This is a genomic window from Amycolatopsis sp. CA-126428 (genome assembly GCF_002904335.1).
Classification (GTDB): Bacteria; Actinomycetota; Actinomycetes; order Mycobacteriales; family Pseudonocardiaceae; genus Amycolatopsis.
The window spans coordinates 1-43681 of the sequence record NZ_PPHF01000050.1; the positions used below are offsets into that span (position 1 = coordinate 1).

At 69.9% G+C, this 43681-nt stretch carries 44 protein-coding genes and 1 tRNA gene; 19 read left to right on the plus strand and 26 right to left on the minus strand.

Annotated features, from left to right (window positions below; translation table 11 throughout):
• On the minus strand, positions 1-182 hold a 182-nt coding region (locus C2L58_RS50400; RefSeq protein WP_233225718.1), incomplete at its 3' end, for a hypothetical protein.
• 248 nt (positions 183-430) lie between these two features.
• Here C2L58_RS50400 and C2L58_RS14470 point away from each other — a divergent pair.
• Together C2L58_RS14470 and C2L58_RS14475 are read left to right on the plus strand one after the other, a co-directional pair.
• Positions 431-685, plus strand: coding sequence for a hypothetical protein (locus C2L58_RS14470; RefSeq protein WP_103338101.1), 255 nt, complete (start codon positions 431-433; stop codon positions 683-685).
• Positions 682-1635 carry an NAD(P)-dependent oxidoreductase gene (locus C2L58_RS14475; protein WP_233225719.1) on the plus strand — a complete coding sequence of 318 codons (954 nt, stop codon included), beginning with the start codon at positions 682-684 and terminating at the stop codon, positions 1633-1635. The genes C2L58_RS14470 and C2L58_RS14475 overlap by 4 nt, the downstream gene beginning before the upstream one ends.
• 53 nt (positions 1636-1688) lie before the next feature.
• Here the strand turns inward: C2L58_RS14475 and C2L58_RS14480 are convergent, their stop codons facing one another.
• Together C2L58_RS14480 and C2L58_RS14485 are read right to left on the minus strand one after the other, a co-directional pair.
• Positions 1689-2252, minus strand: a complete 564-nt coding sequence (locus C2L58_RS14480) for a hypothetical protein (RefSeq protein WP_103338102.1) — start codon at positions 2250-2252, stop codon at positions 1689-1691.
• On the minus strand, positions 2252-3376 hold the full coding sequence (locus C2L58_RS14485) for a helix-turn-helix domain-containing protein (protein ID WP_233225720.1): 1125 nt from the start codon (positions 3374-3376) through the stop codon (positions 2252-2254). The genes C2L58_RS14480 and C2L58_RS14485 overlap by 1 nt, the downstream gene beginning before the upstream one ends.
• A gap of 1050 nt (positions 3377-4426) precedes the next feature.
• Between C2L58_RS14485 and C2L58_RS14490 the strand changes: the two genes are divergently transcribed.
• Genes C2L58_RS14490 through C2L58_RS14505 form a run of 4 tightly spaced genes read left to right on the plus strand, consistent with a single transcriptional unit; the run spans position 4427 to position 8099 of the window.
• The gene (locus C2L58_RS14490; protein WP_103338103.1) at positions 4427-4687 is read left to right on the plus strand and encodes a hypothetical protein; all 261 of its coding nucleotides are present in this window, start codon (positions 4427-4429) and stop codon (positions 4685-4687) included.
• A 4-nt stretch (positions 4688-4691) separates the two neighbouring features.
• Positions 4692-4937 (plus strand): hypothetical protein, encoded by a 246-nt coding sequence (locus C2L58_RS14495; protein ID WP_003056173.1) that lies wholly within the window; start codon positions 4692-4694, stop codon positions 4935-4937.
• Positions 4938-4971: 34 nt separating this feature from the next.
• Positions 4972-7701: an FtsK/SpoIIIE domain-containing protein gene (locus tag C2L58_RS14500; RefSeq protein WP_103338104.1), complete on the plus strand. Its 2730-nt coding sequence runs from the start codon at positions 4972-4974 to the stop codon at positions 7699-7701.
• On the plus strand, positions 7698-8099 hold the full coding sequence (locus tag C2L58_RS14505) for a hypothetical protein (protein WP_103338105.1): 402 nt from the start codon (positions 7698-7700) through the stop codon (positions 8097-8099). Before C2L58_RS14500 ends, C2L58_RS14505 begins: the two co-directional genes overlap by 4 nt.
• Here C2L58_RS14505 and C2L58_RS14510 read toward each other — a convergent pair.
• The 5 genes from C2L58_RS14510 to C2L58_RS14530 all read right to left on the minus strand — a co-directional run bounded on the left by C2L58_RS14510 (position 8096) and on the right by C2L58_RS14530 (position 13378).
• Positions 8096-8458, minus strand: coding sequence for a YbaB/EbfC family nucleoid-associated protein (locus C2L58_RS14510; RefSeq protein ID WP_103338106.1), 363 nt, complete (start codon positions 8456-8458; stop codon positions 8096-8098). The two genes, C2L58_RS14505 and C2L58_RS14510, sit on opposite strands and share 4 nt — an antisense overlap.
• Positions 8455-9042: a hypothetical protein gene (locus C2L58_RS14515; RefSeq protein WP_233225721.1), complete on the minus strand. Its 588-nt coding sequence runs from the start codon at positions 9040-9042 to the stop codon at positions 8455-8457. Before C2L58_RS14515 ends, C2L58_RS14510 begins: the two co-directional genes overlap by 4 nt.
• A complete protein-coding gene (locus C2L58_RS14520; RefSeq protein WP_103338108.1) occupies positions 9042-10223 on the minus strand; it encodes a putative T7SS-secreted protein in 1182 nt (393 codons plus the stop codon). Before C2L58_RS14520 ends, C2L58_RS14515 begins: the two co-directional genes overlap by 1 nt.
• The gene (locus C2L58_RS14525) at positions 10220-10774 is read right to left on the minus strand and encodes a hypothetical protein (protein ID WP_103338109.1); all 555 of its coding nucleotides are present in this window, start codon (positions 10772-10774) and stop codon (positions 10220-10222) included. Before C2L58_RS14525 ends, C2L58_RS14520 begins: the two co-directional genes overlap by 4 nt.
• A 138-nt stretch (positions 10775-10912) precedes the next feature.
• The gene (locus C2L58_RS14530; protein ID WP_103338110.1) at positions 10913-13378 is read right to left on the minus strand and encodes an endonuclease/exonuclease/phosphatase family protein; all 2466 of its coding nucleotides are present in this window, start codon (positions 13376-13378) and stop codon (positions 10913-10915) included.
• Between the two features lie 126 nt (positions 13379-13504).
• On the opposite strand from C2L58_RS14530, the gene C2L58_RS14535 reads away from it, so the two are divergent.
• Positions 13505-14443, plus strand: coding sequence for a CapA family protein (locus C2L58_RS14535; RefSeq protein ID WP_103338111.1), 939 nt, complete (start codon positions 13505-13507; stop codon positions 14441-14443).
• Between the two features lie 291 nt (positions 14444-14734).
• Here the strand turns inward: C2L58_RS14535 and C2L58_RS14540 are convergent, their stop codons facing one another.
• Entirely contained in the window at positions 14735-15181 is a 447-nt protein-coding gene (locus tag C2L58_RS14540) for a limonene-1,2-epoxide hydrolase family protein (protein ID WP_199191271.1), read from the minus strand.
• A gap of 16 nt (positions 15182-15197) precedes the next feature.
• Positions 15198-16118, minus strand: a complete 921-nt coding sequence (locus tag C2L58_RS14545) for a TauD/TfdA dioxygenase family protein (protein WP_103338113.1) — start codon at positions 16116-16118, stop codon at positions 15198-15200.
• Between the two features lie 310 nt (positions 16119-16428).
• On the opposite strand from C2L58_RS14545, the gene C2L58_RS14550 reads away from it, so the two are divergent.
• Together C2L58_RS14550 and C2L58_RS14555 are read left to right on the plus strand one after the other, a co-directional pair.
• On the plus strand, positions 16429-16797 hold the full coding sequence (locus C2L58_RS14550) for a hypothetical protein (protein WP_233225722.1): 369 nt from the start codon (positions 16429-16431) through the stop codon (positions 16795-16797).
• The gene (locus tag C2L58_RS14555) at positions 16794-17366 is read left to right on the plus strand and encodes a hypothetical protein (RefSeq protein WP_103338115.1); all 573 of its coding nucleotides are present in this window, start codon (positions 16794-16796) and stop codon (positions 17364-17366) included. The genes C2L58_RS14550 and C2L58_RS14555 overlap by 4 nt, the downstream gene beginning before the upstream one ends.
• Here the strand turns inward: C2L58_RS14555 and C2L58_RS14560 are convergent.
• From C2L58_RS14560 to C2L58_RS14585, 6 genes are all read right to left on the minus strand, one after another.
• Complete coding sequence (locus C2L58_RS14560; RefSeq protein ID WP_103338116.1) at positions 17359-18141, minus strand: SDR family oxidoreductase; 783 nt, start codon at positions 18139-18141, stop codon at positions 17359-17361. The two genes, C2L58_RS14555 and C2L58_RS14560, sit on opposite strands and share 8 nt — an antisense overlap.
• Positions 18142-18226: 85 nt before the next feature.
• A complete protein-coding gene (locus tag C2L58_RS14565) occupies positions 18227-19600 on the minus strand; it encodes a hypothetical protein (protein ID WP_103338117.1) in 1374 nt (457 codons plus the stop codon).
• A gap of 202 nt (positions 19601-19802) precedes the next feature.
• A tRNA-Ser gene (locus C2L58_RS14570) sits at positions 19803-19890 on the minus strand.
• Between the two features lie 33 nt (positions 19891-19923).
• Complete coding sequence (locus C2L58_RS14575; protein WP_103338118.1) at positions 19924-20139, minus strand: CsbD family protein; 216 nt, start codon at positions 20137-20139, stop codon at positions 19924-19926.
• A gap of 20 nt (positions 20140-20159) precedes the next feature.
• On the minus strand, positions 20160-20588 hold the full coding sequence (locus tag C2L58_RS14580) for a nucleoside deaminase (RefSeq protein ID WP_103338119.1): 429 nt from the start codon (positions 20586-20588) through the stop codon (positions 20160-20162).
• A 23-nt stretch (positions 20589-20611) separates the two neighbouring features.
• Positions 20612-21094, minus strand: coding sequence for a tRNA adenosine deaminase-associated protein (locus C2L58_RS14585; RefSeq protein WP_199191272.1), 483 nt, complete (start codon positions 21092-21094; stop codon positions 20612-20614).
• A gap of 77 nt (positions 21095-21171) precedes the next feature.
• On the opposite strand from C2L58_RS14585, the gene C2L58_RS14590 reads away from it, so the two are divergent.
• Positions 21172-22401 (plus strand): M20 metallopeptidase family protein, encoded by a 1230-nt coding sequence (locus C2L58_RS14590; protein WP_103338121.1) that lies wholly within the window; start codon positions 21172-21174, stop codon positions 22399-22401.
• On the opposite strand, the gene C2L58_RS14595 is transcribed toward C2L58_RS14590, so the two are convergent.
• A complete protein-coding gene (locus tag C2L58_RS14595) occupies positions 22398-24347 on the minus strand; it encodes a phosphocholine-specific phospholipase C (RefSeq protein ID WP_103338122.1) in 1950 nt (649 codons plus the stop codon). The genes C2L58_RS14590 and C2L58_RS14595 overlap by 4 nt on opposite strands.
• Before the next feature lie 86 nt (positions 24348-24433).
• Here C2L58_RS14595 and C2L58_RS14600 point away from each other — a divergent pair, with 86 nt between their 5' ends.
• The 3 genes from C2L58_RS14600 (at position 24434) to thrS (ending at position 26995) form a co-directional block, all read left to right on the plus strand.
• Positions 24434-24793 (plus strand): VOC family protein, encoded by a 360-nt coding sequence (locus C2L58_RS14600; RefSeq protein WP_233225723.1) that lies wholly within the window; start codon positions 24434-24436, stop codon positions 24791-24793.
• A gap of 25 nt (positions 24794-24818) precedes the next feature.
• Complete coding sequence (locus C2L58_RS14605) at positions 24819-25286, plus strand: heme-degrading domain-containing protein (protein WP_103338124.1); 468 nt, start codon at positions 24819-24821, stop codon at positions 25284-25286.
• A gap of 497 nt (positions 25287-25783) precedes the next feature.
• The gene (thrS, locus tag C2L58_RS14615; RefSeq protein ID WP_255410536.1) at positions 25784-26995 is read left to right on the plus strand and encodes a threonine--tRNA ligase; all 1212 of its coding nucleotides are present in this window, start codon (positions 25784-25786) and stop codon (positions 26993-26995) included.
• Here thrS and C2L58_RS14620 read toward each other — a convergent pair.
• From C2L58_RS14620 to C2L58_RS14640, 5 genes are all read right to left on the minus strand, one after another.
• Positions 26982-27824 (minus strand): MerR family transcriptional regulator, encoded by an 843-nt coding sequence (locus tag C2L58_RS14620; RefSeq protein WP_103338126.1) that lies wholly within the window; start codon positions 27822-27824, stop codon positions 26982-26984. The genes thrS and C2L58_RS14620 overlap by 14 nt on opposite strands.
• Positions 27825-27929: 105 nt before the next feature.
• Entirely contained in the window at positions 27930-28757 is an 828-nt protein-coding gene (locus tag C2L58_RS14625; protein ID WP_103338127.1) for an ABC transporter permease, read from the minus strand.
• Entirely contained in the window at positions 28754-29647 is an 894-nt protein-coding gene (locus C2L58_RS14630) for an ABC transporter permease (RefSeq protein WP_103338128.1), read from the minus strand. Before C2L58_RS14630 ends, C2L58_RS14625 begins: the two co-directional genes overlap by 4 nt.
• Complete coding sequence (locus C2L58_RS14635) at positions 29644-30687, minus strand: ABC transporter ATP-binding protein (protein ID WP_103338129.1); 1044 nt, start codon at positions 30685-30687, stop codon at positions 29644-29646. The genes C2L58_RS14630 and C2L58_RS14635 overlap by 4 nt, the downstream gene beginning before the upstream one ends.
• The gene (locus C2L58_RS14640) at positions 30684-31910 is read right to left on the minus strand and encodes an extracellular solute-binding protein (RefSeq protein WP_199191273.1); all 1227 of its coding nucleotides are present in this window, start codon (positions 31908-31910) and stop codon (positions 30684-30686) included. The genes C2L58_RS14635 and C2L58_RS14640 overlap by 4 nt, the downstream gene beginning before the upstream one ends.
• A 62-nt stretch (positions 31911-31972) precedes the next feature.
• On the opposite strand from C2L58_RS14640, the gene C2L58_RS14645 reads away from it, so the two are divergent.
• The 5 genes from C2L58_RS14645 (at position 31973) to lysA (ending at position 37015) form a co-directional block, all read left to right on the plus strand.
• Positions 31973-32677: a GntR family transcriptional regulator gene (locus C2L58_RS14645; protein ID WP_103338131.1), complete on the plus strand. Its 705-nt coding sequence runs from the start codon at positions 31973-31975 to the stop codon at positions 32675-32677.
• Positions 32674-33579 carry a dihydrodipicolinate synthase family protein gene (locus tag C2L58_RS14650; protein ID WP_103338132.1) on the plus strand — a complete coding sequence of 302 codons (906 nt, stop codon included), beginning with the start codon at positions 32674-32676 and terminating at the stop codon, positions 33577-33579. The genes C2L58_RS14645 and C2L58_RS14650 overlap by 4 nt, the downstream gene beginning before the upstream one ends.
• A gap of 474 nt (positions 33580-34053) precedes the next feature.
• Positions 34054-35091 carry a fatty acid desaturase family protein gene (locus tag C2L58_RS14655; RefSeq protein WP_199191274.1) on the plus strand — a complete coding sequence of 346 codons (1038 nt, stop codon included), beginning with the start codon at positions 34054-34056 and terminating at the stop codon, positions 35089-35091.
• On the plus strand, positions 35088-35270 hold the full coding sequence (locus C2L58_RS14660; RefSeq protein ID WP_103338134.1) for an RGCVC family protein: 183 nt from the start codon (positions 35088-35090) through the stop codon (positions 35268-35270). Before C2L58_RS14655 ends, C2L58_RS14660 begins: the two co-directional genes overlap by 4 nt.
• A gap of 401 nt (positions 35271-35671) precedes the next feature.
• Positions 35672-37015 carry a diaminopimelate decarboxylase gene (gene lysA, locus C2L58_RS14665; protein ID WP_103338135.1) on the plus strand — a complete coding sequence of 448 codons (1344 nt, stop codon included), beginning with the start codon at positions 35672-35674 and terminating at the stop codon, positions 37013-37015.
• On the opposite strand, the gene C2L58_RS14670 is transcribed toward lysA, so the two are convergent.
• Both C2L58_RS14670 and C2L58_RS50410 read right to left on the minus strand, forming a co-directional pair.
• Positions 36993-38360 (minus strand): APC family permease, encoded by a 1368-nt coding sequence (locus C2L58_RS14670; protein WP_233225724.1) that lies wholly within the window; start codon positions 38358-38360, stop codon positions 36993-36995. The genes lysA and C2L58_RS14670 overlap by 23 nt on opposite strands.
• 52 nt (positions 38361-38412) lie before the next feature.
• Positions 38413-38601 carry a hypothetical protein gene (locus tag C2L58_RS50410; RefSeq protein ID WP_233225725.1) on the minus strand — a complete coding sequence of 63 codons (189 nt, stop codon included), beginning with the start codon at positions 38599-38601 and terminating at the stop codon, positions 38413-38415.
• Positions 38602-38880: 279 nt separating this feature from the next.
• Here C2L58_RS50410 and C2L58_RS14675 point away from each other — a divergent pair, with 279 nt between their 5' ends.
• On the plus strand, positions 38881-39357 hold the full coding sequence (locus C2L58_RS14675) for an Lrp/AsnC family transcriptional regulator (protein ID WP_103338136.1): 477 nt from the start codon (positions 38881-38883) through the stop codon (positions 39355-39357).
• Positions 39358-39399: 42 nt separating this feature from the next.
• Here the strand turns inward: C2L58_RS14675 and helR are convergent, their stop codons facing one another.
• Together helR and C2L58_RS14685 are read right to left on the minus strand one after the other, a co-directional pair.
• On the minus strand, positions 39400-41604 hold the full coding sequence (gene helR, locus C2L58_RS14680; RefSeq protein WP_103338137.1) for an RNA polymerase recycling motor ATPase HelR: 2205 nt from the start codon (positions 41602-41604) through the stop codon (positions 39400-39402).
• 111 nt (positions 41605-41715) lie between these two features.
• Positions 41716-43533 (minus strand): LamG-like jellyroll fold domain-containing protein, encoded by a 1818-nt coding sequence (locus tag C2L58_RS14685; RefSeq protein WP_103338138.1) that lies wholly within the window; start codon positions 43531-43533, stop codon positions 41716-41718.
• Between the last annotated feature and the right edge of the window lie 148 nt (positions 43534-43681).

A 43681-nucleotide genomic window follows, 5' to 3' on the forward strand; every position in this document is an offset into this window, starting at 1 on the left:
ACTTTTTCGGTGCCGGCATGCTCTGCATCCTCCCTGGGATCAGAGCCTGCACAGAACCCGGGGCGCATCAACTGGGCGCAATGGTCGCTGCTAGGAAAAAAATTGCACACGGCGATGGCGAGCAGGTTACGGAAGGACGCGCGCTTGGCTGGGCAGATGTAGCCCAGACGATTGGGAAACATCTAGAGTCACTTTTTGATCCCACCTAAGTAAGCTGTTACGACTGAAGCCGTTTGGCCAGCAGCTCAACACTCGGGCACGCAAGCGTTACTCTCCGTCGGCGGCGGGATACCTAAAGGCCCACGCAAGTCGAAGCCCTGTCCAACAAATGGGTGGACAGGGCTTCGACTTGCCGGGCGTTAGTAAGTTTCGTCCTCCAGAGATGCCCACAGGAGCGTGGGTCGAACGCATTCAGGCGACGTGCCAGGGGATGGGAGCCAAGCTCTCGTTCGTCTGGGTCTACTGCGACGCGGAGACGATGCACACCTACGTACGCCACCGTGGCGCCGCGCGCGACGCCACGAAACTCGCGAACTGGGAGAGCTACCTCGCCGGGATCGACCTCGAGCTACGACCGCCCGTCCCTCACGTCGTCATCGACAACTCGGCGTCCAGCAAGCCTCTCCAGGACCAGGCGAGGAACCTGGTCAGCACCGTACTGAGTGAGGATTCAGAGCAGCAGTGACCACGACAACGCGCATCCTTGTCAGCTCCGAGACGGACGACCTGGTCGGCCAAGAGCTGTTCAGCCAGCTCGACTCCGTCGAAGTCATCCCGTACGACCCCACGACGACAAACCTGGACGAGCGGCAGCGTCAGGCTGAGATCTTCGTGGCGCCCTACCGGGGCACCAACCGCCCCATGGCATTGATGGCGCAGATGCCCAACCTTCGGATGGTCCAGATCACGGCGGCCGGCACGGACGAGTGGGCGAATGAGGTCCCGGATGGCGTCGTCCTCGCCGGCGCGCGAGGGGCACACGCCGGACCGGTCTCCGAATGGGTGCTGTCTGCCGCACTGACCCAGTACCGCCAATGGCCGGCACTGGTGCGATTCCAGGACGAGCACACGTGGGCGCACCGCAAGTTCGCTGCTGACACTCTTCGTGGTAAGCGGGCTCTTATCGTCGGAGCGGGCAGCATCGGTTCAGCCGTTGCTAGACTGTTCACAGCGTTCGGCACTGAGTCCACACTTGTCGCCAGCACGAGCCGGGAAGGTGTCCACGCAGCATCCGAGATTCCAACCCTCCTTGCAGGGCATCACATCGTCGTAATCACGGCTCCACTCAACGACAAAACTCGAGATCTGGTCGATAAGAATTTCCTGACGACAATGAATGACGGAGCACTGCTAATCAATGCAGGCCGAGGAAAAATTGTCAACACTGACGCACTAAAGGCCGAATTGCAGTCCGGGCGCCTGCGCGCGGCATTAGATGTCACCGAACCGGAACCGCTCCCCAGAGGGCACCCGATCTGGTCCTATCCCAACGTGATAATCAGTCCACACTCAGCGCGGACGGTACCAGGGACCAACGCTCTCTGCTACGGTGTGGCCGTCGAGCAGGTCAAAGCTTTTTTGGAGGGAAGAACTCCAACAAATGCGGCGCGACGTACGAAAACATGCGAAAACTAACACTTCAAGACATTGCTATACGCCAATATTGCAACGCCGGACCACTCCATAAGTCAAACTTGAATAATGTCATTCTCCCTTGCCCAAGCCTCGAATCCACCCGGGGCAAGCGGAAGTCTATACTTACCGAGAAGTAGCTCATCGACCATGGCGGACACAAATCCAATAGTGAGCAACTTCTGATTAATGGCTTCACACAGCAAAGCCAGCGTTGGCTTGAGATTTATGTCATTGTCGTGCGCAGCTCGCCGCCCAGCGCCGTCGTCAATGACCGCCCACGCGTCACCTATGCTCTTCGTAAGAGCAAGAACGGCGGCTTCGCCACGATTCCTAGTGCCGCGCACCAAAAGTGAAGAAAACTCCGCAAAGCTACTGACCTCCTCTACGGTACGGAGTTCACGTTGTTCGATCCAGTCAGCATTAAGAGTCGCTTTTATTCTCTCATCCCTGACCGTCATCTCGCCTAACTCGACTGCCACCATGTCCGGAATAAGAACCCTACGCGTGCCAGCAACAATTTTCAGGACACCCAGAATGTCACGCTGAGCAAAGTGCGCAAGGGGACTCGTGTCGAAAACAAGGTAATCATCTGAGGATTCCGCCTTTTGAGACTTCATCAAATCAGATCCCAGATGGCCCCTTCCGGAACTGTTGGCAATTCAGGCAATTCTTCCTCGGCCCACGCGTCGAACAAGAGGTCCGTAGCCCGCGCGGCAGTGACTATCTCTGACCTGAAGAGGTTAAGAACACCTTCCTCATATAGACGCGGCAGATGAGGGGCGCTAAGTTCGTCTTCCGGGATCAGATTGAAATCAACGATATCAGCCCTGCTTGTCCTGAATTCACGAATTCGTGCTGCCTCTTCATGGCTAACTACTCTCAGGTCTCGAAGCCGCTTGCTCAGCGTGGACATATCAACCCTAAACTTACTGGCTGACTTCACTGCGGCAATTCGGAGAGCATCGTCATCCTCGACAACCGCTTCGATCACAGAGCGCCAATAGTTGACGATTCCCTTCTCGGGGAGCAGCAACGCGCGAGCGAACTCATCTAGCCGTGCTTCAAGCGCACTCTCGTTTCCACTCAGAATACGCCAGTCCACAGAGTACTCGTCGGCAATCATGAAGTGTCCGAGTTCGTGAGCAAGTGCTATACGTCTTCGGCCGACTTGCAGTCGACCATTCACGAGCGCAACCCCACCTTGAGCCAAAAGCAAGGATGCCGCGTCAGCCGCGTCAGAACCAAGATCGAAACAGAAAGCGTAAAGCCCCAGTTCCGCAACCGCCTCGGAGATTCGATAGAAAGGCTCTTCGTCGTCCAGACCCAGCTTCCGTCGAACATCTGCAGCCATCTGATCAGCCGCTTGCCTAGAAGCAGGCCGACGCATGGCCTCTACACGAATCCCAGGTAGATCCTTGCCATGCTTTGCCACGAACTCGACGTTCCACGCTAGCCGCTCGATCAGGCGATCGATAGCCGACGTCGCCTCGGCATGCCCTTGCACGTTGCGATGAGACACAACTGCCGGCGGAGTCTCCATGATGAACCACTCGATACGCTCACCTAGCTCATCAGCGATGCGCGCCAACTCGAGGGCGGAGACACGTCGAACTCCACCCTCGACCTTCGCCAACGCAGACCGGTCTAACGAGACAGCGGAAGCCAGCTCGTCTTGGGTCATGCCAGCGCGCTGCCTGGCTTCGGCAATCTTCTTGCCCATGGTCACCCCGTCGACCGTCACTGTGCGATTTTAGAACAGCCGCCACCAGCGCGGCTAGTCATCTCACTCAGTGACCCCTGTTCAGGTGTATACTTCCCGCCCTTTGCGCCCTTGCACGTAGAGCGTCCGGTCGACTACCCTGCGCCCACAGTGCAGGTGGAAGCCAGATGTCGACACGACTTGTACAGAGAGCGGTCGCTGCGGGGCATCACGCTGTTACGCTGCCAACCGTCTCGATGTGGTGAATACCACTCGAATGGCCCAACTTAAGTCTTGCTCTACGAGGCCGCGACACACTAGGACTTCACAGCCTGCGAGCGGATACGAGCTCCATCTGACGCCACACCTGCCGCTGTTCACCGGTCCGTCTCAGCCAGCGCTAGTCTCAGTTCCAGTCTCATTCAGCCCAATCCACCGGCGTCCACCGAGGGACGCTCAACGCTCTGACCTGCGGCTCACGGCTAGCCGGACCGCCGCGTACGGCCGTGTGCAGACTTGGAAAGCGTGTTGGGTTCACGCCCTCGCAGGTTCGAATCCTGTATCCTCCGCCGCAGTAACCAGGCAGACGCCGGGCAGCTCTCACGGGCGGCCCGGCGTTTGTCGTCTCTGCCCCCTTCCGCCCGGCACGACCGCGCGCGACCCACCGTCGGTATGTCCCGGACACGATTGCCGGGTGCATTTGGCCCAGCCGATCGTGAAATGCCTTCGGTGCTGCGGAATTCTGGGCCTGTACGAGGAGTTACGAACAGGGCTGACCGCAGGTCGTTACTCCGGTCGCGCTAGTCTCACCAGCACCTCGCCCGCCCCTGTCGAGAAAGGCCAGCAGTGGCACGAAAACCGCGCTGACCTGGGGTAGCGCTGGCCAGCGACTTCAGTCGGCGGCACTGGTGGCGGGACGACCCCCGCACAGACCGTGATAGGCCCGGCCCCGGACGTTCCCACGTCCGGGGCCTTGCTGATTGCGGGCCCGCGGTCACTCGGCAAAGTCTGATGATCACGCTGAGTCGCTGGATCTGTTTCAATGGAATCCGTCCCCGTACGACCCACCAGAATTCGAGGAGTAGAGGCCCGATGGCCGGAGTCGAAGAGATCCGCGCTGGCATCGCGCTCGCCAACGAGAAGGCGTCCGCGAGCATCGCCGCCCTGCAGCAGGCAGCGCAGTCTCTCGAAGAAGCCCAGCAGTCGCTCGCACAGGCGACGCAAGGGAGCAGCCAGCCCGAAGTGAGCCAGGCGCACGGACTCCTGGCGGAGGCCCTGCAAAGCATCAACGGCTTGCAGAGCACCGTCCAAGCAAGCATTTCCTCCGCCGACTCCTACTCGGCGCGTCTCTAGCCGGATGACGCTCGCCGAACTCCACCAGCTGCTCACCGCTGCCGTGACCGGGCTCGCCGACGCGCGCGCCCACTCCGAACGGGCCACAAGCCTGCTCGGGGAAGCCCGGCAAGCTCTCGTGGATGCCCAGGCCAAGGCCGATCCCTGGCTTCCTTCGCAGTACGCACAGGCCGGCGAGGGGCTGGACCAGCTCCTCGTCCGCCTGCACGCCGCCGAAGATCTGGTGAGCGGATACCGGTCGCGCCTGTAATCCTTGTAGGGGACACCTTTTCTTGGGGACGCCGATGGCCAAAAAGTCAGCCGAGCAACGCAACCGCGTCGAAACCGCACTCGACCGGGTCCGCCATCAGATCGGACTGGTGCTGGGCGCGGCGGCCGGTGCGCGCCAAGCCGCGGAAGCCGACCTGTCCAAGCTCCGGCTGGAGCAGGACATCGTCAAGGTCGGCATGAACCACGCCAGTGCCGAGCAGCAGAACGAGTGGTCGCGCCACCCCGCCGCGCACGAAGTGTTCGCTGCGCTCGGCAGCGTGCGAAGCGCTTTCTACACCGACTGGAGCCAAGGTCCCGCCACGCTGCGGGAGCTGGTCGCGCAGAACGCACCCGGCCCGGCCGGGCTGCCGGCGGGCGACTGGCTCGGCACGGTCGGGCACAACCCCGGCCTGACCTCGCCCGGGCTGTGGCACGTCGGCACCACCACCGCGGCCGGTGGCGACCCGACCCGCACGTTCGACGTCGCCGTCCCGTTGCTCGACGAGTCGCACGTGGCGATCACGTCGGCTCCGAAGACGCGGTCCGCGATCGACGGCATCGTGCAGAACCTGCTGGTCCGCGTGCTCTCGACGTTCGAGCCCGGCGCGGTGCGCGTGCACCTGTGGGACATCGGGCAGCTGACCGCGATCCTGCCCGACCTTTATCCGCTCAGCCACACGAGCGCGCTCTCGCTGTACGACCCCGGCCGGCTGGAGGACCTCCTCGACGAGCTGGCCGGCCACATCCGGCGCATCCACGCCAGCTGCATGTCCGCCGGGTTCACGTCGCTGCGGGAAACGCGGGCGCACAACGAGCAGCGGGGCGAGCCGTACCGCATCGTCGTGCTCTACGGCAACGGCGAGACCCTCGAACCCGAACGCGCCCGCGACCTCAAGCGCGTCGCGAGCGGGGCGCTGGCCGCCGGGATCTGCCTGATCATGGTGGACGTACCGACCGCGGTGAGCGCGCCGGTCGAGACGCTGAGCCTGCTCGACGACCGGCGCGCGATCAGCAGCATGTCCGGCACCGACCTCGTCGTGGACCTCGATCCCCCGATGCCGTCCGCGCAGGTCATCCGGGCCATCGACACGATTTCCAAGGCGCTGATCGCCAAGCAGGGCGGCCCGCGGTCGTTCGACGACCTCCTGCCGACGGAGCTGGGCCAAGAGAGCTCGGCGCGCGAACTGCGGGCCCCGGTCGGGTTCTTCGAAGGCGAGCCGGTCGAGGTCGTGATCGGCGACCCGAGCCCGCACATCCTGATCGGCGGCCCGTCCGGTTCGGGCAAGACGAACTTCCTGTACGCGCTGCTCGGCAGCCTCTCGGCGCGGTACACGCCGGAAGAGCTGGCGCTGTACCTGCTGGACTTCAAGGAAGGCGTCTCGTTCGCCGGCCTGGCGCCGGGCCGGAAGGACGCGAGCTGGCTGCCGCACGCGCGGCTCGTCGGCGTCAACGTCAACACCGACCGCGAGTTCGGCCTGGCGCTGCTGCGGTTCCTGGCCGACGAGCTGCGCCGCCGGTCCGCGGCCGCGAAGGAACACGAAGTCACGAACCTCGCCGACCTCCGCGAAGCCGATCCGAGCGGGCACTGGCCGCGGATCGTCGCGGTGATCGACGAGTTCCAGTACCTGTTCGCGGGCCGCGACCAGGTGACCGCGACGGCGACGCAGCTGCTGGAGGACATCGCGCGGCGCGGCCGGTCGCAGGGCATCCACCTGGTGCTGGCCAGCCAGGACGTCGCCGGCATCGAAGCGTTCTGGGGCAAGCCGGCGGTGTTCGAGCAGTGCACGCTGCGGATCGCGATGCCGAAGGCGCGGCGCGTGCTGGCCGAGACGAACAACGCGGCCGTGTCGGCGCCGAAGTGGCACGCGGTGATCAACCACGACTCCGGCGTCGCGCACGGCAACCAGCTGGCCCACATCCCGGACGCGAGCAGCAAGAACGTGTTCGTCCGGCTGCAGCACCGGCTGTGGGAGCAGTACGCGGGCCACTTCCCGCGGCCGCGCCTGTTCGACGGCGCGCACCAGCCGGTCCTGGAACGGTTCCCGGCGTACCTGGACCTCAAGCCGAACTCGAAACCGCGGGCCCTGCTCGGCCAGTCGATCGACGTGACCGAGACGGCGTGCGGCGTCGACCTGCCGCGCGCGCCGGGCCGCAACGTCGCGGTGCTCGGCTCGGCGACGGCCGAAGCACTGTCCATCATGGACTCGTCGGCGCGGTCGCTGTCCCGGCAGTACGAACCGGGTGAAGTCGAGTTCCTGCTGAGCTGCCCGATCGAGGCGTGCGCGCCGGCCGCGCTGGAGCTGACCGAGCGGCTGCGCGAGGACGGCCATGCGGCGTCGCTGGTGGACGACCTGACCGGCGTCCTCGAGTCGATGACCGGCTCGATGTCCGGCGGCGCGAAGGTGCTGCTGCTGTACGGCGTCGACGCGGCTTTGCCTTCGCTGGAAGCCAAAGCGGTCGGCCAGCTGAAGAGCGGCCTCGATCACCTGCGGGTGGTGCTCAAGCAGGGGCCGGGCCACGGCATCCACACGATCGGCTGGTGGCGCAGCATCGCCCGGCTCAAGGACACGCTGGGCTTCGGCGGCACCGACGACATCGGCACGTGGGCGGCGCTCGACGTCCAGGGCAACGAGCTGTCGCCGTTCGCGGCGGGCCAGGTCGTGCACTGGTCGCCGCGGCCCGGCCGCGCGTTGTTCTTCGACCGCACCACCCACGGCGCACCCGAAGTGATCATCCCGTTCCAGCGTCCGGAGAACGACCGATGACCGACGACGCCACCGCGGCCATGCGGTACAAGGAAATCATCGCCCTCTCCCGGGGCTCGGCGGAGAACCTGCGCGAGTGGGAACTGGCGCGGGCCAAGGCGCTGGACGCGGAGATCGAGGCCGCCGAGGCGGCGATCGAAGTGGCCGTCGAGCGCGAAACGAGGGCGGCCGAGCGCGCGACGCGCTGGTGGAAGATGGCGCTGCACAACATCCAGGGCCTGCCGTGGCTCGACCCGGGCGACAACCCGCGCCCGGTCCCCACGGCCCGCGCGGCCTACCTGGAGCGGTACCTCGAGGAGGTCAAGCCGAGCTACCAGGAGCTGGTCCAGGCGGTGCTGGCCCTGGGGTGGCGGGCCAAGCGGGCGGCCGCGAAGCGGGAGCAGCCGCCGCCGGCCTAGACGTCGAACACGGTGTCGTAGGGATCGTCGTCGGCCGGAGCCGGCCTGCGCGGGGGCGGGGGCGGCGCTTGGCGCTGCGCCGGTGCCGCTCCTTTACCGGCGGCAACGGCTTCCCGGAGGGCCGCGGTGATGGTCCGGCTGAGCGTGCCCGCGTCGAACCGCATGGCCTCGGGCGCGAGCCGCACCTCGCTGACGACCCCACCGGGCCCGGCGAGCACGGTGACACTCCGATCCGGCGAGACGACGGTCGTGTGGTCGCTGCCGGCGATCCCGGCCAGGAGGCGCTGGTTCTCGGCCTTGCGGTCTTCGATCTGCCTGAGCTGCCAGCGCAGTTCCTCGATCAGCTGCGCGTTGTTCATGGTCTCCCCTGCCAGTCTGCTTCCTTGCCGCTGCGGAGGCTCCAGGCCACCTTCGCCGTCGCTTCGGCGACCGCCGGCCAGGCGTCTTCGGACTCCGCGATGACCGAAAGGATCACCACGGACCGGCCGTCCGGCAGCGGGATCTGGTACTCCGCCTTGATCTGCGTCCGGACGTCCCGTTCGGGCAGGTGGAATTCGCCACCGCTGATGGCGACGACGGCCGGCCCGATCGGCAGCCGCACCGGCTGCACCACCGCACGCTTGTGCCGGCCGCGGTACTCCTCGGCCATCGCGGCGACGAGGGCGTCCCGGCTGCCGGGCGCGGTCTCCGGCCAGCGCGCCACGCCGAGCGTCAGGGTGGCCACGTCACCCTTCCGCGGGCCGACGGCGAACTTGCCGAACACGCGGACGCCGTTGGCCTGCATGGCCGGCACCAGGGCCATCAGGTAGCTGCCGAACTGTTCGACGCTGGTCCCGGACGCGACGTTTTCGGCGACCATCCGGGCGTGCCCGCGGTTGAGCTGGTCGTCGTCGCCCACCGGCAGGCCGGCGAACCCGGGCGGCAGGTCGATTTCGAGAGGCATCAGTTCCACACCTCGTCTTCCGCCCGCTGACGTCGACGCGCCGGCGCGTTGTCGGCCTGTTCTCCGGCATCGGCCGCGTTCCAGAACGCCACCCCGGCCCAGGAAACCCCAGCGGCGGCCATTTGCTCGGGACTCTTCGGTACCCAGTAGTTCTTGAAGTCGTCCAGCGGGCTTTCGAACTTGTCGCCCCCGAGGACTTCACCGATCTCCTGCTCGCGGAGGAGGCCGTAGGTCGTCCCCTTGACCACCCAGTCCGGAACACCCGGGGCGAGGCCGATCAGCGTGGTCGCGACGCCTGCGGCATCGAAGACCAGGGTCTCGGGCGCCACATCGGCCCCCGCCAGTGCGGCCACCCCGTGCCCGGCCAACGCGGCGAGCCCCAGCTCGCCGGCCACCGCGCCGACGACCGTCCCCGCCGGATCCGGCAGGAAGTCACCTACCACGCCCAGGACATTCCCCAGGTCACCGACCACATCGGAGACCTTGGAGACCACCTCGGCGTGGTCCTGGAGGAAGTTCACCGCCTCGTCGACCCCGTCGGCGAGAGTGGCCGACAAGTCGACAAGTGCCCCGCCGACGGCGTCGGCGAGCTTGTCGAGGACGTCCGGCTCGTCCGGGGCCAGCTCCTTGGCCTGCCGCAGCTGCTCGGCAACCCGGGCGGCGGCGTCCGTGTGCTCCTGCTGGAGCTGCTTCGCCGCGTCTTGGACGTTCTGGCAGCCGTCGATGGCCGTCTGGAGCTGGTGGCCCGCGTTGTCCAGCAGCCGCTGGGCGATCTGCAGGGACTGCTGGTCCGGGAACGTCCGGTTGGCCAGCGCGAGGTCCGGGTTCGCCCGCGCCTGCTCGGCCACCCGAGCCGCCGCTTCCGCGCGCGCTTCCAGCTCGGCCGCGCGTTTCTGCAGGTCACCGAGGTTGTGCGCCCAGCCTTCGAGCGCGTCGGCGGCCTGGGTCATCGACTTGGCCGCATCGTCGAGGTAGTCCGGCAGCGGACCGAGGCGGCGGGCGAAGGCTTCGCTCGCCTCGCCCTGCCAGATGCCCTGCTGCCGGACGATCCGGCGGAGCGAAACGTCGGCCTCGGTCAGATCGCCGCCCACGGCGCGGTACTTGCCGGCCAGGTCGGTGATGCCGTCGAGGTCGCCGGGCGCCGGGTCGAAGCCCAGGGCCGGGAAGTCGCGGGCGCTCATCGGTCGAGGCCGTTCAGGAGATCGGTGATGCCGCCGGTCGTCCCGCCGCCGACGGGCCGGTCGTCCTCGGATTCGGTCTCCTCGGCCGGCCGATCGATACCTGGCACCCCGCCGGTGTACCCACCACCCACCGGCCCGTCCCCGCCGCCGCCACCCACCGGCCCTCCGCCCGGCTGCCCGACCACCGGGTAGTGCCCCCGCACACCGCCCGGTTGGCCGCTGTCCGGGAGGTCACCCAGCACCGCCGAGCCGAACTTTCCCAGCTCGCCCCCGAACTGGGCCTCGATCTGCTCGTACTTCTGCTTCGCCGTCTTCAGCCGCTCCGTCACCCCCGAAGCCGCCTCGCCCAGCCGGTCGATGCCGAAGGCCCAGGCCTCCTCGAACTCGACCCCGGCCTGGCCCAGCTCCGCCGTCCCCAGCGAGCCGAATGCCCCACCGCCGCCGAGTTTCTTGTCGGCCTCGGCCATCCGGTCCGCCGCCGTGCCGAGGTCGTCGATGAGCTTGCCCAGCTCGTCGACCTTGACCGCATACCCATGCCCGTGCCCGTCCACGCCACCCTCCCCTTGTGGTCCCAGTCCACGGTAGGACGGCCGTCAACGCTCCGCGGTTTCCTCGTCACCCAAATGTGTCAACCACGAACAAGGCCACCCCCGGGCGATGCGCCCGGGGGTGGCCTTGCCGTACGGGAACTACTTGCCGAAGGCCTGCTCCAGCCAGTCGAGGAAGTCGTAGAGCGCGTCCTCGAGCGGGTTCCCCGCGCCCGGCCGGAACCGGATCACCTGCGGGTCGTGGTCGCTGGCCTGGTCGGCGAACTCCGCGTTGATGTGGACGACGTCGTAGTCCACCCCGCGCGGCGCCTTCGACGCCAGGATGTGGTCCAGCACCTGGGACTGGCCCTCGAACACGTAGCTGTACCGCTCGGCTTCGGGCACCGACGCGATCAGGTCCTTCAGCACGCCACCCGCGGTGAGCGTCTGGACCGCCGGCGAGAACGGGTAGTCGTTCAGGTCACCCGCCACGACGATGTTCGCGCTGCGATCGGCCGCCAGCAACGAATCGACGAACCCGCGCAGCACCGTGGCCTGCTTCGCGCGCTGCACCTCGGAACTGCGCGCCGGCGGCTGGAACCGGCCGTGCGTCGGCTGGTCGCCACCCTTGGAGTTGAAGTGGTTGGCGATGACGAACACCGTGCGGCCCTTGAAGACGAACTCGCCCGCCAGGGGCTTGCGGCTGGTCGTCCACGCCTCGTTCGCGGGGTCGACGCGGCCCGGCGACGCCGTCAGGTGCGCCTTGCCGTGCTCGCGCACCACGCCTACCGCCGTCGTCGACGTCCCACCGGTGCGGTCCACAAAGGATACACGCGCCGGGTTGAACAGGAACGCCACGCGGATGTTGCCGCCCGGCTGGCCACCGTCCTGGTCGTTCACCGGGTCGATCTCGCGCCACTGGTAGCGCGGGCCACCCTTGGCCACGATCGCGTCGGTGAACTTCTGCAGCGTCTGGTCGGCCGCGACGGTGCCGTCGTCGGTCGCCCCCGTGTTGTCCTGGATCTCTTCCAGGTTCACGATGTCGGGCGTCGCGAGGTGGGTCACGATCGCCTCGCCGAGGCGGTCGTACTTCGCCTGCGGGTCGCCCGGCGCCAGGTTCTCGACGTTGTACGTCGCGACGGCGAGCTCGCCGGTCCGCTGCTTGCGCGTGGTCTCGCCCGGCAGCCCATTGTCCTTTTCGGTCCCCAGCACGCTGGCGAACAGCGTGTAGCCACCGAAGTTGCTGTACTCGACCGGCCCGGACGTGGTGCCGGTCAGCACGTCACCGACGTTGAGCTTCGGGAACGGCCGCTCGGCGAACGGGATCAGCGACGAAACCTTCATGACCCCGCTGTTGAGCTGGTCGTACCCCAGGTACACGCTGCCGCCGCGGACCGACTTGTGCTGGTCCGGCTTCGACGTCACGTACAGCTCGTTGAACGAGTTCGACGGGCCGACGACCCGGGCGTCGCTGATCGAAACGATCTCGCTCTCGTGCGCTTCCCAGAAGTCCAGCGCGTACTTCACCGGCTCCAGGGTGAGCGGCTCGATGTTGCCGCCGGGCGCCGGCGCGTAGGTCGCCGGCACGGTGTCCGGGTTCAGCACGGTCGGCGCCGGGAGGGCGTTCCCGTGCGAGTCGACCGTCCACAGAGCACTGCTCAGCTCGGTCAGCGACTGGTAGTTCGACGTCGCGGGCGCGTCCGGGTAGAACTCGCGGACGGTGCCGGTCGCGGTCACCGCGTCGCCGACCGCGACGGCCGGGCTCGTCGAACCGGTGAAGACGAACAGGCCCTCGCTGGTGCGCGGATCGGTGTCGGGCTGGGGGTCGGTGACCCAGAAGCCCCGCGACGAGCCGAACGTCCGGGTCGCGGTGACGACGCCGGTGACGCCGGAGACCTTCTTGTCCTTGAAGGGCGAAATCCGCGTGGTGCCCTGGATGTCGTGGATCTTCGCCGGGGTCGGCGCCGGGCCGGGGTCCCCGCCGGTCGACTCGCCCGCGGTGTTGGTCGGGGTCGGCGCGCCGACGGTGAAGTCGGCGGCGTTGTCGTCGGTGTCGGCGAGCGCCGTGCCGCGCGCGACGGACGTCGTGTTCGACGGCGCCGCGGCCGGGTTGCCCTCGCGCACGGTCGCCGTGCCGAACCCGGCGAGGTCCTTGATGCGCGCGTCGGCGGCGCAGTCGGCCGCGGTCTTGCAGGTCAGCGCCGTGGTGCCGGAGACGAGGGCGATCGTGCCGGCGGTGGCCGACATGGCGATCGCGCCGGTCGCGTCCGGCGTGGGCAGCTCGACGGTGCCGCCGGCGCCCTTGCCCTCGGCCACGAGGTAACGCCCACCCGGTGCGACGCTGCCGGCCAGCGGCGTCACCTGCCAGGTGCTCGACGGGCTCGCCGAACCGGGCAGGTACTGGACGCTGAAGCCGGCCAGGCTCGCGGCGGCCGCGCCTCGGTTGGCGAGCTCGACGAAGTCGCTGGTGAGCGTCGCGCCGGAGTTGCCACCACCGCCGTAGACCTCGGCGATGACCGCGTCGGCGCTCGGTGCGGCGAGCGCGGCCGGCGCGGCCACGCCGCCGAGCACCAGGCCCGACGCGACGGCCACCGTGAAGGCAGCCTTGGATCTGTGGGTCTTGGTCACCCTGAGTCCCCTTTGTGCTTGAACAGTCGTGGCATAGTCCCCCGAACAAGTGAGGAGGAGGAAGACAACGGTGCAACGATTCGTAACAACTACTTTCGTCGTCACTCATTCGGCAGAGCAGGTTTCGTGATCACGCTCGTCCTCGGCGGGGACGTCACCAGCCCCGCCGGCACCACCCCCGCGGCCGCACTCGGCCGGCTGAACCCGCTGCTCGAAGGGGCCGACCTCCGGTTCGTGAACCTCGAAGGACCGGTCGACGCGGCGGCCGCCGAAGCGCTGAAGTCGACCGGCATCGACGTCGTCTCGGTCGCCAACGACGCCCCGCACCCGCCGGCCGCCGCGCTGGCGAGCCTCGGCGTGCTCGACCAGGCCGGAATCGCCCATTGCGGCGCGGGCGCGAACCTCGACAGCGCCCACGCACCCGCGGTGCTCGAACGAGCCGGCGAAAAGGTCGCTTTCCTCGCGTACACCGCACTCCGCGCACCCGGCCAAGCCGCCCAGCCCAGCGCGCCGGGGGTCGCGCAAGCGTTTGCGACCACGGCTTACCAGCCCGATCCCCGCGTGGCGGAGATCCCGGGCCGCCCGCCGGTCGTCCGCACGGCACCGGTCCCCGAACACCTGGAACGGCTCGTCGCCGACGTGCGGAAGGCGAAGGCCGCCCATGACCACGTCGTCGTCTCGATGCATTGGGGCCTCCCGGGCCCCGACCTGGCCGAGTACCAGGTCGCGTACGGGCGCGCGGCGCTCGACGCGGGCGCCGACCTGGTCGCCGGGCACGGGCCGCACACCATCCAGGCGGTCGAGGTGTACCGCCGCCGTCCCATCCTCTACAGCCTCGGGAGCCTCGTCTCCGGCTGGCCGGACGGGCTGCTGGCCGGGTGCATGTTCGGCGACGAGCCGCGGCTCGAGCTCATCCCGGTGCGGCGGAACGCGGACAACGAGTGCGAGCCGCTCGCCGGGGACGAAGCGGACAAGGTGCTGCGGTACGTCGCCGAGGTCTCGGCGCTGCGCTCCACGACGGTGACCGTCCAGAGCGGAATCGCCTCGGTACCTGTTGGTGCGTAACGGATCGCGCGCAGTGTGTGACAACGGGACACGGGCTTGTCACCCATCCGGCGCATCTGCCTTAAATGAAGGTCAAGGGTCGGAACAACCTGAGTTGAGCGGCGGTACGGTCTGCGTGAGCCGCCGGAAAAGTGGCACAGACCACTCCCCGACAGCTCACGATCGGCACGACACGGGGGGAGGGAGAACGATCATGTGGGGGCTGATTGTTCTCAGTTGCGTGTTCGTGCTGGTGCTGGGGATAGCCGCGGTCGTGGACCTTCGGGACCACGACCGCGGCGAACACCGGGTCTAGCGCACCGCCTGCCTTCCCTTGTACCGGTCGAGGAGCGTGCGCGCGCCGGCCAGCGCGACCCGCCCGGCGCCCTTCGCGCTCGCGGCCAGCACCGTCGTCCAGTCGAAGTAGTCGCGCCAGAGCACGATCCGGCCCGCCTCGACCTCGAACGTGCCGCACACCCAGAACTCCGCCTCCCACGCGCCGCGGCGCAGGACGTCCGTGCGTTCGGTGAGCACGACGTTGCCGTCCGCGGCGATGTGGTGCGTGCGCGCCTCGAACCCGGAGCCGAACCGGGCCAGCAGCCTGAGCTGCTTTTCGACCGCCGCGACGCCGCGGGCGGGCGGCAACGGCACGTTCTGGTACACGATGTCGCTCGCCGCGAACGTCAGCGCCCGGTCGACGTCGAGGTCTTCGAGGGCCTTCAGGAAACCGGTCACCACTGCTTGGGGTTCATCGGTCATGCCCCCAGGCTAAGGCTCAGAACGGCCGGTCGCCCGCGATGGCGACGCGCTCCGCGATCCGGACGTGCGGGTGGTAGTCGTTGACCGCGTAGTGCTGGGTCGCGCGGTTGTCCCAGAACGCGACCGAGTTCGGCCGCCAGCTGAACCGGACCTGGAATTCGGGCGTGTGAGCCTGCAGGAACAGGTACCGCAGCAGCCGGTCGCTCTCGGCCCGGTCCAGGCCGGTGATGTGCGTCGTGAACGCCTGGTTGACGAACAGGGTGCGCCGCCCGGTCTCCGGGTGCGTCCGGACCACCGGGTGTTCCACCGGCGGGAAGCGGTCCTGCCACCGCGCCAGCAGCGCGGGATCGGAGAACCGGTCGAAGCCGGGGAGGTAGTCGTGCACCGCGGTGAGCCCGTCGATGCGGGCGCGGACGTCTTCGGGCAGGTTGTCGTAGGCCGCGGCCATGTCGGCCCACATCGTGTCGCCGCCGACCGGCGGCACCTCGATCAGCCGCAGCACCGAGCCGAGCGCCGGGGCCGGCCGCCAGGTGACGTCGGTGTGCCAGATGTTCTCGTACCCGGGCATGGCCGCGGTGCGCTCGAAGCGCGTGACGGCGTCGTCGTCACCCTGCGGGATGAACGGGTTGGTCTCCAGCTCGCCCCAGTTCGCGGCGAACGCGCGCTGCTGCGCCGAAGTGATCCGCTGGTCGCGGAAGAAGAGCACCTTCCACTCGAGCAGGGCGTGGTTGAGCTCTTCGCGCAGGTCAGCGCCCACGGGCGCGCCGAGGTCGACGCCGTCGACCTCGGCACCGAGCACCCGGCCGAGCGGGCGGAGGGTGAACAGCTCGTACGGCCTCCGCTGCGGTTCCCGGAGGATCCGGGGGCCTTCGACGATGCCATCCGCGGGCGCGACGGCCCCGCGCAGCTGAATCCGGGCAGGAAGATCTACGGACATGGTTGTGCTCCAAGGGTTTTCGGGAATTCGGACGCCGGGTTCGCGTCAGGCGGGCGGCGAACCCAGGCGGCCGCGGCGCAGCAGGAGCTCCACGACGCCCTCCCCGATCGACCGCACGCAAGCCCGGATCAGCGTGGTTTCCCAGGTGGCGGACATGCGTTCATGGTCGCTTTCTTCCCGACGTGCGGTCAAGACGTCCACTTGGTGGAACGCTGTACAACGCCGCAGGTCACCGCGATGCAGGCGGCTCGGGAGTCATGAGGCAAGATCTTCCCCGATCGGGTGAGCGCTCTTGATGACGGAGGTCCCCATGCCGGAAGGCAGAGGCTCGCGGATCGGTGACAACCCGGGGCTCCGCCCCGGGGCGAAGGGTTTCTCCCGGAACCCCCCGCAGAAGCCGGACCGGCTGCGTGCCGCCGCCGACCTGCTCGACCAGGCCGCGGCCGCCGACGACAAGGCAGCGGGGAGGTTCGCCGAAGCCCGCGTCGATTCGACGCCGTTCGGCATTTCGCCGCAGGCCCGTGAGCTGGCCGCGCGCTGGGCGACGGCGCTGGCGGCGCGCGAGGCGGACGCGCGCGTCCTCGGCGATGCGACGTCGGACCTGGCGGGCCGGCTGCGCATGGCGGCGGTGAGCACGCGGAGCACCGGGTTCCGGGGGCGGTTAGCGGTGGCACCGTGACCACCGAGGTCTTCGAACACCCGGCACTGGCGTCGGCGGCTTCGCAGCTGTCCGCGTTGCGCGCGGCGGCCGGCCGGCTCGGCGTCGCGGACCCGGTGGCGGCGCTGCGGCACCTCGACTGCGCCCCGGCGTCGATCCGCACGTCCGCCTCGGCGATCGACACCGGCGCGCTCGGGGTGACCTCGGCGCAGGCGGAGTTCCGCGCCGGCGTCGAGCACGCCGAAACCGGCGGCAGCACCGAGACTTTCGGCACGTGGGCGGACACAGTGGACGGTCAGTACGCGGCGGCGGCGCGCGCGGCCGCGTCGACGGCGGCCTTGGGCGTCCGCATCGCCGACCGGCTGGACGAGCTGGCGGTGACCGCGTCCGAAGAGGTGTGCGCGCTCGCTTCCACCGCGGCGGCCTCGGTGTCGGCGGTGCTGGCCGGCGACCGGTCGGCCGAGGTGGTGAGCGAGGTCGGCGCCACGTGCGCGGCGGTGGTCCGGGCCGTGCAGGACAAGATCGCGGCGCTGACCGCGCTGGCGGCCGAACTGGAGCCGTTGACGACCCCGGCCGTCGAACTCAGCTGAAGTGCTCGCGCGCCCACTCCGCGAAGGGCCGCGCGGGATGCCCGGTGACGCGGGCGACGTCCAGCGAGACGGGTTCCGGGTCGTCGACGAGTGACGCCCAGTGGTGCACCGCACTCGCCGCGAATTCCGCACCCAGGTAACCACTCAGCTGCGCTATCGCCTCTTCCGGCGGCTGTTCTTCCCACGTGACAGGCTTTCCGAGCGCCTCGCCGATGAGCCGGACCTGGTCGGCCTGCGCGACGGATTCCGGGCCGGTGACCAGGTAAATCTGCTTCGCGTGATCCTCGGTGAGCGCCTTGACGGCCATGTCGGCGACGTCGCGTTCGTGGACGACCGACCGTTTCGCCTGCCCGTAAGCCGCCCGGACGGCACCGGTTCCGATCTGCTGCGCCCAGGCGAGCGCGTTGGTGGCCAGCCCGGTGACGCGGAGGAAGGTCCAGTCATCGGTGACCTTCTCGACGGCGGCTTCGACGTCGCCCCACACGCCCCCGTCTTCGGCGGACATGGCGGAGAGGTAGACGATTTTCTTTCCCCTGAGGGGTTCCACGGCTTTCTCGATGCCGTCGGCGGAGAAGAAGGGCCAGAGCAGGTAGCCGGCGTCGACCCCGGCGGCGGCTTCGGCGAGATCGGTGATGTCGCCCTGCACGACGTCGACGCCGTCCGGCGCCTTCGCGGGATCCCGGACGAGGACTCGGGTGTCCACGCCCGCGGCCCGCAGTCCGGCGACGACGTGGCGTCCGGTGTGGCCGGTGGCCCCGGTGACGAGAACAGTCATGGTGCGCTCCTGGTGATCAGCTGGTGCCGACCACGGTCACACTTCAAGAGCCCTTCAAGTTAAGCCGGACGCGCCGGGCGTGGGCTCAGTTCCCCCACGGCACGGTGCGCACCCGCATGTGGAGGATCCACTTGCCGTTGCTGTAGAAGAGTTTCCTGGCGTTGTTGGCCTCCACGTCAGTCGGCAGTTCCCACCGGCCGGTGCGGTTGTTCTGCCGCAGCGCCTCGGCCTGCCTCGCCACCTGGTCGCGCGTCTTGGCGCGGCGCGTGACGCTCAGCTTCCGGTCGACCATCACACCCGACTCCTCCTCGGGGCCGTCGAACTTCACGTACGAGACCCGGTCGGAGCCCGGTTTGGTGTACCGCAGCGCGGGCGCCACTCCGTCCCGGCTGCCGGGGGCACCCGAGTCGTACTCACGGGCTTTGGCACTCATGTGGGCGTTCTCCTTCCGCCAGAAGATCTCACCCCGTTCCGGCCGGTCCGGTGCTTTGTCGGAGTGCTTCGCCACCTTCTCGCAGGGGTTGGTCTTCTTCGGGCTCTTGCAGGGATCGCCGGGCTTGGGGCCCTTGTTCTCGTCGGATGAGCCCGAGCCACGGGAGGCCTTGGGCGCCTTCTCCTCGGCCTGCTCCTTGGCCGGGCCTGGTTTCGGCGCGGTTTTCGGCCGGGGTTTCGGGGCAAGCCGGGGCGCGGCCTTCGGCTTCGGCTTCGCCTCCGGCTGGGGCTGCGGGGCCGGTTGCGGCGTGTCGCCGCCGGCCTTGTCCTGCGTGTCGTACCAAGGACGCGGCCATGGCTGCGGGACGTCGCCGGTCGTTCCTCGCTGACCGGGGAAGCCGCCGGGCTTCGGCAGGTCCGGCATCGAGACGGGGACGCACAGAATCCCCATGTTCGCGCAGGAGGTGTTGACCTTCGGTTTCCCGTCCGGGGTGGGAGCGCTGCCCTTGCCCAGTTCGGCGAGCGGGCTTTGGGAGAAGATGCCTCCCGGTTTCGGCGTCGGTTTCTCCTCCTTTCGCCCGCCGTTGTCCTTCTCCGCCCAGAGCGGTGTGCCGGAGAGGGGGCCGAAACCGCCGAGCGGTTTGTTCTTGTCGTTGTCCGGCGCGTCCGGCCGTGGCGCGGGTTTCGGGGCCGGCGTGTTCGAGCCCGGGCGGGTCTTCGCGGCCGGCGCGGGTTGGGGAGTGGCTTGCCTGGGCGGCGCCGGTGCCGGCAGCGGAGCCGCCGCCTTGGTCTTCGCCGGTTGCGAGGGCGTGCGCCCGGCCGGTGCCGGCGTGGCCGGTGTCGGCCGGGGAGCCGTCGCTTTGGGAGCCGCCGGGGACGCCACGCCGCCACCTCCCCCGTCGGCCTGGATCGGGGCCCGCGGCCCGGCCTGCGCCTCGGTCGCGCCCAGGACACCGAACACGGCGCCGGCGAAGCCTCCGGACAGGACGTACAGAAGGGTCCGCGCACCCACCGTCGTGTTCTTCACAAGCCCGCTTCTTCCCGCTCCGGCATCGGCGATGCCTCGTGCGAGGAGCGTGCCCGCGGCCGGTTCATTCCCGGTACACGCCCGGTACACCAGCCCCGAAGTCACCACGGCCCAGAGGGGGCATTTGAGACCGAACCCGAGACGGGACAGCAAAACGCCCGGCAACCCCATGAGGGTCGCCGGGCGTTTTGCCTACCTAGAGCGGTGGCGGTGGGATTTGAACCCACGGACGGGGATTAGCCGTCACACGATTTCGAGTCGTGCTCCTTCGGCCGCTCGGACACGCCACCGCGAAGAACAATACCCGAGGGCGGAGCTGGGGCTCACCTGGGGTCGGCGGGCCGGTTGCCGCGCAACCTGACCTTGGCCTCGCGTGCCACGCGGCGGGCTCGGCGGCCGACGTCCGACGCCGTTGAGCGCAGCTGGGCCGCGCGGCGCTGGGTTCGGCCCGATGCTTCCAGACGGCGGTTGCCGGTGACCTCGCCGGCCTTCTCGCGAGCGCTGCCCACTGCCTGCTGGATCCGGTGCTTCATCGTCATACCGGAGGAGTACCCAATTCTCAGCGACGCATCGCGAAGTACGTCTCCAAGAGCCCGGCGCACTCGTCCACCAGGACGCCTCCGTGCACTTCAGGGCGGTGGTTGAGACGGCGGTCACGCACGACGTCCCACAGCGACCCCACCGCGCCCGTCTTGGGCTCCCACGCCCCGAACACGAGCCGGGCGATGCGGGCCAGCACCAGCGCGCCCGCGCACATCGTGCACGGCTCGAGGGTCACCGCCAGCGTGCAGCCCTCGAGCCGCCAGCCGTCGCCCACCACCTGGGCCGCCGCGCGCAGGGCGAGGATCTCCGCGTGCGCCGTGGGGTCGCCCAGCTCGATGCGCGCGTTGCGGGCTGCGGCCAGCGGGACGCCGTCGGGGCCGAACACGACCGCCCCGATCGGCACGTCCGCGCCGGGGGCCCGCGCCGCTTCCAGCGCGGCCTCCACGGCCTCGGTGTCGGACAGGCGTCTCAGAGCTCGTCCAGGAGCTTGGCGAACTCGCTGCCGAACCCGCAGCGCTGCGCGACCATCTGCAGCTGCTCGTCCGGGTAGAGGTCGACCTCGCCGACGATGACCTCCAGCTCCGGCCCGGGCAGCCCGAGATCGGTCAGGATCTCCAGGTCGCCCTCGGGCCAGACGGAGTCGTCCTCCTCGTCCGGCGGGTCGACGCGCAGGACGTCGAGGACGTCCGCCGCGATGTCGTAGTCCAGCGCCGCCGCCGCGTCCGAGAGCAGCAACGACGGCCCCCGCGGGCTCGGCCGGACGATCACGAAGAACTCGTCGTCGACCGCCAGCAGCCCGAAGCTCGCGCCGGTGGAACGTAGTTTGCCCAGTTCAGTGATCGCCGCGTCCAGCTCGGTCAACGCCCCCGGGTCGAGCGCACTGCACCGCCACCGACCGTCTTCCCGGACCACAGCCACCGCGAAGCCCGTGACCGGCTCTTCCACCGCCATGCGCACACCGTATTCCGCCGGTGGATCTCGCGCACGCACGGTGCGCCCGAAGCGCCGCATGCGGCACTATCGGGACCATGACCGGCCCCACTGACCTGCCCACCTTGCCCGGCACGCCGTTCGCCGGGCTCCTCGACGACGCGCGGGCGCTGCAGGACCGCACGGTCGCCCTCCGCCGGGCCGTGCACCGCCACCCGGAACAGGGCCTCCACCTGCCGCGCACGCAGGCGGCGATCCGGGAGGCCCTCGACGGCCTGCCGCTCGAGATCACCGAAGGCCGGGCCACGACGTCGCTGACGGCCGTCCTGCGCGGCGCGCGGCCCGGTCCGGCGGTGCTGCTGCGCGGCGACATGGACGCCCTGCCGCTGACCGAGGAGACCGGTCTCGACTTCGCGTCGGAGGACCCGGAGTCGATGCACGCGTGCGGGCACGACACGCACGTCGCGATGCTCGCTTCGGCGGCGCGGCTGCTCGCGGAGCGCCGGGACCAGCTGGCGGGGTCGGTCGTGTTCATGTTCCAGCCGGGTGAGGAAGGTCACCACGGCGCCCGGTTCATGATCCACGAGGGGGTGCTCGACGCTGCGGGCACGCGGGTCGAGCGGGCGTTCGGCGTCCACATCCTCGCCAACGCGCCCAGCGGGCTGCTGCAGCTGCGGCCCGGCCCGCTGATGGCGTCGGCGGACTCGTTCCACGTGCGCGTCACCGGCAAGGGCGGCCACGGGTCCGCGCCGCAGTACACGATCGACCCGGTGCCGGCCGCCGCGGCCATGGTCGGGGCGCTGCACACGATGATCACGCGCCGGGTCAGCGTGTTCGACCCGGCGGTGCTCTCGGTGACCCGGATCCAGGCCGGCACGACGTCGAACATCATCCCCGAGACCGCCGAGCTCGAGGGCACGATCCGCACGCTGTCCGAGCAGACGCGCGCGCTGGTCCGCGCCGAGCTGCCGAAGGTGTGCGAGCAGGTCGGCGCGGCCTACGGCTGCCGCGTGGTCGCCGACGTCGAGCCGGGTTACCCGGTGACGGTGAACGACGACCGCATCGCCGCCGAGGTGCTGCGGCTCGGCGCGGCCGTGCTGGGGCCTGACAACGTCGAGCTGCTCGCCGACCCGCTGATGGGCGCCGAGGACTTTTCCTACGTCCTGCAACGCGTCCCCGGCGCGTACGCGTTCCTCGGCGCGTGCCCGCCCGGCGTCGACCCCGCCGAAGCGGCGGCGAACCACTCCAACCGCGTGCTCTTCGACGAGGACGCGATGCCCCACGGCGTCGCGATGCTCGCCGCCTTCGCGCTCGACTCCCTCCGCTAGGGCCCGGTCCGCGACGGGCGGCCGTCTTCCAGGTGACCGGCGAACCGGCGGCGCCACCCGGGCGTCTCGAACGTGACGTCGTACCAGCCGTGGCGCGCCGGCACCGGGAAGTCGTGGGAGCCACCCGGCGGGAGGGTGACGTCGTTCAGCGTGACCGGTGACGGCCCGCTGTTGGTCACCGTGACCCGCAGTGCGGGCGCGGGCGTGAACGCGACCGCCGCATCGAGCCCCAGGCCGCCCGAAGCCTCGACGACGAAGCCGTTCGGGCCGTGGATGGCGACGTCGTACGTCCCGCCGTGCGCGATTTCGCCCGCCATCGAGGCGCCCGGGCCGACGTCGAAGCGCTGCGACGCTCCGCTCGCGTGGTAGGCGTACGCGGCCAGCTGCAGCGCCTGCGTCCCGTGGTTGGCTAAGTGGAGCTTCAGGACGCCCGCCTCGGCCGTGACCCAGGCGACCGGCTGGTAGGGCAGCGGGCGCGCCTTCGCCGTGCCGGGGTCCTGCACCAGCGCGCCCGGCCCCAGCCCGGGCTTCGGCAGCCGGGCCTGCGTCCGGTCGGCTTCGGCGCGCAACGCGTTCGCGTCGGGCAGCAGCGGGATGGTCGTGTCGGGCGCGCGGAAGTCGAAACAGCTGGTCAGGTCGCCGCAGATGGCCCGGCGCCAGGCCGAGATGTTCGGCTCGCGCACCCCGGTCCAGGTCTCCAGGAACCGCAGCACCGACGTGTGGTCGAAGACCTGCGAGTTCACCCAGCCGCCGCGGCTCCACGGCGAAACGACGGTCATCGGCACGCGCGGGCCCAGCCCGATCGGGACCGGCGGCCCGGACGGCTCGCCCTTCTCCGGCCGGTTGCCCGGCAGGTATTCGCCGGGCGTGCCGGGCGGCGGCGTCGGCGGGACGACGTGGTCGAAGAAGCCGTCGTTTTCGTCGTAGTTGATGAAGACGACGGTTGATTCCCACAGCTCCGGGTTGTCCCACAACGCTTTCAGCATGCGCTGGAGGTACGCGGCGCCGTCGACCGGCCGCGCCGCCGGGTGCTCGCAGTAGCCGTACGGGGCCACGACCCACGAGACCGCGGGCAGCGTGCCGGCCGCGCAGTCGGCGATGAACTCGGCCAGCACGTGGTCGAGGTCCTTCCCCTTCCCCGAGTCGGGCTGGAGCCGCTTGCGCAGGTTCCCGCGTTCGGCCAGCCGGCGTTTCGCCGGGTCCATCGAGTACAGCGCGTCGTGGAAGTTCTGGAACAGCCAGAGCGGGTTGTCGCCGTAGTCGCCGACGAAGTGCTCGGGGACGCCGCGCTCCTCGTCGTTCGCGTAGATCCGCCAGGAGACGCCCGCGGCCTCGAGCCGTTCGGGGTAGGTCGTCCAGCGGAAGGACGGCTCGTAGTCCGGCGCGTTGTGCGTCGCGGGGCCGCCGGCGAGGCCGTCCGGGTCGATCGTGCCGGTCCAGTGGTACAGCCGGTTGGGGTGCGTCGGGCCCTGGATCGAGCAGAAGTAGTTGTCGCAGAGGGTGAACGCGCTCGCCAAGGCGTGCTGGAACGGGAGGTCTTCGCGCGTGAAGTACCCCATCGTCATGGGGCTCTTCGCCGCTGTCCAGCGGTCGTAGGCGCCGCCGTTCCACGCGCGGTGCGTGCTGTTCCAGTCGTGCGGCAGCTCGCCGAGGTCCTGGCCGTCCACAACGGACGTGTCGAGGTGGAACGGCAGCACCGGGCCGCCTTTGTCGCCGCGCTGGCGGAAGACGTCGCGCAGGGCCGCGCGATCGCCGAAGCCGCGTACGCCGGCCATGGTGCCGTAGTAGTGGTCGAACGACCGGTTCTCCTGCATCAGCACGACGACGTGGCGGACGTCGTCGATCTTGCCCGTCCGCGGCAGGGGGGCGCACGCCACCGGCAGCGTGCCGGCGACGGTGGCCGCGGCCGCACCGCCCAGCACCGTGCGACGACGGATCCGCCCCATGCCCACCTCCTCGTCCCCCGGCCGCGGCTCGGCCGAAGGGTACGTTCGCCACCGAGAGAGGTGAAGCCATGCTCAACTCAGCGGATTTGGTCGCCTTCGCACCGTCAGCCGACCTCGAGCGCTCGCGCGCCTTCTACACGGATGTCATCGGGCTCGAGTTCATCGAGCAGACCCCCTTCGCGTGTGTGTTCCGCAGCGGCACGACCATGCTGCGCGTCACCGCCGTCGCCGACTTCACGCCGCAGCCCTTCACCGTGCTCGGCTGGGCCGTGGCCGACATCCGGGCGGCGGTGGCCGAGCTGCGTGGGCGTGGCGTGGAGTTCCTCACCTTCGACACGCTGCCACAGGACACCGACAAAATCTGGACCACGCCGGGCGGCCGGATCGCCTGGTTCCGCGACCCGGACGGCAACGTGCTGTCCCTGACCGAGTTCACTGGCAATTAAACAACACTGTTGATTTAATACGTCCATGACCGAAGCCGACCGCCTCGCCCAGCTCGCCGAGCAGGAGGAACGCCTCCAGTTCGCCCGGTTCGACAACGAGACCGCCCTCGCCCTCGGCCAGCAGCTGCTGACGGCCGCCCGCGACCGCGGGCTGCCGGTGACGATCTCGGTCCGGCGCAACGGCCAGCGGCTCTTCCACGCCGCGCTGCCCGGGACGTCGGCCGACAACGACGCCTGGATCGACCGCAAGAGCCGCGTCGTCGACCGCTTCGGGCACAGCTCCTTTTTCGTCGGGACGCAGTTCCGCGCGAAGGGCGGCTCGTTCGAGGAGCAATCCGGCCTCGACCAGGCCCGTTACGCGGCCCACGGCGGGGTCTTCCCGGTGCTGGTGCGCGGGGTCGGGCCGGTCGGCACGGTCGGCGTGTCCGGGCTCCCGCAGGCCGACGACCACGCGTTCGTCGTCGAGCAGCTGGAGCTGTTCCTGGACTCCTGAACTCCTTCCGGCCGGGTTGTCGACGGCGTCTACCAGGCGCCCGGCGGCCAGGACGAGGACACTTCCGGCGGCTTCGACCTCGGCGGCTGGGTGACGCCGTTCTACGAGGAGGGCATGGGCCGGTTCGTCGCCGAGTGGTTCTCCCGCGCGGGCGCGTCCTGCTCGGACGGCGGACGTACGACATCTTCGCCGCGCACTGGCCGAAGGTCACCGACCCCGCCGACCCGGTCGCGTCGCGGCTCAACACGCTGCCGGTTGATCGCGCACGACCTGGTGGACGAGTACCGGCTGTGGCTGTACCCGGTCGTGCTGGGCAAGGGACGCCGGCTTTTCCCGGACGGCGTCGTGCCGAAAGCTTGCTTCCGGAGGGGTAACCGGCTTGACGGTGGTTGCTACCGTCGATCCCATGAAGCGCGCTGCACTGACGACGACGCCGGAGAGTGTCCCGGCGCGCTGAACGATGTTTCCGGCCCGGGGCGGTTGCCCCGGGCTTCGTCCTGTGGTCTTCCGCCTCGCCGTCCACGAGGGAGTCCACGATGCACGACCACCGCAAGCTCGGCCGCGAACTCGGCCTGTTCGGCACCGACCCGCTGATCGGCGCCGGCCTGCCCTACTGGCTGCCCGACGGCGCGATCATCCGCCACAGCCTGGAGGAGTACGTCCGCGCCCTCGAACGGCGCGCGGGCTACCAGCGCGTCCATTCGCCGGTGCTGGGCAAACGCGAGCTGTACGAGATCTCCGGGCACTGGTCGCTCTACCGCGACGAGATGTACCCGCCCATGGACGTCGGCGGCGAACAGCTCGTGCTGCGGCCGAGCCTGTGCCCGCACCACGCGGTGATCTACCGTTCGCGCGGCCGCAGCTACCGCGAGCTGCCGCTGCGGATGGCCGAAATCGGCGGGATGTACCGCAGTGAACTGTCCGGGGTGCTCGGCGGGCTGAGCCGGGTGCGCGCGATCCAGCTCAACGACGCGCACGTCTTCTGCACCCTCGACCAGGTCGAAGCCGAGGCGGCGGCCGCGCTGGCCCTGATCCGGCGGGCTTACGACGCGCTCGGCATCAGCCCGGCGCGCTACCGGCTTTCCCTGCCCGGTCCCGGCGGGAAGTACGTGCCCGGCAACTGGGCCGGCGCCGTGGAAATCCTGCGTTCGGTCCTCGACGGCCTCCCGTACGACGCGGTCGAGGGCGAAGCGGCGTTCTACGGACCGAAGATCGACGTCCAGATCGCCGACGGCGCGGGCCGCGAATCGACCCTGTCCACCGTCCAGGTCGACTTCCACCAGCCCGAGCGGTTCGGCCTCGAGTACGTCGGCGCGGACGGGGCGAAGCACCGGCCGGTCATGGTGCACCGGAGCATCATCGGCAGCGTCGAACGCGCGGTGGCCCAGCTGATCGAGGTCCACGGCGGCGCGTTCCCGGCTTGGCTGGCGCCGGTGCAGCTGCGGCTGCTGCCGGTGTCCGCGGCCGAAGTCCCGTACGCACGGGAGGTCTTGGCCCGGTGCGGCGACGTGCGCGCGGAGATCGCGTCGGAAGGCAGCCTCGGCGCGCGCATCCGAGACGGGCGGCTGGTGCCGTACCAGGCCGTGATCGGGTCGAAGGAGGTCGCCGAGGGGCAGCTTTCCGTACGGCTGCGTGACGGACGCCGGCTCGACGCGGCTGGGGTGGAAGAGGTCGTTGCGCGGATCGGGGCGGAGGTCAGGAGGCCGTAGCCGCGGTCAGCCAGTCGAGCGTCGGCGCCAGGCTCTCCGGCGCCGCCCAGCCGTTGATCACCGCGAGCAGCTCCAGGTACCGCTCGCGGCGGGGGTCGTGGACGTCGCCGAGCCAGTTCCGCAGCTCGGCGGGGTCGCGCCCGAGGCCGTCCACGATCGCCGCCGCCAGCGGCGAGCCCGGATCGATCCCCGCCGCCAGCGCCGGCGCGACCGCATCGCGCACCTCGGCGGCCAAGTCCCGCCGCAGACGACCTTCGTGCCGGTTCACAAGCCGGCGCAGCACCGCACGGAAGCCCGCGTCCTGGGTCAGCTCGGCCAGTTCGATCCAGGCGTCCAGCTGGCCGGGACTCGGGTCCGCGGGCAGTTCCGGAGTCAGCGTCCGGGCGATCCCCGCGAGCTCGGGCCGGTCGCCCAGCGCGTCGGCGAGGAAGTCACCGATCAGTCGGCGGCGCTCCATTTCGGACAGTCGAGCCAGTTCGTGCACGAGTCTCGTCTCCTCGGTGGTCGAGCCGCGGGCGGCGACGGCCGTCCACACCGCCTGCCGCAGGCGCAGCACGCGGATCTCCGTTTCCAGGGCCTCGGCGTACGTCGCCGCGACGTCGGCGACGGTCGCTTCCCCGTCGACGATCCGGCGGACCACGGCGAGGCCGAGCCCGAGGTCGCGGAGGGTGCGGACGAGGTCGAGCCGGGCGAGCGCCGCGTCGTCGTACCGGCGGTGACCTGCGGCGTTGCGCCCGGACGGCGGCACGAGGCCGTGGTCGGAGTAGAACCGGACGGCCTTGATCGTCAGCCCGGTCCGGCGGGCCAGGTCGCCGATCGAATAGCGCATGCCCGTCAGCCTGACACCTCCCCTCGGGGGAGGCGCAAGGGTCACATCCACCCGATCGTGTCGATCAGGTGTTCGACTTTTCGCGGTAGAGTCGATCACACGAGTTCAGGTTTCCTCCCGGATCCGGGTCACCAGCTGGGTCGGGTTCACGAACCGCAACGCGACGAGAAGGAGCACGAGCATGGAAGCGGTGTAGATGGTCGCCATGGCGTCGACGGACTGGTTGGCGCGGATGCCCGCGGCGAACACGGAGTTGTAGAGCGCCACCACGAGGGTCGTCGAGTCCGGGCCGGCGGTGAGGAACGTCAGCTCGAACATGCCGACCGTGCGCACCAGCACCAGGATCGACGCGGCCAGGATGCCCGGCAGCAGCAGCGGGCCGAGGATGCGGGTGAACACCGAGACGGTCCGCGCGCCGGACATGCGGGCCGCGGCCTCGATCTTCGGGTCGATCTGCTCGATGAACGGCGTCATCGTCAGCACGACGAACGGCACCGAGGGCACCAGGTTGGCCAGGATGACGCCGGTGATCGTGCCGGCCAGGTGGAACTTGTAGAGCACGGTGGCCAGCGGGATGCCGTAGGTGATGGGAGGGATCAGGATCGGCAGCACGAACAGCAGCATCACCAGGCGCTTGCCGGGGAACGAGCGGCGGGCCAGCACGTAGGCGGCCGGGACGCCGACCGCCACCGACACGGCGATCACCACGAGCGCGACGATCGCCGTCGTGAGGAGGACGTCCGAGAGGCCGAACTCGCGCCAGGCGTCGGCGTACCAGTGGGTGGTGAAGCCGTCCGGGAGCCAGGTGCCGAACCACTGCGTGCCGAACGAGTCGACGACCACCGAGAGCACCACGCCCGCGAGGTTGACGAAGAAGAACACGACGACGGCCCAGACGACCCAACGTCCGGGACGCGCGACCCAACCGGTCATCCCTTGCCTCCGGTGGCTCCGCGGTACAGCGTGCCGCGCCACGCCATGACCAGGCCGATCACGATCAGCATGACCACCGCCATGAGCATCGCGACGGCCGAGCCCATCGAGTAGTCGTACTCCTCGAACGCGGCGTGGTAGGCGGCGATCGAGATGACCCGGGTCTCGTTCGCGGGGTCACCGACGAGCTGGGCCGAAGGGAACACCGAGAAGGCCATGACGAACGAAAGGCAGAAGGTGATCGCCAGGCCGGGAGCCAGCAGGGGCAGCGTGATGCGCCGGAAGCGCTGGACGCCGTTCGCGCCGAGCGTGGCGGCTGCCTTCTCCAGGGAGGGGTCGATACCCGAGAGGTAGGACAACGTCAGCAGGAAGGAGAACGGGAAGCCGGTGATCACCAGCGACAGCAGCACGCCGGTGTAGTTGTGGATCAGCGGGAGCGGCTGGTCGGTGACGCCGAGGACGGTGAGCACCTTGTTCAGCCAGCCCGCCGGCCCGCCGTACATGATCAGGCCCTGCGCGGTGAGCACCGTGCCGAGCGTGATCGGCACGACCAGGATCGTCGTCAGGAGGCGCTTGCCGCGGACGCGGCCGCGCATCACATACGCGATCGGGATGCTGGCGAGCACGTTGATGAAGGTCGCCGGGAGTGCGATGCCGAGCGTCGTCCAGATGGTGTCGCGCAGGTAGGGGTCGCCGAAAAACCGCGCGTAGTTCGCGAAGACACCGCCCTTGCGCGGCGCGAACGACAGTTGGAGGCCGTAGAGGAAGGGGTACAGGAACAGGCAGGCAGTCACCAGCAGGCCGGGCACCAGGAGCAGCAGGGTGCGATCGATGCCGCGTTCGGCCAGGCGGTGCCGCAGTGCGGGCCGGGCGGTCGCCACGGCGGTCACGGCGCGAACACCAGGACGCGCTCGGCGGGGACACCGATCTTGACGGTATCCCCGGGCGCGAGGCGCTTGTCCGTCCGGAAGTAGACCGGCACGCCGGTCTCCAGCCGGGCCGAGACCGACAGCTCGCGGCCGTGGTACTCGACGATCTCGACCGTCACGTCGAGGGCGTTCTCCGTGCCGTCGCCGACGACGAAGTCCTCCGGGCGGATCGCCACCTTCGCCGGGCCCTCGGTGAGCGTGCCGCGGCCGGCGAGGCGGACCCCGGCGCCCTCCACGGTGACCGACGAGCCCGCGGTTCCGGTGATCGTCACGTCCAGGAGGTTGCGGTAGCCCATGAAGGACGCGACGTAGCTGTTCACCGGCTGGGCGTACACCTCCTCCGGGGTGCCGATCTGCTGGACAGCGCCCTCGCGCAGCACCACCAGGCGGTCGGCCAGCGACAGGGCCTCCTCCTGGTCGTGGGTGACGTACACCGTGGTCAAGCCGAGCGTCTGGTGGAGGCGGCGGATCTCCATCCGCATCTCGAGCCGGAGCTTGGCGTCCAAATTGGACAGCGGCTCGTCCATCAGCACGACCGGTGGCTCCAGCACCACGGCGCGGGCGATGGCGACGCGCTGCTGCTGCCCGCCGGACAGCTGCGCGGGGAACTTCGCCGCGTGCTCGGTCAGCTGCACCAGGCGGAGCGCTTCGTCGACCCTCCGCCGCGCCTCGGCGCGGCCGACCTTGCGCATCTTGAGGCCGAACCCGACGTTGGCGCGGACGGACATGTGCGGGAACAGCGCGTAGTTCTGGAACACCATCCCGAACCCGCGCTGCTCCGGGGGCTGCCCGTCGATGCGGGTGTCGTCGAGCCAGATGCTGCCCGCGGTCAGGGGCAGCAGGCCGGCCAGGCAGTTCAGCGCCGTCGACTTGCCGCAGCCGGACGGGCCGAGCAGGGCCACGAACTCGCCGCGCGTGATGGCGAGGTCGAGGCCACGCAGGGCGTTCGCGGTGCCGAAGCTGCGCGAGACGCCGTCCAGCCGCAGCTGCCCGAACGTCACTTCTTGCCGACCTTCGAGCCGCCGACCAGCTGGTTCCACTTGTCGAACGCCTTGACCTGCTGCTCGGCGGGCAGCGAGGTCTCCTTGGGGTACTGGGCGATCCACTGCTCGTACTCCGGGCGGCCGAACTGCTTGATCGTGTCCTGGCTCTTCTGCGGCGCCATCTGCAGGGTGACGTCCTTGACGGCGGGGCCGGGGTAGAAGTACCCGTCGTCGTAGGCGATCGCCTGCTGGTCCGGCTTGAGCATCCAGGCGATCAGCTGCAGGATCGCCGACTCCTGGTCGGGCGAGAGGCCCTTGGGAATCAGGGCGTACTGGGCGTCGGTGACCCAGTGCATCGGCTGCATGATCGCCGTCTTGACCGTGTTGGGCACGGTGCCGAGCTTGCGCGGGTTGATGTCCCAGCCGGTGGTCGACATGATCATGTCCACCGCCCCGGACGCGAGGTTCTTCATCGTCTCCGTGGTGCCCGACGGGTAGTACTTCACGTACTTGCCGAGTTCCTGCAGGAACGCCCAGGTCTTGTCCCAGCCCTTGTCCGGGTCCTTCGGATCCTTGTCGCCGAGCAGGTACGGCAGGCCCATCAGGAACGTCCGGCCCGGGCCGGAGTTCGACGGCTGGGCGTACTGGAACTTCTCCGGGTGCGCCTTCGCCCAGTCGAGCAGCTCCTGCGGGGACGCCGGGGCGGCGGGCACCGCGCCGGGGTTGAACTCCAGGAGCGGGCCCGACGGGTAGTAGACGACCTCGACGCCGTAGCCGTTGGCCAGCTCCTGCATCTTGGCCGCCGGCTCGAGGTAGTTCTGCATCAGGTTCGGGAACCGGCCCGAAAAGTCGGGCAGGACCTTCGCCAGGGTGCCGTTCGCGATACCGGCGGAGAGGCCGTCGGTTCCGCTCAGCACCAGGTGGGTCTGGGCGGCGCCGCCGTCCTGCTCGGCCTTCAGCTTGCCCGCCATGCTCGGCGCGGGCGCCGTCGAATAGGTGACCTTCGCGAGCACTTCGGGGTGCGCGGCCTTGAAGTTCTCGATCATTTGCTTGGTGAGCTGCAGGTTGCCCGCGACGTCGAGGATGTTCAGCTCGACGGGCTTGCCCGGCTTGTCGGGGACGGCCTGGGGGTTCGCCGCCTGGCCGCCGTCGCCGCCGGGCGCGCCGCAGGCCACCAGACCGGCGGCGAGACCCACCGCCAGCAGCACTCGTCGGAATCGGAAGCCGGTGCAACGCTGCATGGCTGCTCCCTAGGTCCATGATAATGTTGTATGTCGCATCGTATATCAGATCGGACATGCCAGTGGCGAGCACTTCTTCGGCCCGGAGGCCGCCGCCGCCCGTCTCGCGGACGGATTTCGTGCGTGACGCGATCAAGGAAGCGATCTTGAGCGGGGAGTTCGGGCCCGGCGAAACGCTCGTCGAAGCCGAGGTCGGCGCCCTGCTGGGAGTGTCGAAGACGCCGGTGCGCGAGGCCCTGCGGATCCTGGCGGGTTCCGGTTTGGTCACGATGAGCACGTACAAGGGGGCCGCGGTCCGCGTCATGGACGCCGAGAGCGCGTACGCGGTCTACGACCTGCGGGCGCTGCTGGAGCCCGAAGCCGTCCGGCGGGCGGTCGAGCGGGGTGCGGACTTCGGCGAAGCGCGGCAGGTGCTGGCCGGGGTCGAGACCGGCGCGGCCGCCGGCGACCGCGCGAAGGCCAGCCTGGCGAACCGGCTGTTCCACCGCGCGCTCTACGCCGGGTGCGGGAACCCGCTGCTGGTCGAGGTCCTCGACGGGCTGCGCGACCAGGCCGCGCTGATCACCGTCACCGGCTGGGGCATCAGCCCCACCTGGCAGGGCGAAGCGGCCGAACACCGGGCGATCCTGAGCGCCGCCGAGAGCGGCAACGCCCGGCAGACCGCACACCTGCTGCGCCAGCACATCACCGATTTCATCGACCGGGTCGGCTTCGGGCTGCCCGGCGAACGCACCACCGAGACCGGCGATCCGAAGGGGGCCCGATGACGTTCGAGGAGCAGAGGCGGCGGCTGTCCGGGGTGGTGGCCATCCCGGTCACGCCGTTCGACGCCGAGGGCGCCGTCGACGGCCAGACGTACGCGAAGCTGGTGGACCGGCTGATCACCGGCGGCATCGAGGTCGTGACGCCGAACGGCAACACCGGCGAGTTCTACGCCCTCGACGCGGACGAAGCGCGGCAATGCCTCGAGGTCACCGTCGAAGCCGCGGCGGGCCGGGCGAGCGTGCTCGCCGGGATCGGCCACGACGTCGCGTCGGCGACGCGGGCCGCGGCTCACGCGCGGGACACCGGCGCCGACATGGTCATGATCCACCAGCCGGTGCACCCGTACATCTCCGGCGACGGCTGGGTCGACTACCACGCGACGATCGCCGCGGCGGTGCCGGAACTCGGTGTCGTGCTCTACGTCCGCAACCCGGCGATCGCCGGTGAGCAGCTGCGCGCGCTCGGGGAGGCGGCGCCGAACGTCATCGGGGTGAAGTACGCGGTGCCGGACCCGGTGCGGTTCGGCTCGGTCGCCCGGGACGCGGGCTTCGACCGGTTCGTGTGGATCGCGGGGCTGGCGGAGCTCTCGGCGCCCGGCTACTTCGCCGTCGGCGCCACCGGCTTCACGTCCGGGCTGGTGAACGTCGACCCGGCGATCTCGCTGGAGATGGTCCACGCACTGTCCACAGGGGACTATCCGGCGGCGATGACCGTCTGGGAGCGGATCCGGCCGTTCGAAGAACTGCGGGCCGCCAACGGGAACGCCAACAACGTCAGCGTGGTCAAGGACGCGCTGGGCCAGCTGGGACTGTGCCGCCCGGACGTCCGCCCGCCGAGCCGGCTGCTGACCGGCACCGAACGGGAACAGCTCTCCGGACTGCTTTCCTCGTGGGGGCTCTTGTGAATGGCGGCTCGTCGGCGGGTCGGGGGGCGGCAACTTTGCCGAACCCCGGCTCGTCGACGAGCCGCCCGCTGACAGGGGTCTTCCGGACACGAACCTCGCTGTAGCAACCTGATTGGGCGCCCCGGGCGTCACTCTGCGCGACTGCGGGCGGCTGCTCGCCGGTCGAACGGCCGGCACGGCTGCGAGACGAACGGGTTCACGAACCCGGCTGCGACTCCTGTCTCCGGCTGGACGAACCGGCCGGAAGGCCTCGGGTGTGTGGTAGGTCACCGTCATCCCGATGTGGCTGACTGTACACCTCTTCGGCGGCCAGCGGGGAATTGCCAACGAGAGCCCCGGGTGGGAGGCTGGGGGCAGGACGCGGTACCACCGCGACCAGGCCCCAGTGCCCTTTCCCGAACCGGACCCAGACCCCGTCAGGGCTGGAAACCGTTGCTGGACAAGCCGTTACGACTTAACCAGAGCGGTGCGCCGATGACTTCCACGCATGTTTCGGATCCTCCCGCAATGCCCGGCAGCGACTTCGCCGAGCTGTCGCGGCTCATCAAGGACGCGGGACTGCTGCAGCGGCGCCGCCGCTACTACGCCGTGCGGATCGGGCTCAACCTCGCCGCGTTCGGCGGCGGCTGGGTCGCCTTCGTCTACCTCGGTGACTCGTGGTGGCAGCTGTTCCTCGCCGCGTTCTTCGCGATGGTCTTCGCGCAGCTGGCGTTCATCGGCCACGACGCCGGGCACAAGCAGATCTTCCGCAGCCGCAAGGCGAACGACGCCACCGGCCTGGTCCACGGTGGACTCACCGGGTTGAGCTACGGCTGGTGGATCGGCACGCACGCGCGGCACCACGCCAATCCCAACCACGAAGACGAGGACCCGGACGTCGACATCGCCGCGCTCGCGTTCAGCAAGGCGCAGAGTGCGCAGAAGCGCGGTTTCCTGCGCTGGGTGGCGAAGTACCAGGCGTTCCTCTTCTTCCCGCTGCTCCTGCTCGAAGGTCTCAACCTGCACGTCTCCAGCGTGAAAGCGGTGTGGCGCGGGGACGTCCGCCAGCACAAGCTGGAGTCCGCGCTGCTGATCGCGCACCTCGTGGCCTACCTCGCCGCGGTGTTCATCGTGCTGTCGCCGCTGACCGGGATCATCTTCGTGCTGGTGCACCAGTTCCTGTGGGGGCTGTACATGGGCTGCTCGTTCGCGCCCAACCACAAGGGCATGGAAATGCTGGCGGCCGGCCACAAGCTCGACTTCCTGCGCAAGCAGGTGCTGACCTCGCGCAACATCCGCGGCGGCCCGGTGACCGACTTCGCCCTCGGCGGGCTGAACTACCAGATCGAGCACCACCTGTTCCCGAGCATGGCCCGGCCGAACCTCAAGCACGCGCAGGTGATCGTCCGGGACTTCTGCGCCCGGCACGAGATCTCCTACGCCGAGTGCAGCTGGCCCCGCTCGTACGGGTACGTGCTGCAGCACCTCCACGCGGTGAGCGAGCCCCTGCGGACGGCGAAGGTGGCAGCGTGACGGCCCCGGTGCCCGACGCGCCGGAGGTCCCCCGCAACGGCACGCAGTGCCCGAGCTGCCCGCACCCCCTCGGCACGCACGACGCGATCGCCCGCCGCTACTGCGCAGCCACGGAGGCCGGCCAGGCGGCCGACCGCGGCTGCGTGTGCGGCTCGGCGGCGGACCACCAGGCGCACTGACCGAACCCGCCCGGCGCCGGGCGGCCGACGCATGATGCGCGCCGCCCCGGGCCGGTCGGCGCGCGGCCGCGCACGTGTAGCTGCGCATCACCGGGCGCTCGGCCTCGGGGATCGCCCCGGTTGGCGACACGGCAGGCTCGCCGACCCGACCCCGCGCTCTGGCCGGTCCCGCTCGCACCCTCACGCCGAATCCGGCCGCCGGATCCCGCTCGGCCGCCCGGCCCCGGCCACAGCAGGCGCTCTGCGCAGGTCAGCCAAGCTGTGGCCGATGTTACTCGCGCGTTAACAAGACGTCAGCGAGCGCCCGGAAGCCGTCAGGACGGCATTCACGGGTGATCTCCGGCGGCCTCCGCGGGGGTGTTCTGGCGACATCCGATCCGCCGTGATGCCCGGAGGCACCCGTGACGCTCAGCGAGCTTCTTCCCAGCCTCGGCTGCGAAGCCGCCGATCACCTCGAGCCAGGAGTCTGGCCGCGAAGCACCCGAATCGGCGAAGACGGCGAACTGCTCTTCGCCGGCGCGCCCGTCAGCCACCTTGCCGCCCGCTTCGGGACGCCGTCCTACCTCATCGACGAACAGCAGGTCCGCGACACCGCCCGCGAGTACCGCGAAGCGCTGCCTGACGTCGAAGTCGCGTACGCCAGCAAAGCGCTCTGTACGCGAGCCGTACTGCGTTGGGTTGCCGAAGAGGGGTTGTCGCTCGACACCTGCTCCGCCGGTGAGATCGCCGTCGCGCGCTCGGTCGGCTTCCCCGCTGAGCGCATGCTGCTGCACGGCAACGCGAAGACCCCTGAGGACCTGAAGGCCGCGCTCGGCTACGGCGTCCGGCGGATCGTCGTCGACTCGCTCGACGAGATCGAACAGCTCGGCGCGCTCGCCCACGGCGCTCAGCAGGTGATGATCCGGGTGACGCCCGGCGTCGCGGCCGGGGCGCACGCCGCCATCAGCACCGGCACCGAAGGGCAGAAGTTCGGCTTCTCGCTCCTCGACGGCGTTCCCGACAACGTCGACGCCGCCGTCGCAGCAGTCAAGAAACAGCCCGGGTTGCGGCTTCAGGGCCTGCACTGCCACATCGGCTCCCAGGTGACCGGGATCGACCGGTACGAAGCGGCCGCGCGGCGGATGGCCGAGGTGCTCGTCCGGATCCGCGACACCCACGGCGTCACGCTGCGGGAGCTCGATCTCGGCGGCGGGCACGCGGTGCCGTACGTCGGCGGCGAGCCCGCGTTCGACCTCGGTGGCTACTCGCGGCGCCTGCGCGTGGCGCTCGCCTACGAATGCGCGGCACACCGCTTTCCCTTGCCCCGCCTGACGATCGAACCCGGCCGCGCGATCGTCGGGCCCGCCGGGATCACCGTCTACCGCGTCTGCGCGGTCAAGCGCGGCAGCCGCACGTTCGTCGCGGTCGACGGCGGCATGAGCGACAACGCGCGGCCGTCCCTCTACGGTGCCCGGTACACCACACGCCTGGTGGGACGGCGTTCGACGGCGAAGCGCACCCCGATGACCGTGGTCGGCAGGCACTGCGAAGCCGGTGATGTCCTCGCCGACGGCATCAGCCTGCCCGCCGACCTGCACGCGGGCGACCTCCTGGCCGTGCCGTGCACCGGCGCGTACCACCACTCGCTGGCGTCGAACTACAACCAGGTCGGCCGCCCGCCGCTGGTCGGCGTGCGGGGCGGTGTCGCGACGCTGCTGGTGCGCCGCGAAACCGAGGAAGACCTCAGCCGACGCGATCTGAGCTGACCATGCTGTCGCCGCCGCGCGGCACGAACCCGCGCGGCAGGCGGCGGCCGGCGAAGAAGTCGCGGCAGGCGCGGTGGACCGCGAACATCAGCGGCACCCCGAGCACGATCGACACCACGCCGATCACCGCGACGCCGCCGATGCCGAACACCGTCGTCTCGCCCGCGTCCGGCCGCGCGTACTCGATCAGCGCGAACACCAGCACGGCCAGGAAGAACACGCCGCCGGTGAACGGCAGCAGCCCGCGCAGCACGAAGTTGCGGACGCTCGCGAACAACGTCCGGCGGAACACCCACACGCAGGCCAGCGCCGTCATCGTGTACTCGATGGCGATGGTCAGCCCGACCGCGTCCACCGAGTCCGCCAGCACGTGGTCGCTGACCAGCGCCAGGAGCACGTACACGGCCAACGACACCAGCCCGAACGCCCAAGTCGCCACCGTCGGCGTCCGGAACCGCGGGTGCACGCGGCCGAAGAACCGCGGCAGGGCACCGTGGCTGGCCATCGACAACGTCGTGCGCGCCGCCGGCATGATCGTCGCCTGGCTGGTGGCCGCGCCGCTGGTCAGCACGGAAACGATCAGCAGCACGCCGAGCACCTTGCCACCTCCGCCGTCGCCGAACACCGCGCCGCCCAGGCCGGCCAGGACGTCCTCGGAGTTGGCCTCGTTCGCCAGGCCGATCCCGTCGGCGCCGATCCCGGCGAAGGCCAGCGCGGCGACCGTCACGAGCAGGTAGTTCAGCACCAGCAGCACCGTCGACAGCACGGCGGCGCGCCCCGGTGCGTGCCGCGGATCGGCGGACTCCTCGTTGACCGACAGCGAGCTTTCCCAGCCCCAGTAGATGAACACGGCCAGCAGCACCGCCGAAACCGCGGCGCCGGCGGAAACCCCGCCCGGCCACAGCCAGTCCAGCCGCGGCAGCGACGCCTGCGGCCCGGCCGTGCCGTCGAAGACGCGGACCAGCGCGACGGCCGAGAAGAGCACCAGGACGGCGAGTTCGACGCCGAGCAGGATCCACTGCGCCCGCGCGGACACCTCGATGCCGCGGTGGCAGAGCCAGCACAGCGCCAGCAGCCAGGCAGCGCCGATCGCCGTCGTCACCCACCGGTTGTCCGCCGCCGCGGACGCGCCGAACAGCAGCAGCGTGTACCGGCCGGTGAGCGCGGACTGGCTGCTCATCACCAGCAGTTGCGCGACCGTGACGACCCAGCCGGTGAACCACCCGGCGTGCGGGCCGAACGCGCGCGCCGCCCAGGTGAAGTTGGTGCCGCAGTCGGGTTCCGCGGTGTTCAGCTCGCGGAACGCGAAGGCGACGAACAGCACCGGCACGAAGGAGAGCACCATCTTTCGGGGGTCCGGGTGGCAGAGCCCCCGGCCCGGGGCGCAGCCCCGGATGTCACAGCACGAACGCCGCCGCCTTGAACCCGGTGCCCGCCAGGACGATCAGCCCGAGCGTGGCCGCGATGGAGTACGCCGGCGCGGTCGACGACATCCCGATGACCATCGACGACACCATGCCCAGCGCGCCGCCGCGCAGTCCCTTCGCGGGAACGGCGGGAGCGCCGAGCGCCACGGCCTCCGACATGCGGTGATCCTCCTGGGGTGCCGGGAAATGGGGGTGGCCGGTACGACCGGGCGGCCAGACGCTACCCGGCGTGGGCGGGTGCGCGCGTCCGGCTGTGCGCGGGCGCACAAAACCGCCTCGGAAAGCCTTGTCGATTTCGGCTTCGACCACCGATTCCTCGGCTGAGCGCGGCATGTACGTCGAATCGCGCGAAGCTGGCGCAGAGGGCTCGCTTTCTCCGCAGGTCTCGATACGCTGCGCACTTGACAAATCACATGCCGAAACACAGGGAGGGACGGCATGGGTGACGAAACACGTGCGCGCGCGCTGGACAATACGGACAGAGCACTGATCGACCTGCTCCAGAAAGACGGCCGGGCCTCGTTCACCGCGCTCGCCAAGGCGGTCGGGCTTTCGGAGGGAGCGGTTCGCCAGCGCGTGCAGCGGTTGCTGCGCGACGACCTGATGCAGATCGTCGCGGTGACCGACCCCGCCAACGTGGACCTGACGCGCCAGGCCATGGTCGGCATCAACGTCGACGGCGTCGATCCCCGGGAAGTCGCGGACAAGCTGTCCGAGCTGACGAACGTGCACTACGTCGTGCTGTGCGCCGGGCGCTACGACCTGCTGGCCGAACTGGTCTGCCGGGACGACGACCACCTGCTCGACGTGCTCGGCGAAGAGATCCGCAAGATCCCGGGCGTGTCCGGGACCGAGCTCTTCGTGTACCTGAAGCTGGCCAAGCAGAACTACTCCTGGGGCCGGCTCACGGCGTAGCGGCCGGGGATGACGGGCGTCGCCGCCCGCCACCCCCGTTCCCTACAGGAAGCGCCGGTGCCCGGCCTTCGCGGGCACCCCGGCCTCGGCGAGGCCGGTCAGCGCCGCCGGGAGCGGATCCCGGTGCAGCACCCCGAGGCGCTGCGTGGCGCGCGTGAGCGCGACGTAGAGTTCCGCCGCGCCACGCGGGCCCGCGGCCAGGATCCGCTCGGGCTCGACAACGAGCACGGCGTCGAACTCCAGTCCCTTGGCCGCCGCGGCCGGGATCGTTCCCGGCACCCCCGGCGGCCCGAGCACGACGCTGGTGCCTTCGCGGCCGGCCTCGTCGCGGACGAAGTCGTCGATGGCGTCGGACAGCTCGTCGGCCGTCACTCGTCTGGACCACGGCCGGACCCCGCACGCGCGCACCGATTCCGGCGGCCGCACGGCCGGCGCGAACCGCGCCAGCAGCGCGGCCGCGACGGTCATGATCTCCGCCGGCGTCCGGTAGTTCACCGTCAGCTCGCGGTACAGCCAGCGGTCCCCGACGTACGGCGTCAGCACCGGACCCCACGCCGTCGCCCCGGCCGCCGAGCGGCGCTGGGCGAGGTCGCCGACGATCGTGAAGGAGCGGCTGGGGCACCGCCGCATCAGCACCCGCCAGTCCATTTCGGACAGTTCCTGGGCTTCGTCGACGACGACGTGCCCGTACGTCCAGTCGCGGTCCGCGGCCGCCCGCTCAGCCAGGTCGCGCGCGTCGCGCTCGGTGAACCGCCCGGCCAAGTCCTCGGCGTCGAGCAGGTCCCCGGCGACCAGTGCGACGTCCTCGTCCAGCTCGTCGGCGTCCAGCTTCAGGAGGTCCATGACGCCGGAGGCGTACTCGGCCTCGGCTTCCGCCCGCCGGCGGGCGGCGGCGCGGTCCTCGGCCTCGTCCCGGCCCAGCAGGTCGGCCAGCTCGTCGAGCAGCGGCACGTCCGACACCGTCCAGGCCGCGCCGTCCGCGCGGAACAACGCCGGATCGGCCCCGGCGGCCGCGAGCCGGCGCGGAGACTCGTACAGCGGCGCCAGCAGCGTCTCCGGCGTCAGGTACGGCCACAGCTCGCCGAGGGCGGTCTCGAAAGTTTCGTGTTCCGCGAGCTCGTCGAGGACCTCGGCGCGCAGGTCCGCCCACAACCCGCGGTCCGCCCGCGTCAGCCAGCCTTCGCCGATCTTCGCCACACCGCGCTCGGCGACCAGCGCCGTGACGCGCTCGCGGAAGACCGCCCGGGCTTCGTTGTGCGGCAGCCCGGTCTCGCGCGCCTCGAGCCGGGCCTGGGTCACGAGTCCGGCGTCGAGCTCCACGGTGACGTCGCCGAGGTCGATCGACACCGGCTCACCGGGTACCTGCTGGCGATCGGCGACCGCGGCGGCCAGCACGCCGAGGATCTCGAGCGATCCCTTCAGCCGCGCCACTTCCGGCCGGTCCTCGGCCGTGACGTGCAGCCCGGGCACCAGGTCCCCGGTGGTCGAGAAGACGACGTCCGTCTCGCCGAGCGACGGCAGCACGCGGCCGATGTGGTCGAGGAACAGCGGGCTCGGCCCGACCACCAGCACACCGCTGCGCGACATCCGCTCACGCCGGGTGTAGAGCAGGTACGCCACCCGGTGCAGGGCGACGGCCGTCTTGCCGGTGCCTGGGCCCCCTTCGACCACCAGCACCCCCGCGTGGCCGAGGCGGATGATCTCGTCCTGCTCGGCCTGGATCGTCGCGACGATGTCCCGCATGCCCTCGCCGCGAGGCGCGTTGACGGCCGCGAGCAGGGCCGCGTCCCCGCGTTCGACGTCACCAGGGCGGCCCAGCACCTCGTCGGTGAAATCGACGACGCGGCGGCCCATCGTGTGGAACTGACGGCGGCGGCGCAGGTTTTCCGGCCGCGCCGCCGTGGCCACGTAGAACGGCCGCGCGGCCGGCGCCCGCCAATCCAGCAGGAACGGTTCGTAGTCGTTTTCCGCGTCGAACAGGCCGACCCGGCCGACATAGCTGGTTTCGCCCGAAAGGGCGTCCAACCGGCCGAAGCACAGTCCGTTGTCGGCGACGTCCAGCCGGGCCGCCTCCCGCGACCGGCAGCGGACGTCGGTCTCTCGTTCCCCCGGCGTCACCTCGGTTTGGCCGAGTGCACCGTGGTAGCGGGCCTGCGCCGCCGCGCGCTCGCGGTCGAGCCGCTCGTACAGCGCGGCGACGTAGGCCCGTTCTTCCCGCAATTCCTCGTCGTACCCCTGGTTTGACAAGTTCCCCTCACAGCGGTTAGACTCTTATCAGGTTCGGCGAGTTCTTCTTCTGTTTGATATTTCAGTCGAAGAGCACGCCGATTTTTTATTGTCCACCCGCTGTCAAGAGCCTCAGCCCAGCATGAATTCACGCGGGTTCAGCGGCCGGTCGACCACCCGCACGTCACCCAGCAGTCCCGCGAAACTGCGGTCGACCTTCCCGTTGTAGGACGACGCACCGACCAGCCACGAACCGCCCGGATCGGCGAGCCCGATCGCGGGCGTGGCCGGGTTCCGGACCACCGGGCAGCCGTCGACGAACATCGTCGTGCGCCGGCCGTCGTTGACCACGGCGACGTGCCACCACTTCTCCACCGGCAGTTCGTGGCCCCAGTTCGTCGAGGTCCGGTCCTGGTTCAGCGGGTACACCGCCCACTGCAGCTCCCCACCGTCCGAAAGGGACAGTGTGGCCGCCGATTCCTGCGGGTCGTCGCCGGTCTTGCCCGCGGCCGCGCCGCTGCCCTGCCGGGCGAACAGGCCGCACCAGCCGTGGTGGCCGTCCTTGAAGTTCGCGGGCAGCCAGAAGAACGCTTCGACGGTGTAGCCGCGTTCGAACTCGAGCTTGTTGATCGGGGCCGCGTCGACCGTCCGCAGGTACGCGCCCCGGCTGGGGTCGCGACCGCCGTCGAACCGCAGGCTCGCCCGCGACGGCTGCCGCGGCGAGAACTCGTTCGAGTACTTCAGCGCGTCCGGCCCGCTGCCGGGCGCGGTGACGCGCGTGAGGTCGTTGCCGCGGCCGGTCTGGTCGCGCACGACGACGTCGTCCGGCACCGCCTTGCCGTCCTGACCGCCTTCGAACCGCCAGTAGGCGACGGTTCCGGGGATCACCAGCTGCTTCGCCGGCCGCCCGGGCGGAACCGGCACCGGCGCGAAGCCCTTGAACCGCTCGGCGAAGTCGATCTCCAGGCTGAAGTAGTCGGCCGAGCCGCTGCGCTCGGCTTCGACCTGCTGCAGCTCGCTCAGGTGCTCCTGCGCGGCCAGCCACGGCGAGAAGGTCCGGACGTCGATCACGCCGCGCGCGAGGTCGAACTGGTAGAGCCGGACCATCGCGCTGCCGCCGTAGTAGCGGTCCTGGTAGTTGGCGAGGTGGACGTGCACGTCGTGCCCGGCGGTGTTCTTCCGGACGGTGCGCCCGGTCGGCCAGTAGTGGCCGTTGAGCGTGAGGAAGATCTGGTCGTTGCCCTGCACCAGCTCCTGCCAGACGTGCTCGCCGAACGTCGAGAACTGCGCCTGGGCGTTGTCGTCGGCCCAGACGAGCTCGTGGATGGTGAGGATGGCCGGCAGGGTCGGGTGCTGCGCGAGGACCTGCTTCGCCCAGTTCAAGCCGCCCGCCGACGGCCGCCAGTCCAGGGCGAGCAGCAGCCACTCGCGGCCGCCGCCGCGGAAGACGTGGTAGCTGTTGTAGCCGTCCTTCGTCGCGCCGCGGAACGTCGGCGAGTTGCGCTGGCGCTGCGGGCCGAACGCGTCCAGGTACGGCGAGGCACCGCGCTGGTCGTCCTTCGAGCCGTCGATGTCGTGGTTGCCCGCGAGGGTGCTGTACGGGAACCGGCGGCGGTCGAGCGCCTGGAACGACCGGCTGATCCTGGCGAACTCGTCCGCCCGGCCGTTCTGGGTGAGATCGCCCAGGTGGGCGAGGAAGACAACGTTGTCGTCATCGGCTTCGAGGACGTACCGCAGCGAGGCGTCCAGCGGGGCCGCGTCGCCGCGGTCCTCGTCGAACAGGTACTGCGTGTCGGGCATGACCACGAGCGTGAAGCGCGGATCTTCGGCGTCCGGGCGGTGCCGGCCGGTGGCTTGGGCGGCCGGCGCGCCGAGGACGTTCGGCAGGGTCGCCGCGGCGGCGACGGCCGGTGCGCCGAGGAGGAAGGTCCGGCGAGAAGTGTCAGTCACGGGCCGGAAGCTACGGGCGGCTTCCGACCACCCCGGCAACTGCTGCCGAACACGGGATGAACAGCGGTACTGTGCCCGCATGAGCGAGCTTGCGAGCGAATCATTCAACACTGCGCTTCCCGCTCAGGGCGCACCGAGCGTCAGCGAG

Excerpts from the sequence above, each read along its gene's own strand:
- C2L58_RS14470 (WP_103338101.1), top strand. The coding sequence starts at position 431 with ATGGGAGCCAAGCTCTCGTTCGTCTGGGTCTACTGCGACGCGGAGACG.
- C2L58_RS14480 (WP_103338102.1), bottom strand. The coding sequence starts at position 2,252 with ATGAAGTCTCAAAAGGCGGAATCCTCAGATGATTACCTTGTTTTCGAC.
- C2L58_RS14490 (WP_103338103.1), top strand. The coding sequence starts at position 4,427 with ATGGCCGGAGTCGAAGAGATCCGCGCTGGCATCGCGCTCGCCAACGAG.
- C2L58_RS14495 (WP_003056173.1), top strand. The coding sequence starts at position 4,692 with ATGACGCTCGCCGAACTCCACCAGCTGCTCACCGCTGCCGTGACCGGG.
- C2L58_RS14500 (WP_103338104.1), top strand. The coding sequence starts at position 4,972 with ATGGCCAAAAAGTCAGCCGAGCAACGCAACCGCGTCGAAACCGCACTC.
- C2L58_RS14505 (WP_103338105.1), top strand. The coding sequence starts at position 7,698 with ATGACCGACGACGCCACCGCGGCCATGCGGTACAAGGAAATCATCGCC.
- C2L58_RS14510 (WP_103338106.1), bottom strand. The coding sequence starts at position 8,458 with ATGAACAACGCGCAGCTGATCGAGGAACTGCGCTGGCAGCTCAGGCAG.
- C2L58_RS14515 (WP_233225721.1), bottom strand. The coding sequence starts at position 9,042 with ATGCCTCTCGAAATCGACCTGCCGCCCGGGTTCGCCGGCCTGCCGGTG.
- C2L58_RS14520 (WP_103338108.1), bottom strand. The coding sequence starts at position 10,223 with ATGAGCGCCCGCGACTTCCCGGCCCTGGGCTTCGACCCGGCGCCCGGC.
- C2L58_RS14540 (WP_199191271.1), bottom strand. The coding sequence starts at position 15,181 with ATGACCGATGAACCCCAAGCAGTGGTGACCGGTTTCCTGAAGGCCCTC.
- C2L58_RS14545 (WP_103338113.1), bottom strand. The coding sequence starts at position 16,118 with ATGTCCGTAGATCTTCCTGCCCGGATTCAGCTGCGCGGGGCCGTCGCG.
- C2L58_RS14550 (WP_233225722.1), top strand. The coding sequence starts at position 16,429 with ATGCCGGAAGGCAGAGGCTCGCGGATCGGTGACAACCCGGGGCTCCGC.
- C2L58_RS14560 (WP_103338116.1), bottom strand. The coding sequence starts at position 18,141 with ATGACTGTTCTCGTCACCGGGGCCACCGGCCACACCGGACGCCACGTC.
- C2L58_RS14575 (WP_103338118.1), bottom strand. The coding sequence starts at position 20,139 with ATGACGATGAAGCACCGGATCCAGCAGGCAGTGGGCAGCGCTCGCGAG.
- C2L58_RS14585 (WP_199191272.1), bottom strand. The coding sequence starts at position 21,094 with ATGGCGGTGGAAGAGCCGGTCACGGGCTTCGCGGTGGCTGTGGTCCGG.
- C2L58_RS14590 (WP_103338121.1), top strand. The coding sequence starts at position 21,172 with ATGACCGGCCCCACTGACCTGCCCACCTTGCCCGGCACGCCGTTCGCC.
- C2L58_RS14595 (WP_103338122.1), bottom strand. The coding sequence starts at position 24,347 with ATGGGGCGGATCCGTCGTCGCACGGTGCTGGGCGGTGCGGCCGCGGCC.
- C2L58_RS14605 (WP_103338124.1), top strand. The coding sequence starts at position 24,819 with ATGACCGAAGCCGACCGCCTCGCCCAGCTCGCCGAGCAGGAGGAACGC.
- C2L58_RS14620 (WP_103338126.1), bottom strand. The coding sequence starts at position 27,824 with ATGCGCTATTCGATCGGCGACCTGGCCCGCCGGACCGGGCTGACGATC.
- C2L58_RS14625 (WP_103338127.1), bottom strand. The coding sequence starts at position 28,757 with ATGACCGGTTGGGTCGCGCGTCCCGGACGTTGGGTCGTCTGGGCCGTC.
- C2L58_RS14640 (WP_199191273.1), bottom strand. The coding sequence starts at position 31,910 with ATGCAGCGTTGCACCGGCTTCCGATTCCGACGAGTGCTGCTGGCGGTG.
- C2L58_RS14650 (WP_103338132.1), top strand. The coding sequence starts at position 32,674 with ATGACGTTCGAGGAGCAGAGGCGGCGGCTGTCCGGGGTGGTGGCCATC.
- C2L58_RS14655 (WP_199191274.1), top strand. The coding sequence starts at position 34,054 with ATGACTTCCACGCATGTTTCGGATCCTCCCGCAATGCCCGGCAGCGAC.
- C2L58_RS14670 (WP_233225724.1), bottom strand. The coding sequence starts at position 38,360 with ATGGTGCTCTCCTTCGTGCCGGTGCTGTTCGTCGCCTTCGCGTTCCGC.
- C2L58_RS50410 (WP_233225725.1), bottom strand. The coding sequence starts at position 38,601 with ATGTCGGAGGCCGTGGCGCTCGGCGCTCCCGCCGTTCCCGCGAAGGGA.
- C2L58_RS14675 (WP_103338136.1), top strand. The coding sequence starts at position 38,881 with ATGGGTGACGAAACACGTGCGCGCGCGCTGGACAATACGGACAGAGCA.